Source organism: Enterococcus sp. DIV2402, assembly GCF_017426705.2.
GTDB classification, from domain to species: Bacteria; Bacillota; Bacilli; order Lactobacillales; family Enterococcaceae; genus Enterococcus_F; species Enterococcus_F lowellii.
In genome coordinates this window covers 1,092,501-1,150,171 of record NZ_CP147251.1, presented here as the reverse complement: position 1 = coordinate 1,150,171, position 57,671 = coordinate 1,092,501, and the positions used below count along the sequence as shown (strand labels likewise).

At 36.4% G+C, this 57,671-nt stretch carries 55 protein-coding genes, 2 tRNA genes, 1 pseudogene, 1 riboswitch and 1 other annotated feature (2 of these 60 cut by a window edge); of the genes and pseudogenes, 16 read left to right on the top strand and 42 right to left on the bottom strand.

Annotation, left to right across the window (positions count from 1 at the left end; genetic code table 11):
- Positions 1-22, bottom strand: the start of a protein-coding gene (locus DOK78_RS05605) for a LysR family transcriptional regulator (protein ID WP_207941393.1). 872 nt of this gene lie to the left of the window's left edge; the window shows 22 of its 894 coding nt (coding positions 1-22); it begins with the start codon at positions 20-22; the stop codon falls past the left edge of the window.
- Between the two features lie 128 nt (positions 23-150).
- Between DOK78_RS05605 and DOK78_RS05600 the strand changes: the two genes are divergently transcribed.
- On the top strand, positions 151-1,320 hold the full coding sequence (locus DOK78_RS05600; protein WP_207941394.1) for an MFS transporter: 1,170 nt from the start codon (positions 151-153) through the stop codon (positions 1,318-1,320).
- Between the two features lie 32 nt (positions 1,321-1,352).
- Here the strand turns inward: DOK78_RS05600 and DOK78_RS05595 are convergent, their stop codons facing one another.
- Entirely contained in the window at positions 1,353-2,009 is a 657-nt protein-coding gene (locus DOK78_RS05595) for an NUDIX hydrolase (protein ID WP_207941395.1), read from the bottom strand.
- Positions 2,010-2,131: 122 nt separating this feature from the next.
- On the opposite strand from DOK78_RS05595, the pseudogene DOK78_RS05590 reads away from it, so the two are divergent.
- The 3 genes and pseudogenes from DOK78_RS05590 to eno form a co-directional block, all read left to right on the top strand.
- Positions 2,132-2,542 (top strand): annotated as a pseudogene (locus DOK78_RS05590) (EamA family transporter); the annotation flags it as partial.
- Positions 2,534-2,983 (top strand): EamA family transporter, encoded by a 450-nt coding sequence (locus DOK78_RS05585; protein WP_339076394.1) that lies wholly within the window; start codon positions 2,534-2,536, stop codon positions 2,981-2,983. The pseudogene DOK78_RS05590 and the gene DOK78_RS05585, both read left to right, overlap by 9 nt.
- A 47-nt stretch (positions 2,984-3,030) precedes the next feature.
- Positions 3,031-3,093, top strand: a riboswitch (Fluoride riboswitch).
- 94 nt (positions 3,094-3,187) lie between these two features.
- Entirely contained in the window at positions 3,188-4,459 is a 1,272-nt protein-coding gene (gene eno, locus DOK78_RS05580; RefSeq protein WP_207941398.1) for a phosphopyruvate hydratase, read from the top strand.
- 645 nt (positions 4,460-5,104) lie between these two features.
- Here eno and DOK78_RS05575 read toward each other — a convergent pair.
- Positions 5,105-5,950, bottom strand: coding sequence for a glycosyltransferase family 8 protein (locus tag DOK78_RS05575; RefSeq protein ID WP_207941400.1), 846 nt, complete (start codon positions 5,948-5,950; stop codon positions 5,105-5,107).
- 203 nt (positions 5,951-6,153) lie between these two features.
- On the opposite strand from DOK78_RS05575, the gene DOK78_RS05570 reads away from it, so the two are divergent.
- Together DOK78_RS05570 and DOK78_RS05565 are read left to right on the top strand one after the other, a co-directional pair.
- Positions 6,154-6,489: a PadR family transcriptional regulator gene (locus tag DOK78_RS05570; RefSeq protein ID WP_243430537.1), complete on the top strand. Its 336-nt coding sequence runs from the start codon at positions 6,154-6,156 to the stop codon at positions 6,487-6,489.
- A 13-nt stretch (positions 6,490-6,502) separates the two neighbouring features.
- Positions 6,503-7,330, top strand: coding sequence for a hypothetical protein (locus DOK78_RS05565; protein ID WP_207941402.1), 828 nt, complete (start codon positions 6,503-6,505; stop codon positions 7,328-7,330).
- Between the two features lie 155 nt (positions 7,331-7,485).
- Here the strand turns inward: DOK78_RS05565 and DOK78_RS05560 are convergent, their stop codons facing one another.
- From DOK78_RS05560 to DOK78_RS05550, 3 genes are all read right to left on the bottom strand, one after another.
- Complete coding sequence (locus tag DOK78_RS05560) at positions 7,486-7,749, bottom strand: type B 50S ribosomal protein L31 (protein WP_207941404.1); 264 nt, start codon at positions 7,747-7,749, stop codon at positions 7,486-7,488.
- 94 nt (positions 7,750-7,843) lie between these two features.
- Positions 7,844-9,139 (bottom strand): transcription termination factor Rho, encoded by a 1,296-nt coding sequence (gene rho, locus DOK78_RS05555; protein ID WP_207941406.1) that lies wholly within the window; start codon positions 9,137-9,139, stop codon positions 7,844-7,846.
- A gap of 2 nt (positions 9,140-9,141) precedes the next feature.
- The gene (locus DOK78_RS05550) at positions 9,142-10,401 is read right to left on the bottom strand and encodes a UDP-N-acetylglucosamine 1-carboxyvinyltransferase (protein WP_207941409.1); all 1,260 of its coding nucleotides are present in this window, start codon (positions 10,399-10,401) and stop codon (positions 9,142-9,144) included.
- Positions 10,402-10,568: 167 nt separating this feature from the next.
- Here DOK78_RS05550 and DOK78_RS05545 point away from each other — a divergent pair, with 167 nt between their 5' ends.
- Positions 10,569-10,946 carry a hypothetical protein gene (locus DOK78_RS05545; RefSeq protein WP_207941411.1) on the top strand — a complete coding sequence of 126 codons (378 nt, stop codon included), beginning with the start codon at positions 10,569-10,571 and terminating at the stop codon, positions 10,944-10,946.
- Between the two features lie 72 nt (positions 10,947-11,018).
- Here DOK78_RS05545 and DOK78_RS05540 read toward each other — a convergent pair whose 3' ends face one another.
- The 8 genes from DOK78_RS05540 to DOK78_RS05505 all read right to left on the bottom strand — a co-directional run bounded on the left by DOK78_RS05540 (position 11,019) and on the right by DOK78_RS05505 (position 19,426).
- A complete protein-coding gene (locus DOK78_RS05540; RefSeq protein ID WP_207941413.1) occupies positions 11,019-11,888 on the bottom strand; it encodes a class II fructose-bisphosphate aldolase in 870 nt (289 codons plus the stop codon).
- A gap of 239 nt (positions 11,889-12,127) precedes the next feature.
- A complete protein-coding gene (locus DOK78_RS05535; RefSeq protein WP_207941415.1) occupies positions 12,128-13,729 on the bottom strand; it encodes a CTP synthase in 1,602 nt (533 codons plus the stop codon).
- 239 nt (positions 13,730-13,968) lie between these two features.
- Positions 13,969-15,309 carry a type I glutamate--ammonia ligase gene (gene glnA / locus DOK78_RS05530; RefSeq protein WP_207941416.1) on the bottom strand — a complete coding sequence of 447 codons (1,341 nt, stop codon included), beginning with the start codon at positions 15,307-15,309 and terminating at the stop codon, positions 13,969-13,971.
- Positions 15,310-15,359: 50 nt separating this feature from the next.
- On the bottom strand, positions 15,360-15,737 hold the full coding sequence (locus DOK78_RS05525; RefSeq protein ID WP_207941417.1) for a MerR family transcriptional regulator: 378 nt from the start codon (positions 15,735-15,737) through the stop codon (positions 15,360-15,362).
- A 191-nt stretch (positions 15,738-15,928) separates the two neighbouring features.
- A complete protein-coding gene (hflX, locus tag DOK78_RS05520; RefSeq protein ID WP_207941418.1) occupies positions 15,929-17,161 on the bottom strand; it encodes a GTPase HflX in 1,233 nt (410 codons plus the stop codon).
- The gene (miaA, locus tag DOK78_RS05515; RefSeq protein WP_207941419.1) at positions 17,158-18,081 is read right to left on the bottom strand and encodes a tRNA (adenosine(37)-N6)-dimethylallyltransferase MiaA; all 924 of its coding nucleotides are present in this window, start codon (positions 18,079-18,081) and stop codon (positions 17,158-17,160) included. The genes hflX and miaA overlap by 4 nt, the downstream gene beginning before the upstream one ends.
- The gene (locus DOK78_RS05510) at positions 18,078-18,812 is read right to left on the bottom strand and encodes a glycerophosphodiester phosphodiesterase (RefSeq protein WP_207941420.1); all 735 of its coding nucleotides are present in this window, start codon (positions 18,810-18,812) and stop codon (positions 18,078-18,080) included. Before DOK78_RS05510 ends, miaA begins: the two co-directional genes overlap by 4 nt.
- Before the next feature lie 95 nt (positions 18,813-18,907).
- On the bottom strand, positions 18,908-19,426 hold the full coding sequence (locus tag DOK78_RS05505) for a hypothetical protein (protein ID WP_207941421.1): 519 nt from the start codon (positions 19,424-19,426) through the stop codon (positions 18,908-18,910).
- Positions 19,427-19,607: 181 nt separating this feature from the next.
- Between DOK78_RS05505 and clpP the strand changes: the two genes are divergently transcribed.
- A complete protein-coding gene (clpP, locus tag DOK78_RS05500) occupies positions 19,608-20,189 on the top strand; it encodes an ATP-dependent Clp endopeptidase proteolytic subunit ClpP (RefSeq protein WP_207941422.1) in 582 nt (193 codons plus the stop codon).
- 38 nt (positions 20,190-20,227) lie between these two features.
- On the opposite strand, the gene DOK78_RS05495 is transcribed toward clpP, so the two are convergent.
- The 3 genes from DOK78_RS05495 to DOK78_RS05485 all read right to left on the bottom strand — a co-directional run bounded on the left by DOK78_RS05495 (position 20,228) and on the right by DOK78_RS05485 (position 25,264).
- Positions 20,228-21,649, bottom strand: a complete 1,422-nt coding sequence (locus tag DOK78_RS05495; protein ID WP_339076346.1) for a glycoside hydrolase family 73 protein — start codon at positions 21,647-21,649, stop codon at positions 20,228-20,230.
- Between the two features lie 127 nt (positions 21,650-21,776).
- On the bottom strand, positions 21,777-23,534 hold the full coding sequence (locus tag DOK78_RS05490; protein WP_207941423.1) for an ABC transporter ATP-binding protein: 1,758 nt from the start codon (positions 23,532-23,534) through the stop codon (positions 21,777-21,779).
- A complete protein-coding gene (locus tag DOK78_RS05485) occupies positions 23,531-25,264 on the bottom strand; it encodes an ABC transporter ATP-binding protein (protein WP_207941424.1) in 1,734 nt (577 codons plus the stop codon). The genes DOK78_RS05490 and DOK78_RS05485 overlap by 4 nt, the downstream gene beginning before the upstream one ends.
- Positions 25,265-25,717: 453 nt before the next feature.
- Between DOK78_RS05485 and DOK78_RS05480 the strand changes: the two genes are divergently transcribed.
- From DOK78_RS05480 to DOK78_RS05465, 4 genes are all read left to right on the top strand, one after another.
- Positions 25,718-25,930: a DNA-directed RNA polymerase subunit epsilon gene (locus DOK78_RS05480; protein ID WP_207941425.1), complete on the top strand. Its 213-nt coding sequence runs from the start codon at positions 25,718-25,720 to the stop codon at positions 25,928-25,930.
- A 1-nt stretch (position 25,931) separates the two neighbouring features.
- Complete coding sequence (gene rnjA, locus DOK78_RS05475) at positions 25,932-27,611, top strand: ribonuclease J1 (protein ID WP_207941426.1); 1,680 nt, start codon at positions 25,932-25,934, stop codon at positions 27,609-27,611.
- 53 nt (positions 27,612-27,664) lie between these two features.
- A complete protein-coding gene (gene radC / locus DOK78_RS05470; protein WP_207941427.1) occupies positions 27,665-28,351 on the top strand; it encodes a RadC family protein in 687 nt (228 codons plus the stop codon).
- A gap of 155 nt (positions 28,352-28,506) precedes the next feature.
- Positions 28,507-28,707, top strand: a complete 201-nt coding sequence (locus tag DOK78_RS05465) for a cold-shock protein (RefSeq protein ID WP_016174378.1) — start codon at positions 28,507-28,509, stop codon at positions 28,705-28,707.
- A 43-nt stretch (positions 28,708-28,750) separates the two neighbouring features.
- On the opposite strand, the gene DOK78_RS05460 is transcribed toward DOK78_RS05465, so the two are convergent.
- The 10 genes from DOK78_RS05460 to DOK78_RS05415 all read right to left on the bottom strand — a co-directional run bounded on the left by DOK78_RS05460 (position 28,751) and on the right by DOK78_RS05415 (position 40,998).
- Positions 28,751-29,413 carry an HAD family hydrolase gene (locus DOK78_RS05460; RefSeq protein ID WP_207941428.1) on the bottom strand — a complete coding sequence of 221 codons (663 nt, stop codon included), beginning with the start codon at positions 29,411-29,413 and terminating at the stop codon, positions 28,751-28,753.
- Positions 29,406-30,725, bottom strand: a complete 1,320-nt coding sequence (locus DOK78_RS05455; RefSeq protein ID WP_207941429.1) for a Mur ligase family protein — start codon at positions 30,723-30,725, stop codon at positions 29,406-29,408. Before DOK78_RS05455 ends, DOK78_RS05460 begins: the two co-directional genes overlap by 8 nt.
- 38 nt (positions 30,726-30,763) lie before the next feature.
- Complete coding sequence (locus DOK78_RS05450) at positions 30,764-31,231, bottom strand: GNAT family N-acetyltransferase (RefSeq protein WP_207941430.1); 468 nt, start codon at positions 31,229-31,231, stop codon at positions 30,764-30,766.
- A gap of 57 nt (positions 31,232-31,288) precedes the next feature.
- Positions 31,289-33,928, bottom strand: coding sequence for a valine--tRNA ligase (locus DOK78_RS05445; RefSeq protein ID WP_207941431.1), 2,640 nt, complete (start codon positions 33,926-33,928; stop codon positions 31,289-31,291).
- Between the two features lie 11 nt (positions 33,929-33,939).
- Positions 33,940-35,130, bottom strand: coding sequence for a PLP-dependent aminotransferase family protein (locus DOK78_RS05440; protein WP_207941432.1), 1,191 nt, complete (start codon positions 35,128-35,130; stop codon positions 33,940-33,942).
- 66 nt (positions 35,131-35,196) lie between these two features.
- Positions 35,197-35,411 (bottom strand) — a binding site (T-box leader).
- A 32-nt stretch (positions 35,412-35,443) separates the two neighbouring features.
- The gene (tpx, locus tag DOK78_RS05435) at positions 35,444-35,935 is read right to left on the bottom strand and encodes a thiol peroxidase (RefSeq protein WP_207941433.1); all 492 of its coding nucleotides are present in this window, start codon (positions 35,933-35,935) and stop codon (positions 35,444-35,446) included.
- Positions 35,936-36,004: 69 nt separating this feature from the next.
- Positions 36,005-36,667, bottom strand: coding sequence for a redox-sensing transcriptional repressor Rex (locus DOK78_RS05430; RefSeq protein WP_207941434.1), 663 nt, complete (start codon positions 36,665-36,667; stop codon positions 36,005-36,007).
- 127 nt (positions 36,668-36,794) lie between these two features.
- Positions 36,795-38,003, bottom strand: coding sequence for a tRNA uracil 4-sulfurtransferase ThiI (gene thiI / locus DOK78_RS05425; protein WP_207941435.1), 1,209 nt, complete (start codon positions 38,001-38,003; stop codon positions 36,795-36,797).
- An 11-nt stretch (positions 38,004-38,014) separates the two neighbouring features.
- Complete coding sequence (locus DOK78_RS05420; RefSeq protein WP_207941436.1) at positions 38,015-39,157, bottom strand: cysteine desulfurase family protein; 1,143 nt, start codon at positions 39,155-39,157, stop codon at positions 38,015-38,017.
- Positions 39,158-39,276: 119 nt separating this feature from the next.
- Positions 39,277-40,998 (bottom strand): septation ring formation regulator EzrA, encoded by a 1,722-nt coding sequence (locus DOK78_RS05415; RefSeq protein ID WP_207941437.1) that lies wholly within the window; start codon positions 40,996-40,998, stop codon positions 39,277-39,279.
- A gap of 249 nt (positions 40,999-41,247) precedes the next feature.
- Here DOK78_RS05415 and DOK78_RS05410 point away from each other — a divergent pair, with 249 nt between their 5' ends.
- Positions 41,248-42,597 carry an aspartate kinase gene (locus DOK78_RS05410; RefSeq protein ID WP_207941438.1) on the top strand — a complete coding sequence of 450 codons (1,350 nt, stop codon included), beginning with the start codon at positions 41,248-41,250 and terminating at the stop codon, positions 42,595-42,597.
- Between the two features lie 19 nt (positions 42,598-42,616).
- Here DOK78_RS05410 and DOK78_RS05405 read toward each other — a convergent pair whose 3' ends face one another.
- Genes DOK78_RS05405 through DOK78_RS05395 form a run of 3 tightly spaced genes read right to left on the bottom strand, consistent with a single transcriptional unit; the run spans position 42,617 to position 44,834 of the window.
- A complete protein-coding gene (locus DOK78_RS05405) occupies positions 42,617-43,135 on the bottom strand; it encodes an HAD family hydrolase (protein WP_207941439.1) in 519 nt (172 codons plus the stop codon).
- 8 nt (positions 43,136-43,143) lie between these two features.
- Entirely contained in the window at positions 43,144-43,980 is an 837-nt protein-coding gene (locus DOK78_RS05400) for a Cof-type HAD-IIB family hydrolase (RefSeq protein WP_207941440.1), read from the bottom strand.
- Positions 43,981-44,003: 23 nt separating this feature from the next.
- A complete protein-coding gene (locus DOK78_RS05395) occupies positions 44,004-44,834 on the bottom strand; it encodes a DUF72 domain-containing protein (protein WP_207941441.1) in 831 nt (276 codons plus the stop codon).
- A 144-nt stretch (positions 44,835-44,978) separates the two neighbouring features.
- On the opposite strand from DOK78_RS05395, the gene DOK78_RS05390 reads away from it, so the two are divergent.
- On the top strand, positions 44,979-45,947 hold the full coding sequence (locus tag DOK78_RS05390; protein WP_207941442.1) for an asparaginase: 969 nt from the start codon (positions 44,979-44,981) through the stop codon (positions 45,945-45,947).
- A gap of 105 nt (positions 45,948-46,052) precedes the next feature.
- Here DOK78_RS05390 and DOK78_RS05385 read toward each other — a convergent pair whose 3' ends face one another.
- The 4 genes from DOK78_RS05385 to DOK78_RS05370 form a co-directional block, all read right to left on the bottom strand.
- On the bottom strand, positions 46,053-46,790 hold the full coding sequence (locus tag DOK78_RS05385) for an acyl-ACP thioesterase domain-containing protein (protein ID WP_207941443.1): 738 nt from the start codon (positions 46,788-46,790) through the stop codon (positions 46,053-46,055).
- Positions 46,791-46,854: 64 nt separating this feature from the next.
- The gene (locus DOK78_RS05380; RefSeq protein WP_207941444.1) at positions 46,855-48,246 is read right to left on the bottom strand and encodes an L-cystine transporter; all 1,392 of its coding nucleotides are present in this window, start codon (positions 48,244-48,246) and stop codon (positions 46,855-46,857) included.
- Between the two features lie 425 nt (positions 48,247-48,671).
- Positions 48,672-50,000 carry an aminopeptidase C gene (locus DOK78_RS05375; RefSeq protein WP_207941445.1) on the bottom strand — a complete coding sequence of 443 codons (1,329 nt, stop codon included), beginning with the start codon at positions 49,998-50,000 and terminating at the stop codon, positions 48,672-48,674.
- Between the two features lie 67 nt (positions 50,001-50,067).
- Positions 50,068-51,072, bottom strand: coding sequence for an acyltransferase family protein (locus DOK78_RS05370; protein WP_207941446.1), 1,005 nt, complete (start codon positions 51,070-51,072; stop codon positions 50,068-50,070).
- 164 nt (positions 51,073-51,236) lie between these two features.
- On the opposite strand from DOK78_RS05370, the gene DOK78_RS05365 reads away from it, so the two are divergent.
- Positions 51,237-51,626 (top strand): GntR family transcriptional regulator, encoded by a 390-nt coding sequence (locus DOK78_RS05365; RefSeq protein WP_207941447.1) that lies wholly within the window; start codon positions 51,237-51,239, stop codon positions 51,624-51,626.
- The gene (locus tag DOK78_RS05360; protein WP_207941448.1) at positions 51,623-52,999 is read left to right on the top strand and encodes a PH domain-containing protein; all 1,377 of its coding nucleotides are present in this window, start codon (positions 51,623-51,625) and stop codon (positions 52,997-52,999) included. The genes DOK78_RS05365 and DOK78_RS05360 overlap by 4 nt, the downstream gene beginning before the upstream one ends.
- A 396-nt stretch (positions 53,000-53,395) precedes the next feature.
- Here the strand turns inward: DOK78_RS05360 and DOK78_RS05355 are convergent, their stop codons facing one another.
- From DOK78_RS05355 to DOK78_RS05320, 8 genes are all read right to left on the bottom strand, one after another.
- Entirely contained in the window at positions 53,396-53,809 is a 414-nt protein-coding gene (locus DOK78_RS05355) for a type II toxin-antitoxin system death-on-curing family toxin (RefSeq protein ID WP_207941449.1), read from the bottom strand.
- A complete protein-coding gene (locus tag DOK78_RS05350) occupies positions 53,806-54,045 on the bottom strand; it encodes an addiction module antitoxin (RefSeq protein ID WP_207941450.1) in 240 nt (79 codons plus the stop codon). Before DOK78_RS05350 ends, DOK78_RS05355 begins: the two co-directional genes overlap by 4 nt.
- 155 nt (positions 54,046-54,200) lie before the next feature.
- Positions 54,201-54,274, bottom strand: a tRNA-Asn gene (locus DOK78_RS05345).
- Positions 54,275-54,581: 307 nt separating this feature from the next.
- Entirely contained in the window at positions 54,582-55,256 is a 675-nt protein-coding gene (locus DOK78_RS05340) for a C39 family peptidase (RefSeq protein ID WP_207941479.1), read from the bottom strand.
- 251 nt (positions 55,257-55,507) lie between these two features.
- Entirely contained in the window at positions 55,508-56,209 is a 702-nt protein-coding gene (locus DOK78_RS05335; protein WP_207941451.1) for a Crp/Fnr family transcriptional regulator, read from the bottom strand.
- A gap of 96 nt (positions 56,210-56,305) precedes the next feature.
- Positions 56,306-56,752 carry an organic hydroperoxide resistance protein gene (locus DOK78_RS05330; RefSeq protein ID WP_207941452.1) on the bottom strand — a complete coding sequence of 149 codons (447 nt, stop codon included), beginning with the start codon at positions 56,750-56,752 and terminating at the stop codon, positions 56,306-56,308.
- Between the two features lie 358 nt (positions 56,753-57,110).
- Positions 57,111-57,183, bottom strand: a tRNA-Thr gene (locus DOK78_RS05325).
- An 87-nt stretch (positions 57,184-57,270) separates the two neighbouring features.
- Positions 57,271-57,671, bottom strand: partial view of an HAD-IIB family hydrolase gene (locus DOK78_RS05320; RefSeq protein WP_207941453.1) — the 3' portion only. Its footprint extends 352 nt past the window's final position; 401 of the gene's 753 nt are visible here — the last part of the coding sequence; the start codon falls outside the window, past its right edge; it ends in the stop codon at positions 57,271-57,273.

The window sequence follows — 57,671 nt, the reverse complement described above, 5'->3', positions numbered from 1 at the left end:
ACCCTAATTGTCTTAATTCCATATTTTCTCCTTATAGCTAAAAGTAATAAATATATAATTTATTATATATTTCAACTAATAAATAGTCGATGCTATAATGAAAAAGCTTTAGAAATTTTATGAAAACACAACATATTAGGAGGTATTTCTTTGGGGAAATCAAAGTTATGGACAAAAGATTTCGTATTAGTCGCACTTATTAATTTCATTACTTATTTAGTGTATTACTTATTAATGATTATTATTGCTGAATTTGCAATGAAATCATTAGGTGCATCACCTAGTCAAGCAGGTAGTGCCGTGGGGATTTTTATCATTGGAGCTTTAATTGCTCGAATTATTACAGGTAGCATCATTGAACAGATTGGTTATAAGCGAATGCTTTTTATTGGTCTAGGAATTTATTTTATTTCCTCATTCTTTTATTACCCTCTTAACAATTTAATGCTCTTAATGGTCGTTCGTTTTATTCATGGGATTGGTTTTGGTGTAACTTCAGTGGTAACAAGTACTGTCGCCGCACAAATTATTCCAATAGAACGTCGCGGAGAAGGTATCGGCTATTATTCATTAAGTACCACGTTAGCTTCTGCTACAGGTCCAATGTTAGGGATGTTTTTAGTCCGTCAGCTATCTTTTAACACAATTATTACGCTATCGATTATTTTATTAGTGCTTGGGATGTTTGGTGGATTCATTTTACATATGCCCAAAGCAAAAAAAGTCGTACCAACTAATTCACAGCAAAAAATTTCCATTCATCATTTCTTAGAAAAAAAAGCCGTACCGATTTCATTGATTGGTATGTTATTAGGAATTGGTTACTCTAGCATTGTTAGTTTCCTAACTTCTTATACAGCTGAAATTAATTTGGTTGCTGCTGGTAGCTTCTTTTTTATTGCCTATTCCATCGCCATTTTATTTTCTCGACCAATTGCTGGACGTTGGATAGATACAAAAGGGGAAAACTTTGTCATGTACCCGTCATTTATTGCCTTTGCGATTGGTTTATTGTTAATGGGTACTACTGTAAATAGTTGGATGTTATTGTTAGCTGCGCTTTTTATTGGTGCTGGATTTGGTACGTTTTTATCTAGTGGACAAACCATTGCCATTAAAGTCGCACCTGAGCACCGAATTGGCTTAGCAACTTCGACTTTCTTAGCAATTGTCGACTTTGGAGTGGGGATTGGTCCTTCGATTTTAGGCGCATTTGTACCAATTATTGCGTATCGTGGCGTTTATATTAGTATGGCAATTTTAGCTATGGTGGCAGGTATTTTTTATTTACTCTTTAATAAAAAAATCTTGAATACTTAATAAAAAACGACTTTCCTTTGCAAGAAAGTCGTTTATTGTTTAATTTCATGAACAAAATTAGCCACAATTTTTGCTGTTAAACCCCAAATTAATTCTTCAGTTTGATAAAAGAGCAGTTGATGTTGCCCTGCTCCCCACGGTTCTTGATAATGTTGTGGTAAGCCTAATTCTTCTACTGGCAACAGAATTTCTTTTTCTCCTGTTTTTGGATCAACAATATAAGGATGAACCAATACCTGGCACTGGTATTCTTTTGGTTTGTTCTCTAGGAAAAAGGCTACCGGAACTGTGAATACTTTTTCTACCTCATCAGCTGAAATAGTTAATTCTTCTAAAGGAGTCTGTAATAATCCTACATAAGCATGGACTAACATTCCTGTGGGCATGATTAAGGTATCTAAATTACCCAAAATTTCAATTCCTTCTGGACGACAACCTAATTCTTCACATGTTTCTCGAATTGCTGCGAGCTGAGGTGATTCATCAGTCGGATCAATTTTGCCTCCTGGAAAACAAATTTCCCCACCTTGACGGATAGTTTCTGCTCGTTTTTCAAATACAAGATGATATTCACCATCAATTTCTACTAGAGGTACAAATACTGATGATTGAAAATAATCAATTAAGTGACTTTGATGCGTTCGAAAGGTAATGTGCTTTTTTAACCGTTCTTCTGTTAATTTTTCCATGCGACTTCCCTCACTTCATTTACTCTTTAACTATACCCTGAATGTTCCTTTTAAAAAAGCAAAGCGCATGCTAAAATAAATTCAATTTGATAGTTGTTTATTTAGACTGGAGGAATCGGTTAATGTGGGTGTTATTTGCTTTTTTATCAGCTTTTTTTGCTGGAGTTATGTCGATTTTAGCTAAAATTGGCATTGAGGACGTCGATTCGAATCTAGCAACTGCGCTTCGAACTTGTGTAGTGGCCATACTCTCGTGGAGCATTGTCTTTATGGTTCATTCTCAAACATTAATTTCTGCCATCGATCACAGAAGTATGTTGTTTTTAATTTTATCAGGAATAGCAACTGGCGCTTCTTGGCTATGTTATTTCAAAGCGTTGCAAATTGGTGATGTGAATAAAGTCGTTCCTATTGATAAAAGCAGCGTCCTCTTAACAATGATTTTATCGATGGTTTTTTTAGGAGAATCCCTTTCTCTGCTTAAACTACTTGCTATGCTTTTGATTGGTTTTGGAACGTATAGTATGATTGAACATAAAACAACGGCAAAACAAACTACGGACAGTCGCTCGTTAGTATATGCTAGTTTTTCAGCTTTTTTTGCTAGTCTAACAGCCATCCTAAGTAAAATTGGCATAGAAAATGTTGAATCGAATCTTGGAACAGCGATTCGAACAGTCGTTATTTTACTTATTTCTTGGTTGATTGTCATTTATCAGAAAAAACAAACTACTATTAAAAATATTACGAAACGCAATTGGTTATTTTTGATTCTTTCAGGATGTGCGACTGGATTATCTTGGCTATGTTATTACAAAGCGTTACAAATGGGGCCTGCTAGTATTGTCGTTCCTATTGATAAATTAAGTATTGTCGTCACCGTGCTTTTTAGCGTAACCGTCTTACATGAATCGCTAAAGAAAAAAGCCATACTAGGCTTATTCGTCTTGGTAGTAGGCACCTTATTATACTGATATAACCAAGTGTTCTTAATTGATGATACTCAGAAATCGTGCTACTATTTGGTCATAGGGATGGTGCTCCCCTATAACCGCCAATAATGGCTGATGGCGCCTGTTATATACAAAAGTTTATTTTGTCATACATGTTACTTGTATGCCTTAAAGTAGACTCTTGTGTGTAACAGGCTTTTTTGCATTTAAAAGGAGGAGAAAATTATGTCAATCGTAATTAAAAATGTCAAAGCAAGAGAAGTATTTGATTCACGAGGTAACCCTACAGTCGAAGTCGATGTTTTACTTTCTGATGGCTCTTTAGGTAGAGCAGCTGTTCCGAGTGGTGCTTCTACAGGTGACCGAGAAGCTGTAGAGTTACGTGATGGTGGCGAACGCCTACAAGGAAAAGGTGTCAGTCGCGCAGTCAATAATGTGGCAACAGAAATTCATCAAGCATTAAAAGGGCAATCTCCTTTTGACCAAGCTAAAATCGACCAACTAATGATTGATTTAGACGGAACACCAAATAAAAGTCGTCTAGGTGCCAATGCAATTTTAGGTGTTTCAATGGCAGTTGCTCGAGCTGCTGCGGTTAGTCAAGGCGTTCCTTTGTATCGCTATTTAGGTGGGATTGATTTAGAATTGCCACAACCATTCTTTAACGTTATTAATGGTGGTGCGCATGCAGATTCTGGAATTGATGTTCAAGAATTCATGATTACACCAGTGAAAAGAGAGAGTTTCCGTGATGGTGTTGAAAAAGTAGCTAATACGTATCACACACTAAAGAGCGTTTTAGCCAAAGAAGGTTTTGAAACAGCGATTGGCGATGAAGGTGGCTTTGCACCTAAATTAGCTAATACAGAAGCTGCTATTGAGATGTTATATCGCGCGATTCAAGAAGCTGGTTATGTCCCTGGAGAAGAAATTGCAATTGCTTTAGATCCTGCTTCTAGCGAATTTTATTCTACTGAAACGCAACACTATCATTTTGAAGGCCAAGAACTCTCTTCTGATGAAATGCTTGCTTATTACCAAGCGCTAGTTAAAAAATATCCAGCAATTATTTCGATTGAAGATGGTTTCTCTGAGCATGATTGGGATGGCTTTAAAAAACAAACCGATGCAATGGGAGCTACGGTTCAACTCGTAGGTGACGATATTTTTGTAACCAATCCAATGATTTTTAAAGAAGGAATTGAAAAAGGTGTTGCTAATTCTGTTTTGATTAAATTAAATCAAATTGGTACAGTATCAGAATCTATCAATGCAATTAAGCTAGCTCGTGCCAATGGTTATACAACGATGATTTCCCATCGTTCAGGCGAAACAGGTGATACTTTTATTGCTGACTTTGCCGTTGCTATGAATGCTGGACAAATCAAAACTGGTTCAATGGCCCGTAGCGAACGAGTTGAAAAATACAATCAATTTTTACGCATTGAAGAAGAATTAGCTGGCAATGGAACATTGGCTCGTTTTCCTCGTAAATAAAATTGATAAGCTAAACGATTTCTTCTAAGATAAAATCAACTTCATCAACTAATATTATAGAACGTTTTAAAGTTTTCAAGTCAGTAATTTGAACTAGAATACAGACCTATGTATATGTAATTTTTGCGTATACGATAGGTCTGTTTTTTTAGGTAGTTTTGTCATCGTATGACTTGATTTTCGCTATATTTGGTGCTAGCTTCCCATAAGCGTAGTTGTTCTTCTTTTATTCTGTTAATTGCGTATGGACTATACGGTGAAGTAATCCGTGAAAATACCTATCTCTCCAAAATAGTAGAAATCCACGAAAACCAACAAGTAGTTGGTACTGGTTTATATGGTATTATCCGTCACCTCATGTATTTGGCGACTATTCTTTTATTTTTATCTATGCCTTTCGTTTTAGGTTCATTTACGTATTTTTGATTTTTTTAATTTATCCTTTATTGCTAATCAAACGAATTAAACATGAAGAAGCACTCTTACTACAAGAACTCGCTGACTATCGCGATTATACAGATAAGGTATGGTATCGAATTTTTCCGTTTATTTGGTAATTTTTTCTCCAAAAACAATCACAACTAAAAAACTCCCTGTCAAATAATGTCTGACAAGGAGTTTACTTTTAGATTAGGCTGATTGTTGTTACAATTTTTTTCGAATACTTTCTTCAATGATGTCTGTTCGTTGTTGATAGTTCAAATACAAGGCAGTAAAGCGATTATCATGCTTTTTACTCCAAGGTTTTGGTTTACCACAAAAATGAAGAATTGCCGTATTACGCAGCACCCAATGAATATCATGTTTATTCAAACTTTTAGCAAGATATTTCGTATACATACGCGCATCATAATTCCATTTTTCTTCTGGTATCGTCAGTGCATATTTTCCATATAAATAATTCAAAATATCTTGATCTGGCAATAGCAAATAGTTGGCATGTTTTTGAAGTACCTGACTGATATCCTCCCATTTGATTTTTTCTCTTGCTTGCGCTAAGTTTAGCAGCATAATTCCTGAATTATAATATTCATGATCTAAATCTAGGCGAACTTTATTCAAAGGTGTTGTTAAATCAAGCAAGCCAATATGCGTTGCAGCCGCTAACAAATGATTCGTTAAATCAATATTCCATAGTTCATTTAACGAATTAATGACTAAAATATCTGGATCTAGATACAAAACTTTGGTGATTTCCTCAGGTAAGATTTCACCCGCTAACAGACGAAAATACATTTCTTTCGGATATCGAGCTACAGTTGGAGCATTCTCCCAATTACTGCCATCAACTTTCATTTCACGAAACTCAAATCCTAAATGTTCACTAAACGCTTGTAATGATACTAAACTTTCTTGTGAGATACGTTCATGTACTAACCATATTCGAAAGGCTTGCTTGGGATTATTAGCATGAATTGAAAGCAACGCCACTTTAAGAGGGCGCAAATACCCTTCATCTAAAGTAAAAAGCAGTTCAATTTTTTGGTTCATTTTTTTCTCCTTATTATTTAGTTTATTGAAAGATTATTCTAACGTCTTTGTTATTCTATCAAACCAATCATAAAATATATTTGAAATTTTGTCACGATAGATTTAATTAAAACACTATTATGTATTGCAAACTAGCTCGACATAGGTTATACTCATTGCATACTAGTATGCAATACAATATAGCTATGTAAAGGAAGTCGTATATGACAGATAAAAACAGATCTTCTCAGATGTTAAAAGGAATTCTTTCCGGATGTATCCTTGTATTGTTAGATTACGAAACGCTATATGGTTACACCTTAAGTTTGAAACTCGAGGAAATCGGTTTTGACCAGATACCTAAGGGAACGATTTATCCTTTATTATTGAGTTTAGAAAAGAAAGGCTTCATTGCTAGCACTTTGGTCCCTTCACCTGATGGACCAAGCCGTAAATATTATCATTTAACCAATAGTGGTAAAAATGAAAAAGCGTACTTTATGACCGAGTGGCAACAATTACAACTCAATGTCAGTACCCTTTTAGATAGATTCAGCTAGGAGGCTGAGGAAAATGAAAACAAATGACATGATCAAAACCAACCGAAAATTACAGCAACAATTAACTGAAGAAAATAATGCTTATTATGGTGACCTCCTCATTTATCTACGTGCAAAGGGAGCGATGAAAAAAGAAGCAGTTATCGAAGAAAAAGCATTAGAGATTTTAACTGATATTTTAGATGCCCAAAGAGATGGTATTAGCGCTGAAGCCTATTTTGGTAAGGAGCCGCAAGAAATTGCGAATGACCTATTATCCTTCTCACCCATAAGTTTGATGGATTTTCTAAAGTTAGCCTTGATTGCTTTAGGCTCTTATAGTTTATTTAGTATACTTCCAGCCCTTATCTTCCCAGAGAATGATATTGATTTTGGGTCATTTATGGTTGTCGGACTATATTCATTTATTTCTGCAATTACTTTATTTTGGTTCATCAGTAAAGGCGTCTATGCGAAAAAGAAGAAACAATCCAATATGCTACTAGGCATACTAGGAACCTTATTATTCTTAGGGGGCACACTTCTAGCAATTTTTATTAAAACTCCTTTAACAGTCGAATTACCAGGGCCGGTTGGAATATTGACAATCCTTACACTGTTGATTGTAATGTCCATATTATTCTTCACACAAAATAATGAAGATAAACAAATGTGGTCAACTTTTATACCACTCATTTTGGTTTGCGCAACAATCGGTATTCTCTCAAGAATCAGTTATTTTTCCAAATACTTTGAAACTACAATGGGTAAATATATCGTTGTTGCAATCCTACTAATATCAGCTATTTTTCAATATCTGATAGTTTATTTACAAACTAAGAAAATGAAAAATATACCCTAGTTCTAGATACATGCCATAACGAAAAGAGAACCAAAAGCATATCAAAGTCATGCTTTTGGTTCTCTTGGGTCTTCTCATCAAAAATATAAAATTGAACAAAAAAACGACTTTCTCCGAAAAGAAAGTCGCTAAACTTTGATATATCAATGTTTTTCTTATTCCGCAGCGTTTTCGTCTTTGAGACCGTATTTTTTGTTGAAACGGTCCACGCGTCCGTCTGCTTGAGTGAATTTTTGACGTCCAGTGTAGAATGGATGTGAGTCAGAAGTAACTTCGACACGGATTACTGGGTAAGTATTGCCGTCTTCCCATTCGATTGTTTCTTGTGAAGATTTAGTTGATCCTGACAAGAATTTAAAACCTGTTGTTGAGTCTAAAAACACTACTGGATGGTAATCTGGATGGATGCTTTCTTTCATTTCGTTTTCTCTCCTTTGCCCTGAGTCATTTGCTGAAACAGAGTTGATTTGTTTACAACGTTACTATCTTAACATGAGTTAAAATCATTTGCAATTATCTTTTCACATTTCTTTTGACTCTTTTTTCATTAAATGTCACATCATGAAATGCTTCAAGAAATTCTTGATTATTTTTGGTTTTCTTCAAGAATTGAATGAATTGATCGGTATATTCTAATGAATCACCTGTCATGTGATTACGTAAACGCCATGTTTCTTCTAACTGTTCGCTAGACATAAGCAATTCTTCTTTACGTGTACTTGATTTCTTCAAGTCAATGGCAGGGAAAATACGACGTTCTGCTAGATTTCGTGATAATTGCAGCTCCATATTTCCTGTTCCTTTAAACTCTTCATAAATCACATCGTCCATACGACTACCTGTATCTACTAAAGCAGTTGCTAGAATGGTTAAGCTACCGCCTTCTTCAATATTTCGGGCTGCTCCAAAGAATTTTTTTGGTTTATACAACGCAGCAGGATCAATCCCACCACTTAATGTCCGACCACTTGGCGGTACAACTAAGTTATAGGCACGAGCTAAACGTGTAATGCTATCCATCAAAATAACAACATCACGTTTGTCTTCTACTAAACGCATCGCACGCTCTAAAACTAATTCAGCAACACGAGTATGATTACTTGGTTGTAAATCAAATGTAGATGAAACCACATCGCCTTTCACGCTACGTTCTAAGTCGGTTACTTCTTCAGGACGTTCATCAATTAGTAAAACAATTAATTCAACATCAGGATAATTTTCTGTAATACCGTTAGCGATTTCTTTCAAAATACTAGTTTTCCCTGCTTTAGGTGGTGCAACGATTAATCCACGTTGTCCAAACCCTACTGGTGAAAACATATCAATCATCCGCGTAGAGAGACGCCCTTTAGTCGTTTCTAATTTAATTTGTTTTTCTGGATATAATGGAGTCAGTGCTGGAAAATGGGGACGCTCTTTGGCTTCTTCAGGATTTTTCCCATTGACACTTTCAACATGCATCAAACCATAATAACGTTCCGATTCTTTGGGTGGTCTAGCTTTTCCAGCAACCTTATCTCCATTTCGTAAGCCAAAACGACGAATTTGTGAGCTAGAAATATAAATATCTTCAGCACTTGGACCATAGTTAATTGGTCGTAAAAAGCCATAACCTTCTTGACCAACAATATCTAGAATTCCTTCCATGTAGAAAAAACCTTGCTTTTCGGCTTGCGCACGAATAACCGCTAAGGATAATTCTTTTTTGTTCATTTGACTATAATAAGGAATTTTAAATTCTTTTGCGTACGTATAGATTTCTTTTAATGTTTTATGATCTAACTCCGCCATTGTTAAATAGTCGCTCATACTTACTCCTCTACCATCTCGACTTCGGCACCTAAAGCCGTTAGTTTCTCAATAATATTGTCATAACCACGTAAAATGTATTCTACTTTGCTAATTTTTGTTGTTCCTTCTGCCATTAATCCAGCAATAACTAAACAAGCACCAGCACGTAAATCAGAGGCTTCTACTTCTGCCCCGCGTAATTCACTTGGACCTTCTACAAACATCATATTACCTTCAATTGAAGCCGTCGCTCCCATACGAACTAATTCAGGAATATGATTGACACGTTGTTGATAAATCGTATCTGTGATTTCTGATTTCCCTTGGGCTTTTAACAATAATGGTGTGATTGGTTGTTGTAAATCTGTCGCAAAACCTGGATATGGATAAGTTTTTACGATAGCTGGTTTTAAATTTTTTGAAGGATGAACATAAATGCTATCTTCGCTGATGTCCATTGCGACACCAATTTCTTCTAATTTAGAAATGAAACTATCTAGATGCTCGTAAATCACGTTTTTAATAGTAATTCCATCGCCAGCAGCTGCGGCTAAAGATAAATAGGTACCTGCTTCTATACGGTCAGGAATAATTGAATGACGACAACCATGTAATTCTTTTACTCCTTCAATGCGGATTTCATCTGTACCAGCACCACGAATTTTAGCACCCATATTATTTAATAAAGTTGCCACGTCAATGATTTCTGGTTCTCTTGCGGCATTTTCAATAATCGTACGACCCTCTGCTTTAACAGCAGCTAACATAATATTGATAGTAGCACCAATCGATACCATATCTAAGAAAATACGGTCGCCTTGTAAACCTTCTTCAGGTGCACGCAAATACATTGCACCATGTTCATTTGTTACTTCTGCACCTAAAGCTTCAAAACCTTTTACATGCAAATTAATTGGACGAGGACCTAAGTAACATCCTCCTGGTAGACCTACGACACCTTCGCCAAATTTACCAAGTAATGCTCCCATGAAATAATACGAAGCACGTAAGCTATTAATTTTCCCACTTGGCATTGGAATCGACACAATACCTGTTGGATCAATTTCTAATTCATTGTTCGCAAATTTTGTTTTGACACCCATAATTTCTAAAATTTCAATTAATGAATGAACATCTTGAATATCTGGTACACCTTCCAAAGTTACTGGAGAATCAGCTAAAATCGCCGCTGGAATTAATGCTACCGCACTGTTTTTTGCCCCGCTAATTGTTACTTCTCCAGATAGTGGACGATTCCCATGAATGACTATTTTTTTCATATATTTTCACCTATTTGTTTTTCAAATTTATATATACATCATTTTTGATTTTACCATAATTCACAAGAATAAAAAAGGCGATACCTCTCTTCTTTACTTGAAGCATAGGCAATGCTCAAAAAATTTGTTACTATAAAATAAACTTTTTCTTTGTAAAGGAGGGCTTTATGTCACGACGACGTCTCGCAAAAGAACAAAATGGTGACATTTATTGTTCAGTTTTTATCAAAAATAGCCAGGCTCTAACGCAATTACAAAGTGAGCTTAAGCGGCAGCATTTTCAACATGCACAAACATTGGTAGTCGATCCGCTCAATGCGCAACTGATTTCACAATTAGGTACAAGAGTAGTCTTAGAATTTTTATTGGTCATCATTCATGGGCAAAAACTATTTCAGTATACAATCCATTCAACTGCCCATAGCTTCCCACATGATTCTCTTTTTACTGAACAGCATAAAATTTATATTCATCCAGATTATATTGAAATTTATCGTGCACCTGATAATTTGCCACCCTATTCTTCTTTTCAAGTGTTAGCATAATTTGTTGTTTCTTTATACAAAGACAAAAAAAACCTCTTAGAATCGAAATTCTAAGAGGTTTCATTCGTTTAATTAAGCTTTGTCAGCTGAACCGAACCATTCGATATGTTCGATTGCATCTTTAACGATAGCAGCTTTACCTGGTGCTAATAATTTACGAGGGTCAAAACCTTTTCCTTCTAAATCTTTGCCAGCTTCGATGTATTCACGAGTTGCTTTAGCAAATGATAATTGGAATTCAGTGTTAACGTTAATTTTAGAAACACCCATTGAGATTGCTTTTTCAATTTGTTCTTGAGGGATACCTGATCCACCATGTAATACTAATGGTACATCTTGGCCTACAGCATCAGCGATAGCTTGTAAGTGGTCAAATGCTAAACCAGACCAGTTTTCTGGGTAAGCACCGTGGATGTTACCAATACCACATGCTAAGAAATCAATTCCAGTGTTAACCATTTGTACACACTCGTCGATGTCAGCTAATTCGCCAGAACCGATGATTCCATCTTCTTCTCCGCCGATTGAACCAACTTCACATTCTACAGAAACACCTTTAGCATGTGCTTTTTCAACAACGTCTTTAGCTAATTTTAAGTTTTCTTCGAATGGTAAGTGAGAACCATCAAACATAACTGAAGTATAACCAGCTTCGATACATTCTAATGCATCATCGTATTCACCATGGTCTAAGTGTAAAACGACTGGTACAGTAATGTTCATTGATTCAATTAAATCTTCAACCATGTGTACGACTAATTTGTAACCACCCATGTATTTAGCAGCACCCATAGAAGTTTGGATTAATACTGGAGCGTTTTTCGCTTGAGCAGCCTCAAGAATAGCTTGAGTCCATTCTAAGTTGTTTGTATTGTACGCACCTACAGCGTATCCGCCTTTACGAGCTGCCTTAAAGATTTCAGTACCTGATACTAATGGCATAATAATTTCCTCCTAAGTTTTATAAAAACTTTATTTGTTAAGACTTGCTTAACCAACGCTATCATTTTAGCAAATATTTATAGATTTTTCTACTAAAACTATGCATTTCTCTGGATTTTTCACTTTTTATTTTTTTAAAATAGATATCTCACCAGAAAATTTTCTGAAAGAATGTGATTAATACTACAAATTCTCTCTTTTTAAATAACTAAAAAAATCACTCTAGCTCTCATTATTTTTTATTTATTTTCTAATGAAGCATCGACAAAAGCTTGAATTAAACGTTGTGGACGATTTGGCCGAGAAATTAATTCAGGATGGAATTGGCAAGCCACAAAGAATTTATTTTCTGGGAATTCAACAATTTCCACTAAGCGATTGTCTGGAGAAACTCCTGAAAAAACTAATCCATTAGCTTCAAATTGCTCACGGTACTCATTGTTAAACTCATAACGATGGCGATGGCGTTCTTGCACAACTGCTTCGTTATGGTAAGCTGTTGCTGTTTTAGTCCCTGGTTTTAATTGGCAAGGATACAAGCCTAAGCGTAATGTGCCACCTAAATTTTCAATGTTTTCTTGATCTTTCATTAAATCAATAATATTGTATGGTGTTTCTGGGTCTGTTTCTGCTGAATGTGCGCCTTCTAAACCAACAACATTGCGAGCAAATTCGACACAGGCTAGTTGCATACCTAAACAAATTCCTAAGAATGGTACATCGTTTTCACGAGCATAGCGAATAGCTTCAATTTTCCCTTCGATACCACGGTCTCCAAAACCACCCGGCACTAAGATTCCATCGGCTGCTTGCAAATAATCCGTTACGTTTTCATACGTTAATTCAGCAGCATTTACCCAATCAATTTCAATATCGGCATCATCAGCAAATCCCGCATGTTTTAACGCTTCGACTACCGATAAATACGCATCAGGTAATTCAACATATTTCCCAACTAAAGCAATTCGAACTGATTTTTTCAAATTCAATACTTTTGATTCCAATGCTTGCCATTCAGTCATATCTGCTGCTGGCGCATCAATTTTTAAGTAGTCACAAACAATTTGATCCATCCCTTGTTTTTGTAAATTCAACGGAATGGAATAAAGCGTATCAACATCTAATGATTCAATAACAGCTTCTGGCGCAACATCACAAAATTGTGCTAATTTGTCTTTTGTACCTTGAGAAACAGGTTGCTCTGTACGAACGACTAAAATATTTGGTTGGATACCCAAACTACGTAATTCTTTTACACTATGTTGCGTTGGTTTTGTTTTCATTTCTCCAGCAGCTTTTAAATAAGGAATTAAGGTTGTATGAATGTATAAGACATTGTCACTACCTACATCAGCTTTCATTTGGCGCAAGGCTTCTAAAAATGGTAAGGACTCAATATCGCCAACAGTCCCACCCACTTCTGTAATAATAATATCGGCATCTGTAGTGGTAGCTGCTCGCATAATTTTATCTTTGATTTCATTTGTAATATGAGGAATCACTTGTACAGTTGCACCTAAATATTCCCCTTTACGTTCTTTGCGTAAAACCTCAGAATAAACTTTCCCAGTTGTTACGTTAGAATATTGGTTTAAATTAATATCGATAAACCGTTCATAGTGACCTAAATCCAAATCTGTTTCTGCTCCATCATCCGTTACAAAAACTTCTCCATGTTGATATGGGCTCATTGTTCCTGGATCGACATTGATATACGGATCAAATTTTTGAATGGTTACGTTCAATCCACGATTTTTCAGTAAACGCCCTAATGATGCTGCAACAATTCCTTTCCCAATCGAAGAAACAACACCGCCAGTTACAAAAATATATTTTGTCATAAATAAAACTCCTTCGCGTTATTTTTTAAAGGGTTGCACTAAAAATACAAAAAGCTCCCTACTCAAGTAATAACTCGAATAGGGAGCGTATAAACGAATGAATCGACTCTTTAAAAGAGTGCCCAAACAGTATGATAAACACTTTCGAGCAATTTGTCAATCGTTATATTTGTTTTTCAGAAATTTTCTTGAAAAAAGTTAAAAGAAGTCATTGATAGACTTCTTTTAACTTCCTGTTATTAATAAAGCTCTAAATATTGTTCTCTTTCCCATTCAGAAACTGATTGACGATACGCTGCCCATTCCATGCGTTTCGCTTCTACAAAGTTTCCATAAATATGTTCACCTAATGCGCCCACAATCGTTGGGTCTTTGCGTAATTGTTTTAACGCATTGTGAAGTGTTGAAGGCAAATCATAAATTTGCGCTGCTTCACGTTCTTCTTCTGTCATTACATAAATGTTGCGGTCAACTGCTGCTGGTGGTGTTAAACCACGACGGATGCCATCTAAGCCAGCTTCTAATAAAACAGCCATTGCTAAATACGGATTAGCTGATGGATCTACAGAACGTAATTCTAAACGCGTAGATAACCCACGAGATTCTGGTACACGGATTAATGGGGAACGGTTGTGTCCAGACCATGCAACATATACAGGTGCTTCAAATCCTGGAATTAATCGTTTGTAAGAGTTCACTGTTGGATTACATACAGCTGTATAAGCACGTGCATGGTCAACTAAACCTGCTAAAAATTGATAGGCAGTTTCACTCAATTCTAACTCGCCATCTTTATCATAGAAGACATTTTCATCACCTTTAAATAAAGACATGTTACAGTGCATTCCTGAACCAGCGATACCAAATAACGGTTTTGGCATGAACGTTGCGTGTAAACCATGCTTTCTAGCAATTGTTTTTACAACTAGTTTAAACGTTTGAATATTGTCACACGCTTCAATAACTTCAGCGTATTTGAAATCAATTTCATGTTGACCAGGAGCTGTCTCATGGTGAGACGCTTCTACTTCAAAGCCCATTCTTTCTAATTCTAATACGATATCACGACGACAGTTCTCACCCATATCAGTTGGAGCGAAGTCAAAGTAACCACCTTTGTCATTTAAGTCTGTTGTGATTTCACCATTTTCATCCAGTTTGAATAAGAAGAATTCTGGTTCTGGACCTAAGTTAAATGAAGTAAAACCTAAGTCGTGCATATGTTTTAATGAACGTTTCAAATTTCCACGTGGATCGCCTGCAAATGGAGTACCATCTGGATTGTAGACATCACAAATTAAACGTGCAACTTTTCCATGGTCTGTTTCCCAAGGGAAGATCATCCATGTCGTTACGTCTGGATATAAGTACATATCACTTTCTTCAATACGGACAAATCCTTCGATTGAAGAACCATCAAACATCATTTTATTGTCTAAAACTTTGTCTAACTGGCTAATTGGAACTTCTACGTTTTTGATTGTTCCCATGATATCTGTAAACATCAAACGTAAAAAGCGTACATTTTCTTCTTGTGCAATTTGTTTAATTTGTTCTGAAGTGTATTCCACTCTTGGCATAATAATAATCCCGTCCTTTATTTTTGTTTAAGTGTGGCGCTTGTCAATAATTATAAATGTGGTCCATTCGGAAAATGTTGTGAATGATTTAATCCACCTTGAGATAATATCTCATCATAAAAAATACGGCGAACATCTTTATCTGTCAGCGGTTGTTTATCTCGAGCTGCTTGTTCTTCTGCTTTTTTCATTTCATAAACTCGTTTGATTCCAGCCATATTCAATCCGTCAGAGAGATAATCTTTAATTTCTAACAAAATATCAATATCATTTAACGAATACATTCGGCGATTGCCTTCGCTTCGTTCTGGATGAATTAAATTTTGTTCTTCATAGTAACGAATTTGGCGTGCGGTCAAATCAGTTAGTTTCATAACTGTACCAATTGGAAAAACTGACATGGAACGTCGAAGTTCTTTTTCTCGCATAGCGTCTCTCCTCTCTTCTGTTTAATGAATTGCTGATGAATCTAGAGTAAATATAGCAAGACTTCTCTCATCTGTCAACCCTCTATGTTACATTTTCTTACATAACAAGTCAATTTTTTCTTCCTTCTCCCGTGAACTAGACCAAAATAAAAAACAATCTAAGAAAGGGAATCTTTCTTAGATTGCTTGGATTAATTCATCTGACGAATAGCATAAGAATCAGGCTGTGCAAAGCCTTTTAAGAGGTATGTCTGTGTCTCTTCTTCATAATCAGACGACAGTAATAACGTCTCTCGCTTCAACCGATTTAATAACTTCCCTTCATCTTGCTGCAACGATAACGTATATGGTTCTAAACTCTCCATAATGGCTAATTTAATAGCTTGAATCAACTGTTCTTTCCCTTTTGAACTTTTCGCAGAAATTAAAACATTAGGAAATAAAGTTGGCACAAATTGATGATCATCAATTTTATCGGCTTTATTATAGACGGTTAACATGGGCAAACTCCCTAAGTCTAGTTGATTCATTAACTGTAAAACGGTCTCTTCTTGCTGTTGTCGGTTATCAGCACTAGCATCTACTACATGAAGCAACAAATCCATTCCTTGACTTTCTTCCAAAGTTGAATGGAACGCATCGATTAATTGTGTAGGTAAGTCTTGGATGAAACCAACTGTATCGGTTACAGTCACTTCAAAACCTTCTGGTAATCGCCATTTTTTGGTTAATGGATCTAAAGTGGCAAACAATTGATCTTGTTCATAGGTTTGCGCACTCGTTAAAATATTTAAAATAGTCGATTTCCCAGCATTTGTATAACCAATTAAGCCAATTTGAAACGTCTGATTGTCTTTTCGTTTTTGGCGTGTCCGTTCTCGATGAGCAGCGACTTCTTTTAATTCGCGTTTGATAATCGTAATTTTATTACGAATGTGTCGTCGATCCGTTTCTAATTTGGTTTCACCTGGACCTCTTGTACCAATTCCGCCACCTAATCGTGACATGTTTTTCCCTTGGCCAACTAGGCGAGGCAATAAATAATCTAATTGCGCCAATTCAACTTGCAGTTTACCTTCTTTAGAACGGGCACGCATTGCAAAAATATCTAAGATTAGTTGCACACGGTCAATTACAGGAACGCCTACTGCATCGCCAATTAACTGACTTTGACGTGGCGTTAACTCATGATTAAAGATAATCAAATCTGCTTCATGGGCATCGGCTAGTTGAGCTAGCTCCTCCAATTTCCCCTTTCCGACAAGTGTTTGACGATCAACTTGCGGACGTCGTTGTGTTAAAGAAAAAACGACTTCTCCATTAGCTGTTTTTGTTAGACTTTTTAATTCCGTCATTGATTCTTCAAAATTTTTGTAGTTTTCTTCCGTTTCAACTCCGACTAAAATCACTCGTTCTGTGGTCATTCTTTCACCTCCAACCATTGTATGATTGTTTTTTCTAGTTCTGGTAAGGTCTCTGGATATTGCACCAAATCAATCCAATAAGGAGCTAAACGATTACGAAACCAAGTAAGCTGACGCTTGGCATAACGACGAGAATGTAATTTAATCTCTTCTGCGACTTCTTCTAACGTAGCCTGTCCCTGAAAATAAGGGAAAAATTCTTTGTAGCCAATTCCTAATGCTGCTTGTGTTTTTGGAATGTCTTTGATTTTTGTAGCTTCTTCTGGTAAGCCATTGGCCATCATCAGATCCACACGTTGATTGATACGTTGATATAATAATTCACGATCAGTTGTCAGACCAATTAAAAAATAATCATATAAACGTTGGGGTTCTTCTTTAGGCGCAGTGATACTCTCACCTGTTGTTTCAAAAACTTCCAACGCTCGAATCACTTTACGCTGATTATTAAAATGAATTTTTTCGGCTGCTAAAGGATCAGTTTCTTGTAATAACTGCCATAAGGCTTCTTTTCCATAATCCTGTGCAAATTGTTCGTATTTCAAACGAACAGCCGGATTATCGTTCTCTTGTTTGCCACCTAATTGAAAATCATAAAGCAAGGCTTGAATATATAACCCCGTTCCGCCAACAACAATGGGCAACTTGCCTCGTTGATGAATATCTTCAATCCAAATACGTGCTTCTTTTTGAAATTCCGAGACGGAATAAGCCTCTTCTTTCTCACGAACATCAATTAAATAATGAGGAATTCCTTCTTTTTCGGCTTCAGTTACTTTAGCTGTTCCGATAGACAGTTCTCGATAGACTTGCATCGAGTCCCCACTAATAATTTCTCCATTGTATTTTTTAGCTAATTCAATACTTAACGCCGTTTTACCAACAGCAGTCGGCCCTACAATCACTAACACTTTTTTCATTTTTTTCCCCGATAACTGCGCTTCACAGCCATTGCCATTTCAGGAAAATCGGTAAAAATTCCTGTTACTTGGCAATCCATGCAACGTTTTATTTCTTCTTCTGTATTTACGGTCCACGGTCGAACGGCTAATGAAAACTCTGGAATTTCTGTATCATGTGACCATACCCATTCAATATTAGGATGGATGCCTTGAATAAATGGTCGCTCCAATGTTATTGGCGTACTATCTGATTTATCCATAATAAAATCAATTCGTGTAGTCGGTTCCAGTACATGAATTCTCTCTAAGGTACTTACGTTGAAACTGCTATACCAATAAGTGAATGGCCACTGTTGACTCGTCATTAGCTCAGATACTTTGTCTTCGATTCCTGGATACGCTTCTTTATCCGTTTTTAATTCAATTCCTAAGATTCCTCGGTAATTGCGCGCAACCAATAAATCGACAACTTCTTTTAATGTCGGTACTTTTGTTGAAGAATAGTGATCATTAAACCAACTACCGGCATTTAGTTTTTTGATCTCTGCTAATGTTTTATCAATAATTGCACCTTTTCCATCAGTGGTACGATCGACTGTCTCATCGTGCATGACAATCAGTTGTTGATCTTTTGTTAATTGCACATCTAATTCAATGCCATCAGTACCAATGCGTACGGCTTCAGCAAAGGCTGGCAACGTATTTTCAGGTCGTGTGCCACTGCTTCCACGATGGGCAAAAATTTGCATGATTTCTTCACTCCAATCAGTCATATTGTACCATGAATAAAGGGAGATGCAAAAAAAGAAGAGAAGCCTTTTTACAGGTCAATCTCTTCTTTTGATTACAACGTGTTTGAGAAATAAGTCATTGGTTTGTCTGTCATTTTTTGCAATTGAACTTTGCGTTCGTAAACCATTTCTTTTAGTTGATCTGAAAAGTTTTCCATCAAAACACGTCCACCTTTAAAGGTATACCCACCAACTTCCACAACTTGTTCGGGTGAAAGTACAACTCTGCGTGTCGCAATTTTTTTGAAAAATTCTTCTAAAAAATAATTTGGTAAATAAAAGCTATTTTGTGCCGCAAATGACTGTAAATAAATATAATCATCTACGGTTATATGACAATCATCAAACACATCAAAACTGACGTATTTATCCATTGTGCCAATTCGTTTTTCTAAAATTTCAATAATTTTTTTATTTAGTAAAATCAAAATCTCAATTTCTTTTACTTTATGTTCTAATTGTCGACGACGCTCTTCTTTTCGATCGTCATAGCGGCTTTGCAAGTTAAAGGCAATCGCTGTAACAATGGCACCTACAATTACGCCAGCCATTCCAACGAAAAATATTTCCATGTTTGTTCCTCCTTTAAATTCTTTAGATGAATCTTAACATATTTTTGATTATTTTACTCAAGTTTTTACATTTGACCTTTATTGACCTTGTATGTATAATATCTAATAGATAAAACTCTTAGGATGTCGCAAGACTACCCAATATTTTATCAAATAGCCAGAATTAAAGGAGGATTTTTAAATGAATTTAATCCCAACAGTTATTGAACAATCATCTCGTGGAGAAAGAGCGTATGATATTTACTCTCGTTTATTAAAAGATCGTATTATCATGTTGAGCGGTCAAGTAACCGATGACCTTGCTAACTCAATCATCTCTCAATTATTATTCTTGGATGCGCAAGACTCAGAAAAAGATATTTACTTATACATCAATTCTCCTGGAGGTAGCGTAACAGCTGGTCTAGCAATTTACGATACAATGAACTTTGTTAAAGCAGATGTACAAACAATCGTAATGGGGATGGCTGCGTCAATGGGAAGTTTCTTATTAACAGCAGGTACTAAAGGTAAACGTTTTGCATTACCAAATGCTGAAATTATGATTCACCAACCATTAGGCGGTGCACAAGGACAAGCAACAGAAATCGAAATTGCTGCTCGTCATATCTTAAAAACGCGTGAACGCTTAAATAAAATTTTATCTGAACGCACGGGTCAACCTATTGAAATAATTGAAAAAGATACCGATCGTGATAATTTTATGTCGGCTGAAGAAGCAAAAGAATATGGTTTAATCGACGAAGTAATGACCAATCGTTAATCATTAGAAGCGTTGGACGTAGTGTCCCAGCGCTTTTTTTAATCGTATTTTGTTAAATCCCATGTCGCAATTAGCTGGTTTAATTTCGTATGATAGTTTGGATCCGTTGCATATTTTCCAGTTAAGGACTGGGTAGCTTCTTGATACGTACGAGCATTTTTCCGCCATGTTCCTTGATAAAATTTAGCATTCCAACTTAAGCCATTGGCTAATAATTTAGCATTATCCAATAGTGAATCAGAAATCGTTGCGTATTTTCTAAACGATGCTGGCAAAGTCACGCGTACCCCATTAATAAACTCATCAGAAGGAATATCATATTTCTCGAACTTTCCTTCATCCCCACTAGAAAATTTGATTCCAAATAAGTTGTTAGCCTCTTTTGATAATTTACTAGCGCCAAACCCTGATTCTAAAGCTGCTTGTGCTATCATAACTGATGGGTATAAGCCATATTGATCGGCTAGTTTTTGAGCAGACGGAGCAATGGCTTTAATAAACGAAGCATTGTCTGCCCACGTAATTGTTTCCGAAGTTGATGTAGCATTGACGCGTCTTGTGTCATCTTTAACGGTCACATTATTGGCTTTTTTGACAGGTGATGTCAATGCAGGTAAAATACTTGTCCCTGTAATAAAGTGTTTGTCTGTATTTTTAGCGACACTAGCAATTTCTTCCTCCATTGTTCCTCGATCTTCTGCCGGTGAACGAGTAACACTATCTTCAGTTGCTGAATCGGTTGTTTCTGAACTCTCTGTTTCTGCACTTGTTGTAGTGGTCTCTGGCACTTGTGTGGTGTCTTTTGTTTCATTTGAGGCAATTGTTGCACTTTCCTGCGTTTTATCAGTTATTGGTTTTTCTTTGACTTCTTCCACGACTGCCGCATCTTTTTGGAAAGCTTCTCGAGTACTTGAAATAGTTGCTCCTTGTTCGACGTAACCCACCCAATTATCTGCAGTATCGTACACAGATAAATAGATTTCACCATTCAAATGATGGTACAAACTTTTAACTTTGTACGTTTTTCCAATTAAAAGACTAGTATCACTGGTAGTCGTCCAATCAAAATCTTCATAGATAGCCGTGTTAACAACAACCTCTACATATTGGCGAACAATTTTTTCAATTCCTTCTGGGCCAACTGCTGGTGTCACTTGCGAAGCATCGATATATCCCACAAATTCATCTTCATCGTATAATCCTAAATACGTAATAATGCCTTTTGTTTCACTTTCTTTGACGTGAAAGGTTTGATTGGCAGTGACTTTCGCTGAGCTAATTGTTTTTCCATAATCACTATAGAGGATGACATTATTACCAGTCACACTCACATATTCATAGTCCCTCTCATCGGCACTGACCCATTGCATTTCTGCAAAAGGTGGACTAACTCCTTCGGTCCAAAATAAACCAATCCCCACACTCACCACTACACCTAATTTCAACACACATTTTTTCACTTTTGTAACCCTTCCCCTGCTAAGTCTCTTCCTTACTTTACAGGAAATGTGGGCAAAAAGAAACTCCCTTTCGAGAATTATTTACATACAAAAAACCTAGCATCTAAAAGACACTAGGCTCTTATAGTTATTCAGCTTCTTCTGAAAATTGACTGTTGTATAGGTTTGCGTAAAATCCGCCTTGCGCTAATAAAGTTTCATGGTTTCCTTGTTCAATAATCGAACCTTGATCCATCACTAAAATTAAATCCGCATCACGAATTGTCGACAAACGGTGGGCAATAACGAAACTTGTCCGTCCTTCCATTACCTTATCCATCGCTTTTTGAATTAAGGCTTCCAGTCGGGTATCAACGGAACTAGTTGCTTCATCTAAAATTAAAATTTTCGGATCAGAAATAACCGCCCGAGCAATTGTCATTAATTGCTTTTGACCTAGAGAAATGTTATCACCTTCAGCATTGATAATCATATCATATCCTTCAGGCATTGTACGGATAAAATGATCGACATTCGCTGTTTTAGCCGCATCGACTACTTCATAATCCGTTGCATCTAATTTCCCAAAACGAATATTATCAGAAATAGTTCCTTCATATAACCAGGCATCTTGTAATACCATCCCAAAAAGGGAGCGAACATCACTGCGAGACATTTTTTTCGTGTCAATTCCATCAATTTTAATCGCACCAGCATTCACATCATAAAAGCGCATCAATAAATTGATTAGTGTAGTTTTCCCCGCTCCTGTAGGTCCAACAACAGCCACCGTTTGTCCAGCTTTCACTGAAAAATTCAAGTCTTCAATCAATGGTTTTTTCGGTGTATAAGCGAAACTCACATGTTCAAAGGTAACATTCCCTTCAATTTTTTCAGGAAGTGGAATATCTGTCGCATTGATTGGTTCTTCAGACTCATCCAAAATTTCAAAGACACGAGTTGAGGCTGCTGAAGCACTTTGTAACAATGCTGACAATTGAGTAATGTTCCCCATTGGTTGACTAATTTGCCAAATGTATTGAATGAACGCTTGCAATTGCCCAACAACAATCACGCCGCCCATCACGTAAAAACTTCCCAAGACTGCAATAACAATATAGGTCAAATAGGCTGTTAATTGAACTAAAGGCATCATTAGACCAGAAATAAAGGACGCTTTAAATCCATATTTTTTCAATTCATGATTGACTTTTTTAAAGCCTTCTAGCGTTTCTTCTTCACGTCCATAGACTTTCAATACGCTAAAGCCTGTCATATTTTCTTGCACATAACCGTTCATATTGCCTAACGCATTTTGCATATTATTGAAATAATTTTGTGATTTTGACACGATGTAACGAGAAATGAACAACGAAGCTGGGATCATAACCATCGCCAACAATGCCATATACGTATTGATATAAAACATCATGATGACTGCCATGATAATACTTAAAATAGCATTAACCATACCAATTAAGGCTTGTTGCATCGCACCACTAACCGCATCGACATCATTTGTTACACGCGACAATACATCGCCTTGTTTGTGAGTATCAAAATACGAAACAGGTAATCGATTAATTTTTTCATCAATATCCCGACGTAAATCCTTCATAGAAGATTGTACTACATTGGTAATCAACACTCCGGCCAATAATTGCGAAATCGTATAACCAATTCCGACTAAAATCAACCAAACTAACGTCTTCCAAATATAATCGAAGTTTAATGAGTCACCATTCGCAATGTTTCGAGCAATTTCTGTCATCGGTAAACCAGTTACATAAGGCATCGCTGCATTAAAACCAACTGTTGCTACGGTAAAAAATAAGACTAGAATAAAACTAATTTTATATGGTTTGATATAGTAACCTAAACGTTTCAAGGAAGCAAAAGATTTCATTTGGCTAATTCCTCCTCTGATAGTTGTGAAGCTGCAATATCGTAATAAATCGAACAGTTTTCCAATAATTCTTTATGTGTACCTATGCCAACAACATCCCCTTCATTTAAAACAATGATTTTGTCTGCATGCATAATTGTTCCCACACGTTGCGCCACAATTAAAGTTGTTGATTTTGTAGTTTCTCGGCGTAGACGTTCACGTAATTTAGCATCTGTGGCATAGTCTAACGCAGAAAAACTGTCATCAAAAATAAAAATTTCCGGACGGCGAATAATCGCACGAGCAATTGCCAGACGTTGTTTTTGTCCACCAGAAAAATTAGAACCGCCTTCAGCAATTGGTGTGTCATAACCTTCTGACAAACGGGAAATGAATTCTGTCGCTTGCGCAATTTCAACGGCTCGATCCATTTCTTCCACTGTTGCATCTGCTTTACCATATCGTAAATTGTCAGCAATTGTTCCAGAAAACAGTAAGGCCCTTTGAGGAATGTAACCAATTTTTTGACGCAAAGTAGCTAAATTATAGTTACGAACATCTACACCATCAATTAAGACTTGTCCTTGACTCACATCATAAAAACGCGGAATCAACTGAATCAATGTAGATTTCCCACTCCCGGTACTTCCGATAAAAGCTACTGTCTCACCTGGTTCTGCCGTAAAATTGATATTACGAATAACTGGTGTTTGTGAGGGTCCAGGATATGCAAAGGTGACATTTTTAAATTCAATGTAGCCTTTGGTTGCCGTCTCTTTCACACCCTCTGTTTCTTCTTTGATAATCGGTTCAATATCAAAGGCTTCTTGAATACGATTGGCAGAAACGGCTGCTCGTGGGTACATCATAAACACTGTTGCAAATAACATAAAGGAGAATAACGCATGGAAAATATATTCAATAAAGGCAATCAAATCTCCCACTTGCAATTGCCCCGCTTCGATTTGTAAACTACCGCTCCAAATAATTAATACCATCACGATATTAAACAAAAAGAAAAATGCTGGTTGAGCGACCGCCATTAAACGAAACAAGCTTTTAGAACTTGATGTATAGGCTTCGTTCACTTTTTCAAAGCGTCTTTCTTCAAATTTCTCATTGACAAACGCACGAATAACCCGTAACCCAGATAGATTTTCTCGTAAAATGCCATTAATCCGATCCAGATTTTTTTGTTGCTTTGTAGATAAGGGTTCAGAGATACGTGCGATCAGCACCACACCAATTAACAGAAATGGTAATGCCCCTAACACATACCATCCTAAGCTGCGACTGGTACGTAAAACCATATACAAGCTCATCCCAAACATCATGGGTGCCATAAAACCAATACGCAAAATATTTTGCATAAACAACATAATTTGATACGCATCATTGGTTACCCGAGTAATTAATGACGACACACCCACTTGCTCATATTCGTTATGCGAATACGTTTGAATTTTTTTAAATAAATCGTCACGGATATCAGCTGTCATATTTGTCGTGATACGAGTGGTAAAGTATCCTAATAAAATATTCATAATGATTCCGACAATAACAATCCCAATCATCGCAAACCCGATTCTTTTTACATAATCAGCATCGTTATTGACAATTCCGATATCAATCATACGTGCTAAAAGTGTTGGCAGACCAAGCTCTATTAAAATAAATCCAAAGACACAGATGAAATTCATGATAAGTAGCTTTTTATTTTTCATCGTGTAACGTAACATTAGCTTCAAAATAATTCCCTCCTTAAATGAACACTTATTTTAAATATAGCACACTCTATTTTTTAAAAAAACTTTGATCTAATAACTTTCAGTAAATTCCGCTCTCTTTTCATCATCTTTTAATTTTTCAAGCTTTTTATTTAAAAAAACTTCCCGAATAATTCTTTTTACAAACCTTTTCAACTCGCTTACTTTCTATACTTATTCGAAGTTGTGTGATAAACTAGGAGAAAAGATCGTGCTAACGATAGAATCGGTTGAATTTTTATGTTATACATTCGGAAAGCAAAGACGAGGCTTTCTCTTTTTTTCTCACATTATGTCTGAAAAAAACATCTTATTTCAAAAGGGTTTCTTTTGCATGCAGGTCTTCTTTTAAGAAGTCCGCAAGTTTGTTGCGCGTAAGAATTCAAGCGTCAAAATAATAACAAACTGCTCTAGGCAGATAAAGGAGATAAATACATGATTTATAAAGTTTTTTACCAAGAAACAAAAGAACGCAATCCAAAAAGAGAACAAACGCACGTGTTATATATCGAAGCAGACAGCGCTGTAGATGCACGCCAACTAGTTGAAGACAATACCCCATATAATATCGAACTTGTCTACGAATTAGATGGAAATCACTTAGAATATGAAAAAGAGAATGCTGATTTCCAACTAACGGAGTTTTAAGATGAAAGTATCTCTTAAAAACAACGAGACTGGTGTTTTCGGTATTGGAGGATTAGGAGAAATCGGAAAAAACTGTTATGGGGTGCAATTTCAAGACGAGATTATCTTGATTGATGCGGGAATTAAATTCCCCGAAGATGAGCTCCTTGGGATTGACTACGTGATTTCTGATTACAGCTATATCGTCCAAAACTTACAAAAAGTCAAAGGATTAATTGTCACACATGGACATGAAGACCATATTGGCGGTATTCCTTACTTATTAAGACAAGCAAATATTCCTATTTACGCAGGTCCGTTAGCGTTGGCATTGATTACCAACAAGCTAGACGAACATGGCTTACTACGTGACGCAGTACTACACGAAATTCATGAAGATACAGTCATTCGCTTTAGAAAGACCTCTGTGAGTTTCTTCCGTACAACACACAGTATTCCCGATGCGTTAGGCGTTGTTGTTAAAACGCCGTGTGGTAATATCGTGGCAACTGGGGATTTCAAATTTGATTTTACGCCAGTTGGTGAACCAGCAAACTTGCATAAAATGGCAAAAATTGGTGAAGAAGGCGTTCTTTGTTTATTATCTGACAGTACAAACGCCGAAATTCCAACGTTCACAAAATCAGAGAAAACCATTGGTGCTTCAATTATCAAAATTTTCGAGAAAATCGAAGGACGAATTATTTTTGCCAGCTTTGCTTCCAATATCTTCCGTTTGCAACAAGCGGCGGATGCAGCGGTAGCAACAGGTAGAAAAATTGCCGTTTTTGGGCGTAGTATGGAAAATGCCATTGTCAATGGACAAAAATTAGGGTATATCAAAGTTCCTAAGGGTACCTTTGTGGATGCAAGCGAAATCAATCGCTTACCAGCAAATGAAACGATGATTTTATGTACCGGTTCTCAAGGCGAACCTATGGCGGCATTAAGTCGTATTGCCAACGGAACGCATCGCCAAATTCAAGTCCATCCTGATGATACAGTTATTTTTTCAAGCTCACCTATTCCAGGTAATACAACAAGCGTCAATCATTTGATTAACTTGTTACTAGAAGCGGGTGCCAAAGTCATTCATGGAAAATTAAACAATATCCACACTTCCGGCCACGGTGGTCAAGAAGAACAAAAACTAATGTTACGGTTAATGAAACCAAAATTCTTTATGCCGGTTCATGGTGAATTTCGTATGTTAAAAATCCATACCCAATTAGCTCAAGATACTGGTGTTCCTAGAGAAAATTGCTTTATCATGGAAAATGGCGATATGCTCGCTTTAACACCAGATACTGCGCGTCTTGCAGGTCATTTCAATGCCGGTGATGTCTATGTAGATGGTAGCGGTATTGGTGACATTGGAAATGTCGTTTTACGCGACCGTCGCATTCTTTCTGAAGAAGGTTTAGTATTAGCTGTCGCGACAGTTGATATTGAGAAAAAAGAAATCTTGGCAGGGCCAGATATCTTGTCTCGTGGATTTGTCTATATGCGTGAATCAGGTGAAATGATTAGCGAAGGCCAAAGTATCTTATTCCATGCCTTACGTGAAGCATTAAGTCAGTCTGACTGTAACGAATACAAGTTGCGCGAAGCCATGTCAGCTGCACTACAACCATTCTTATTCGAAAAAACAGAACGTCATCCAATGATATTATCTATGATTATGACTTTAGATGAAGAATAAAATAAGCTCTCCTTTGCGTATTTATCAATGATACTACGCAAAGGAGTTTTTTTATGGAGAAACACACAATGGTTCCTCAAAGTTCACGACCACGTGAACGATTACTTGATTTTGGAGAGAAAGCTTTATCTGACCAAGAATTACTGGCAATTTTATTACGTACAGGTTCGAAACCTTACAATGTCTTAGAATTAGCAGGCTTAATTTTAGCTGCATTTCCCAATTTGTATGAATTAAAATCAGCGAGTCTTAATGAGCTACAACAAATACGTGGAGTTGGACAAATTCGGGCAATTGAATTAAAGGCGATGATGGAATTAGGCAGCCGAATCCATCAAACCAGACAACCGAAATATGGCAAAGTCCAATCAAGTTACGGTTTGGCACAGCAATTAATTGAAGAATATAAAGATTACCATCAAGAACATTTAGTCTGTTTGTATCTGAATACAAAAAATGAAATTACCCACCGCAAGACCTTATTTATCGGATCACTGAATCAAAGTATTGCTCATCCTCGTGAAATTTACCGAGAAGCTGTCCGTTGCAGCGCTGCACGAATTATTTGCGCACATAATCATCCGAGTGGCGCACCACAACCGTCGGAGAACGACCGACTGTTTACCCAACGCCTTAAACAATGTGGCGAGCTGATGGGTATTGAATTATTAGACCATTTGATTATTGGCAATGAAAGTTATGTTAGTTTACGTGAAGAAGGTTTTTGGAATGAATTTTAATAACAACGCTTGCAAAAAAATAACTGCAAGTGTAGAATAAATTTGTAATCTTGTTTGGTAGTAGAAGTTGAAACAAATTGTTACACCTCTAACGTACACGAGCAATGTTACAACTATTTATTGAAGAGTGCTTATGCACGAGGAGGTTACTAGAAATGGAACAAGGAACAGTGAAATGGTTTAACGCAGAAAAAGGGTTTGGTTTTATTACTCGCGAAGATGGAAGTGACGTATTCGTACACTTTTCAGCAATTCAAGGTGACGGCTTCAAGACTTTAGAAGAAGGTCAAGCGGTAACATTTGATGTTGAAGAATCAGATCGTGGTCCACAAGCTACTAACGTTGTTAAAGCATAATAACTCAAAAACGCTGAATGTGAGCTTCACATTCAGCGTCTTTTTATTTTTCTAAAAATCCAGGAACATCGGCTAGAGTATCTAACACTGCCAATGATTTTTCTACTAAATCAGGAGTGGGTTCTAGTAAATCAGGAATCATAATTACGTCAATTCCAGCACTGTGAGCCGCAAGAATACCATTTTTAGAGTCTTCTAAAATGAGAATATTTTCTTTTGGTGCATCAAAAAATTGATGTGCTTTTTCAAAAATTTGTGGATCGGGTTTAGCACGCGTCACATCTTCAAACGAAACAATATGTTCAAACGCATCTTGCAAACCATTTTTTTCCAACAAAATATCAATAATACGACGTTGGTTACTAGAAGCGATAATCCGTGGAATTTGTTTTTCTGCCAAATAGTCGAGTATTTCTGTTAGACCAGGTTTTAAATCAGCAACGCCAGCTTCAAATAATTCAATGGTTCGATTAAATGATCGATCAATAAATTCTACGATAACTTCTTCGCCGTGAAGGTCATCATACATCTCATGATACGCTGCCCATACTTCATCATCACCAACTCCGATATATTGTTTATAAATCTCCATATCGTAATCAATGGCTAACTCATCGGCAATTTCTTTTGTTGCGCGATAATACAAATGCTCCGTGTCAAAAATCAATCCGTCCATATCAAAAATAACACCTTGTAAATTACGCATTTTTTCCTCCTTGAATTTCCTGTAATAGTTGTCGTACTTGAGAAACAAAATAAAGAGAGCCTGTTACTAAAACTAAGGAATCATTGTCAGCTTTTTCTAAAATATCAGCTAAACCAAATTGCCACAATGAAGCAATTTGTAGTCGTTTTTCATCTATTCGTTGATAGTTTTTTTCTAAACGTAAAGCTTTAGGATATTCAAAGGTAGTAATGTAAATGTCGGCATTTGGTAGCTCCAATAATTGTTGAATCATCCCTTTAATTTCCTTGGTTTCTAATGCTGAAAATAAGACATGAATTTTATAGTTGCTAAATTCTTGGTTCATATTTTCAATCAAACGTTTCATCGCATGTTCATTATGGGCGCCATCTAAAATCACAAGTGGTTGTTCACTAATGCGTTCCATTCGTGCGGGCCAAAAAGTCTTTTTTAAACCTTCGCGAATGTATTTTTCTTTAAGCGGCAATTTGACTTGTTGACAATACAAATAAAATAATTGAATGGCCAAACCCGCATTTTCTACTTGATGCTTCCCTAATAGAGGTGTCTTCAATTCAGTTAATTTACCCGTTTCGTTATAAAAATCAAATACTTCACCCCATTGGGCATCCGGATGACGATACTCCACTCGATAATCTTGATCAAAGTGATATATTTTTGCTGCTTGTTCAGCAGCAATTTGTTCAATAACTGCTAAGGCTTCTGATTGGATATTACCTGTAACTACAGGAATCTTAGGTTTGATAATTCCTGCTTTTTGGGCAGCAATTTCTGATAAAGTATCTCCTAGAATATCAGTATGATCCATCCCAATTGTCGTGATTGCAGTTAGCATTGGAGAAACCACGTTCGTACTATCTAACAATCCACCAAGACCTACTTCAATAATCGCAATATCCACTTCTTGTTGCACATAATAGTCAAATGCCATAGCTGTCAACACTTCAAATTCGGTAATACCGGCTACTGCTTCTTCTTGATCCAATTGTGCGACAAGCGGCTTAATTTTCTCCACTAAAGCAACTAATTCTGAATCAGAAATCGCCACACCATTTTTGGCAATACGCTCATTAAAACTCTCAATGTATGGAGACGTAAATGTCCCCACAGTTAAACCTGTTTCTTGAATCATTGCCCGTAAATAGCTAACCGTTGAGCCTTTTCCATTCGTTCCAGCAACATGAATAACAGGAACTTTCTTTTCTGGATGGTCTAATAATGCTAGAAGTGCTTCTACTCGATCTAACCCTGGTCGTGAACCAAAAGGTAATCGACTATGAATCCACTCAATTGCTTCTTCTACTGTTCTCACACTACTCACCTCTATGGTTATTATAACAAATAATTCTTTTACTCTGCCAGTTTCTTTAAGTTCTCACCTGTTAATCGATAAGACGTCCATTCATCCATTGGTTCCGCATTTAAAGAAAGATAAAAATCAATGCTTGTTTGATTCCAATCCAAGCACCACCATTCTAAACGACCACAGTCACGTTCTAAAGCAATTTGCGCTAATTTTTTAAGTAGCTGCTTTCCAATGCCCTGTCCGCGAACATCTGGTTTGATATAAAGGTCTTCTAAATACAGACCTGCTTTCCCTAAAAAAGTCGAATAGTTATGGAAAAACAAAGCAAAACCAACTTCTTTTTCATCGACGAGTGCAAATAGAACTTCCGCACGTTTTTGAGCAAACAACGATTTTTCTAAATCAGCTTCTGTTGCAACGACTTCATCTAATAAATTTTCATAATCGGCTAATTCCTTAATAAAGCTTAAAATCAACGGGACATCTTCTTTAGCTGCAAATCTAAACTTCATATTCACTCTCCCTGTGGTAAAAAAGAGTGGAATAATGATCCCACTCTTTTTAATGAATTAAATTGTACGCAATTGCGCAATGCGTTCTTCTACGACTTTTTGTTTTTCTAAATAATCTGCTTCTTTTTCACGTTCTTGAGCAACGACTTCTTCAGGAGCGTTCGCTACAAAACGTTCATTCGCTAATTTACCTTGAACACGTTTCACTTCTTTGTTCCATTTGTCCAATTCTTTTTCTAAACGAGCAATTTCTTCTTCGATATTAATCAATCCGGCAAGCGGTAAGTAAATCGTTGCTCCTGTTAAAACTGCCGACATTGCTAATTCTGGTGCTTCTAAATCACTAGTAATCGTCAATTCTTCTGGGTTACAGAAACGATCAATATAGTTTTGATTGGCTTTTAAGAAAGTATCCACTGCCTCATCACTTGTTTGAATTAGCAAGGTGATTGGTTTAGATAAAGGCGTATTCACTTCTGAGCGGATATTACGAACAGAACGAATTAATTCTTTTAGAACTTCCATGCCTTTAGCTGCTGTATCATCAGTTAACTCTGGACGAACAACTGGATAAGCGGCAACCACTAATGAATCTCCTTCGTGAGGAATTTGACTCCAAATTTCTTCAGTAACAAATGGCATAATTGGATGCAACAAGCGTAAGATTTGGTCTAATGTATAAACTAAGACGCTCTTATTGACTTGTTTGGCAGCTTCATTTTCGCCATATAATGTTTCTTTACTCATTTCGATATACCAGTCACAGAAGTCATCCCAGATAAAGTTATACAATTGACGACCAGCTTCACCAAACTCAAAACGATCAAACAAGTCGGTTACTTTTTCGATTGTTTCATTTAAGCGCGTTAAAATCCAGCGGTCCGCAACTGATTTTTCACCAGAGAAGTCAATGTCAGCCACTGTCATTCCTTCCACGTTCATCAATACAAAACGTGACGCATTCCAAATTTTATTAATGAAATTCCACGCTGCATCCATTTTCTCATAACTAAAACGCATGTCTTGGCCAGGTGCGGAACCATTTGATAAGAACCAACGTAATGCATCGGCACCGTATTGATCAATCACTTCCATCGGGTCAATTCCGTTACCTAGCGATTTACTCATTTTACGTCCATCTTCTGCACGAATTAACCCATGGATTAACACATTATTAAATGGACGTTGACCTGTAAACTCTAAGCCTTGGAAAATCATTCGACTTACCCAAAAAGCAATAATGTCATAGCCTGTAACCAATGTATTATTAGGATAATAACGTTGATAATCTTCACTGTTTTCATCCGGCCAACCTAATGTTGAGAATGGCCATAATGCTGAACTAAACCATGTATCTAGCACATCTTCATCTTGTATCCAGTTTTCGCTGTCTGCTGGAGCTTCCATTCCCACATACATTTCACCTGTTTCTTTGTGATACCATGCTGGAATTTGATGTCCCCACCATAATTGACGAGAAATAACCCAATCGTGAATATTTTCCATCCAACGTAAAAATGTTTGATTGAAACGTGGTGGGTAAAATTCTACTGCATCTTCTGTTCCTTGATTTTTAATCGCTTGCTCTGCCAATGGTTTCATTTTTACAAACCATTGTGTAGATAAACGTGGTTCCACGACAACTCCCGTACGTTCAGAATGTCCTACGCTATGAACCATTTTTTCAATTTTTACTAGACGATCTAACGCTTCTAAATCTTTTACAATTTGTTTACGTGCAGCAAAACGATCCATACCAGCATATTTCCCCGCTAGTTCGTTCATGGAACCATCATCATTCATCACATTTACACGTGGCAAATCATGACGATTGCCAACTTCAAAGTCATTAGGATCATGAGCAGGTGTAATTTTTACAACTCCTGTTCCAAAATCCATCTCTACGTATTCATCCGCAATAATGGGAATTTCTTTATCTACTAATGGTAAAATGACTGTTTTTCCAATCAATGCTTGATAGCGCTCATCTTCAGGATGAACGGCAACTGCTGTATCACCTAACATCGTTTCTGGGCGAGTCGTCGCAATTTCAACAACACCCGAACCATCAGCTAACGGATACGTCATATGATAAAAAGCACCTTCTACATCTTTATGAATAACTTCAATATCAGACAAAGCTGTTCGTGCTTGTGGATCCCAGTTAATGATGTATTCCCCACGATAGATTAATTCTTTTTCGTATAACGTAACAAATACTTTGCGAACTGCATCAGATAACCCACTATCCAATGTAAAACGTTCACGACTATAATCGAGCGACAAGCCTAGTTTTGACCACTGTTCACGAATATGTCCAGCATATTCTTCTTTCCAATCCCAAACTTGTTCAACAAATTTTTCACGACCTAAATCATAACGAGAAACTCCTTGTTCGCGTAGTTTTTCTTCAACTTTCGCTTGAGTCGCAATTCCGGCATGGTCCATTCCTGGTAGCCATAAGGTGTCAAATCCTTGCATTCGCTTTTGGCGAATAATCATATCTTGTAATGTGGTATCCCACGCATGACCTAAATGCAATTTTCCAGTTACGTTTGGTGGTGGAATAACGATTGAATACGGTTGAGCTTTTTTATCCCCACTTGGTTTGAATAAATCTTTTGCTAACCATTCTTCATAACGACCAGCTTCAACTTCTTGGGGTTGATACTTTGTCGATAAATTTTTTTCTGACATGGATGTTCCTCCTAGTTTTCTAGATATTTTTGTAAAACGCGTCCCATTTTTTCAAGGCCAAGTTCGATTTTATCTTCTGGCATATTGGAAAAATTTAATCTGAAGGTATTGCGTTTTTTGCTGTTTGGATAAAAGGTTTCACCACTAACAAAGGCAATCTTTTCTGCTAGACAATCTTGCAAAATCGGTGTGACATCTAACTGTTCCGGTAAAGTTACCCAAACAAATAGTCCACCTTCTGGACGAGTGAATTGCACTTCTTTCGGAAAGACTTCCGTCAATTTCCTGAGCATCGTATCACGGCGTTGACGATATAATTCAAGGATTTTATGAATGTGTGTGTCAATGTCATAGAGCTCTAAATAAGTGGCAATTTCCCGTTGAGCTTTGGTGTTACTGTGTAAATCTGTTCCTTGTTTCATAATTGTGTACCGTTGTAAAATCTCTTCGTCGGCAGCTAACCAACCAATTCGATATCCTGGGCAGAAAATTTTAGAAAATGTTCCTGTACAGATAACTGTTCCTGCTTGGTCAAAATGACGAATAGACGGAAATGCTTCTCCTTCAAAGCGTAACTCACCATAAGGATTATCTTCTAAGACTGGGATTTGATGTTCTGCAGATAGTTTGGCTAATTGTTGACGACGTTCTAATCCCCAACTTAACCCCGTTGGATTTTGAAATTCCGGAATGACATAAATTAATTTGGCATGTGGATACTGCTCGATTTTAGCTTCTAAATCTTCCATCATCATCCCTTGTTCATCAGTAGCAACTTCAACAAATTCACATCCATACGCTCGAAACGCATTTAAGGCAGCCAAGTAAGTAGGGCTTTCGCAAAATACTATGTCTCCCTCATCAAGAAAAATCTTTCCTGTTAAATCAATCGCTTGTTGCGAACCACTCGTAATTAAAATGTTGTCTTTGTTAAAATTAGTTTGTAAGCGTTGGTTCATCCGATTAGCAATCCATTCACGCAAAGGCTCAAAACCTTCTGTTGTACTGTATTGCAAGGCAGCTTGTCCATCTTTTTCTAGCAATACTTCATTCACTTTTTTAATTTCGTCCACAGGGAATAATTCTGGTGCTGGCAAACCACCCGCAAATGAAATAAAATCTGGTTGTTCAGTTAGTTTTAATAATTCACGGACCTCTGAAGATTGAATGTCTGCTACACGTTTTGCAAATTTTAATGCCATAATGTTCACACTCATTTCTGTGGATTGAATTTTTTACAAAATAAAAACGTCCTAAGATGTCTCACATCTTAGGACGTAAAATTTACGCGGTACCACCTAAATTGTAGAAAATTTTCTACCTCTCAACAGTGAATTAACGGTCACTAATCGTTTGATTCTACTCTGCTTTCAAATCAAAAACTCCCAAGCTACCTTCACTAGTTGCTGTTGAAAATCTTCCACCCTACGATTTTCTCTCTAAAAACAGTTCGCTAGCTACTCCTCTTGTTCTACGTCTGGACTCATTCTACAATGAAGTTTTTTGAAAGTCAACTTACACTAACGCTTTTGCAGCAGCAAGTGCTTTTTCGTAGTCGGGCTCTTGCGCCATTTCAGGAACAATTTCTTCATAGCGAATAACGCCTTCTTGATCAAGCACATAAATCACACGCGCATAACGATTTAATTCTGGGATTAAAATACTATAGCTTTCTCCAAATGTGTTTTCAGGATCATGTAACATAACCATTTCCACACCTTCTTGACCACACCAGTTGGCTTGTTCTTCTTTTGTATTGTTTGAAATCGTCGCAAAATTGATGCCTTCAATTTGACTTGCTTCGATGTTGAAACGTTTTGTTTGAAGCGCACATATACGTGTATCGATATCTGGAACAACCGACAGAATCGTTGGCTTACCAGCAAAATTTTGTAAGGTATATTGCTTGTCACCTAAATCTTTCAATGAAAAATCTGCTGCCTTGTCGCCAGTCTTTAATTGTGTGCCAGGTACTTCTAGTACTTCACCTTTACGGGTAATATTCATTCTTCCCACTCCTTTAATAACTTTCTAATTCAGTATAAAGGAGTATAGAATTTTTACAAAAATATCTGCCTATGAAGTTACCACTAACGGACGATTTTGATAATGGCTATCAAAGAAAATTAATGTTAATAACTCAGTCGTTAAGTCAATATAGCGCATATTAACATTTTTAGGCACCGTTACGCGATCGGGTGCGAAGTTTAAAATAGCGGTAATACCTGCTTCAACAATCGTATCGATTGCTTCTTGTGAATGTTGACTTGGAACGGTTGAAATAGCAACCGTCACTCCATTTTTTTCAGTAATTGTCTTAAATTCATCCATTCCATAAATATAGAAACCATCAACTGTTGTACCAATTAGTTCAGGATTGTTATCAAATACACATGTGATTTCAAGATTATCATTGCGACGAAAGTTATTCTTAGCCAAAGCTTTTCCTAAATTTCCAAAACCAACTAAAGCAATTCGCTTTTCATCATCTGCTGCTAAAATATCACTAAATACATCAATTAGATAAGAAACATCATACCCATAACCACTTCTTCCTAACTCTCCTAAATAAGAAAAATCACGACGAATTGTCGCTGCAGGAACCTGTGTAATTTCTGAGAAATCTTTTGATTTAATGCGAGTAACTCCAGTTGTCTCAAGTATTTTTAAATTACGTAAATACAACGGTAGACGCTTTGCTGTGGCGCGCGGTAATTTTTTATTTTTATACTCTTTCACTATGCCAACTCCTTTTTGTTAAGGTATTCACATAAAAAGTTTACCATGCAATGTGTTGTTGTGCAAGCATTAGTCAAGTTCTTCTAAAAAAAACAAGAGACTTCGTGAAAAGTCTCTTGTAGTTATTTTATAAGAAATCAGTAAACTCATCCGCTTGTTCAGCAGATTCAGGCGTAATCTCTTCCACCTTCAAGCCAGCTAGCGCACGTTCCATCATTCCTTCAATATCCAATCGTTCTTCATAATGATGAACTTTATCTAAACGAGGACGTGTTTTCGGTTGCGGTGGAGCGAAAATTGTGCAGCAGTCTTCAAATGGCTGAATCGCCAATTCAAAGGTATCAATTTGTTGTGCCACTTCAATAATTTCTAACTTATCCATCGTAGCTACGGGACGAATGATTGGTGTATTTGATACTTCGTTAATAGCAACCATACTTTGAAGGGTTTGTGAAGCGACCTGTCCTAAAGATTCTCCGTTTAAAATGATTAATCCTTTACGCAATTCACGTACCGCATCGGTTAAACGTAGCATCATACGACGCGTAATCGTCATCCAATACCCTTGAGGAACCTTTTTCTTAATTTCTTCTTGAACTTCTGTAAATGGAACTTCAATAAAGTGAATACTACCTGCATAAGGCGCGAGTTTAGCAGTTAAATCTTTGGCTTTTTGTAATGCTTGCTCACTCGTATATGGTGGACTTGCAAAATGAACAGCTTCGATTTCAACACCACGTTTCATGGCAAAATAACCAGCAACTGGTGAATCAATTCCTCCAGATAACATTAACATACCTTTACCACCTGTACCCACAGGTAAACCGCCAGCACCTTGAATCGTTTCATATGATAAATAAGCACCGTCCCGACGAATTTCCACTCGTAAATTGATATCAGGATTTTTCATTTGGGCTTTAATCTCTGGGAAAACATCAATAACTGCATTTCCTAGCGTTAAATTCAATTCTCCACTTGTTTGGATGAAGTCATGATCACTACGTTTAGCGGTGATTTTAAACGTTTCTTTTCCTGTATAAACTTCACGCATCATATCTTGTGCCATCGCTTTTATCACTTCGACATCTTTTTCAACACGAATACTTGGCGAAAAATTTTGAATCCCAAATACTTTTTGTAATTTAGGGATAATAATATCACTATCTTCGCCGTTTAAAAGTAAATGCATACGATCACGATCAGCATGCACGCGGACATGAGGAAAGTCAATTAATGCTTTTTTTACGTTCGATGCTAAACGCGCGATAAAAACATGACGGTTTTTTCCTTTAGTTGAAAGTTCGCCATAACGAACCATAATTTCTGTATATTTCACGTTAAAACTCCTTAATTAATTTTTGAAAATTTTTGATACAGTTGATTAAATACAATTAAAAACTGTTCCACTTCTGCCATTGTATTGCTTTCATCTAAACTAATACGAATCGCTGAAGTGGCTAATGAACTAGGAACATTCATTGCGTGAAGCGTGCTGGAAGCTAGATGTTTTTTACTTGAACAAGCACTGGTGGTTGATGTATAAATTTGCTTTTCTTCTAAGGCATGAACTAAAACTTCCCCACGGATGTCTTTCAATGAAAAACAAATAATATGCGGGGCGAAGTCTATCTCTTTTGAAAAGACCGTTACTTTTTCATACGAGTGCAACGCCTCTAATAAATAACCTTTTAAACGCGCAACATGTTCTGGTTTTTCAACTTTTTTCTCAAATGCTAAACGCAATGCTCGTGCCATTGCAACAATTGCTGGAACATTTTCAGTCCCACTACGATGATTACTTTCCTGTCCGCCACCGTTCATTAAAGGAGCTAACTTGCGGCCTTCACGCCAGTAAATAAAACCGACACCACGAGGTCCATGAAATTTATGCGCAGAAAAAGTCGCAAAATCGATACGGGGTGTAAACCATTGATTTTGCTCAACTTTTGTAATTGCTTGCACAGCATCAACATGGAAATGGATTTTAGGATAGTTTTCTAAAACTGTACTAATTTCTTGAATTGGTTGGATTGAGCCAATTTCATTATTGACAGCCATCACAGACACTAAAATTGTTTCTTTACGAATTAATTTTTCTAACGCTGCCACATCAACAAAACCTTCTGGCGTAACTGGAGCAATACTTAACTCAAATCCCAGTTCCTTCAATTGCGCAGCAGTTTCACTCACCGCAGGATGTTCAATACTTGAAATAATCAAATGATTTCCAAAGTCTCTTTTTTCAATAGCTGTGCCTTTTAAAACCCAGTTGTCTCCTTCTGTTCCGCCACTTGTAAAAAAGATTTCTTTGGGTGACACATTCAGCTGGTCGGCAATTTGTTTGCGGGCCTGTTGCAGTAAACGGTTGGCTTGGTTCCCTAAATCATGCAAACTTGATGGATTACCGATAATTCGCTGGCTTGTTTTTAAATATGTATCTAATGCTTGAGGGAAAATCGGAGTGGTGGCACTATTATCAAAATAAATCATGTTCAATGATCCTCTCTATTTGAAATTCTTTCCTATTATAACGGCTACTATCTCTGCTTTCAAGTTGAAAAGGTTGTAAAAGAAAAACAGCATCTGATTTTCATCAAATGCTGTTTTGATTAAACTAAATCTCGATTGTTGAAATAAAAATCTTCAATTCGTTTGAAAGCGCCTGGTTCAACACGTTCTAAAGCCGTGCCAATTTCATCCAAGGCATCTTGGTAACGATATTCGTTCGTAAATAATTCTAATGAACGATCGATAGAAGCTTTTACTTCAGGATGTGAATGACGATAACGATTTGCGTATTGCATCATTTGTTCCGTTAAGGCTGCAGCATCGACTAAGTCATGCGTACGTTCATCAAGCAATTCTAAGTCTTCTTCACAGATAGCAACTAATTTATTAACTTCTTCCATATCCACACGAATTTTGTTCAACGCTTTTGATAATTCTTCAATACGATCCGTTGCCATGAAGAAGAATTCTAAATATTCTCCTGGTAAACCTGGCAGACGTTGTTTTTCAACAAAACGTTTTAAGTTGCGCAATTTAAATTCGAATGTGTCGATTTTATCCTGTGCAATTTTTTCGCCTTTACGTAATTCACGAAGAGCATCATCAATTTCAACTTGTTGACTTTCTACGTCATCTAAGATTTTAAACGCATCTTTGTAGAAGTTTTGTAGTTCTGAATAAGGAATCTCGTTTTTGTCCAATTGTGGCGCAATGTTTTCATTGCGTCGAGCAATTTCTTCGATTTCTGTTTGGAAACCACGAGCACGACCTAATTCATTATGATTTAACGCATAGCTTTGAGAAGTATGATCTAATTCGATTAATAATTGACGGTTATTTCGAGTAGCATGTTCGATATAATCTGTAAGAACTTTAGCATTCTTCATCACATATCTTCTTGCTTCGATTTCACGTTCTAATACATCGTATAGACCATCAATTTCTTCTGCTGTTGTACGATTGGCAATTTCAACAACTTCTACTTCAACTTTTGTTAAGTCTTCTAATGAATTTTCCACTCGTCTTTCGACACGTTGGATGTCTCCTTGGAAGTTTTCTTCTGGGAAAACATAGTGGTCGTTAATCATTTTTTTGTAGCTGTCTGAAATTTCCTTCAGTTGTGAAGGGAATACTTTGTTCAGCTCTTCAAAAACGACTGGTACCCGATTCATTAAGTCTTCTACTTCATACGTATTCTTTTCGGCTGACGCTAATACTTCACGGGCCTCTACAGGATCTCCTGACGTATTTAATGTCACAAATTGCGTGAACTCATTTTCGATGCTTTTGATTTGTTTTTGAACTTCTGGATAAGCAGGACCAAATGCTTCGCCGTTCTCACGAAGTTTTTGTTTTAACTCTTCGTACACATCTAGGGCTTTTTGAACTTGTAAAGAGTTTCGTTCTTCACTCTCACGTAGTTCTTTTAACCCATCACGGATACGTTGGACTTCCTGTTCCATAATGTTCATGGTTGCTTCTGCTTCTGACACGGCTGCTTGTGCTTTAAAAAATCGGAAGGTCTCGTTCAAGTTCTCTACTTCAAAGATTTGTCCCTCTAATTCTGAAAATGAACGTGTTGAAATATCTGCCCATTTTTGGTTCCAATCTCTAAAAGTATTTTGACTTTGGCCGACTAAATGCATTTTTTTGATTTCGTCGATTTCTTCAATAATCGGTAAATCGAATAAGGACTCTTTCCGTTTTTCTAACTGATCGAGTTTTTCTTGATTCTTTTTCCGCATGTAGAAACCGGCTCCATACAAACCTGCTGCGACAACGATGATGGCAATGACGATTCCAATGATTAAATTACTTCCCATTTAAGGTTCCTCCAATTTCCCAAGTTCCACTTTTGCCAATTCGTGATGACTCACAAAATTTATAAACGATATTAAGAACCACCCATTTTCTTTTGCCAAAAGACATCTAAGTTGAATTATAGCATAAAGACAAACAGCAATCACTAAGAACCCTTAAAAAAATCACAACTTTTTTTCTGAAACAAAAAAGCTTGATTTCTTTTCTTTGAAACTGTAATCTATATAAAACATGAATTTAGGAGTAATGCCATGAAAGTAGCAAAATTTGGAGGAAGTTCCCTCGCATCGTCGGAACAATTAAAAAAGGTTATTAACATTATTAAAGCTGATTCTGCACGTCGCTTTATCGTCGTTTCAGCACCGGGTAAACGTTACTCGGAAGACATTAAGGTCACTGACTTGTTGGTTAAGTTATATCAAAAACGTCTAGCAGATGAAAATACAGATGCAGTCATTCAAGCCATTTTTGAACGCTATCAAGAAATCGGGACTGCCTTTGGTATTAATGAAGAAACGTTAAAACAAATCCATAAAGATTTAGAAAGTTTAGTTGATATGCCGGTTGAAAACAATCCGCATTTTTATGATACTGTCTTAGCTAGTGGTGAAGATAACAATGCAAAATTAATTGCTGGTATTTTACAAGCGGAAGGCTTAGCAGCTCGTTATGTTAACCCCAAAGAATTGGGGATGATTGTGTCTGATGAACCACAAAATGCCCGCATTTTGACAAAATCTTATACTGCCATTTATCAATGGCGAAATAGTGAAGAAATTTTAGTCGTTCCTGGTTTCTTTGGTTATACAGAAAACGGCGACGTTTGTACCTTCTCTCGTGGAGGTTCAGATATTTCTGGGGCGATTGTTGCCGCAGGATTAAAAGTTGATTTATATGAAAACTTTACGGATGTGGATGGTATTTTTGCCGCTCATCCAGGCTATATTCATCAACCAGAATCAATTACGCAATTAACTTATCGCGAAATGCGTGAATTAGCTTACGCTGGTTTTAGTGTCTTCCATGAAGAAGCTTTGATGCCTTCTTACCGTGCAAAAATTCCAGTGGTCATCAAAAATACAAACAACCCCTCACATCCAGGAACCTTAATTACCAATGAACGTTCCGATTTAGAAAATCCAGTGGTTGGTATTGCTAGTGACGAAGGCTTCAGCATGATTTATATCAGTAAATATTTAATGAACCGTGAAGTTGGTTTCACTTTACGTGTGTTACAAATTTTCAAAGAATTTGGTTTGAATTATGAACACATGCCTTCAGGAATTGATGATATTTCAGTTATCTTACGTGCAAGTCAATTAAATCCATATTTAGAAGAAGAATTATTACGTAAAATTGCTTATGAAATCGATCCTGATGAATTACGCATTACTCATGACTTATCAATGGTTGTCGTCGTTGGTGAAGGAATGAAACACCGCGTTGGGACAATGGCTGAAAGTGCGGCTGCCTTAGCAAGAAAGAAAATTAGTATTGACATGATTAACCAAGGTTCTTCAGAAGTAAGTATTATGTTTGGGATTCATAAAGATCGTGAACGCGATGCTATTCGTACGTTGTATTACACATTTTTTGAATAAATAAAAAATCAGCGCCTTCTTATTGAGGACGCTGATTTTCTTTTATTACCTGTTGTCGTTCGATTTCTGCTTTGATTTTAGCTTCTGGTGCATAGTCCGCTTCCCAGTTATCTGGTTTTAACACCTTATTGGTTACTGGGTCGTAACGAGGTTTACCATCAGGAAATAATTTCCCCATATTAGCTTGATGGACAATTTCCATAATTGGTTCAGGATCGACACCTAACAATGAAAAGGAACCATACGTGAAGTATAATACATCGATTAAAGCATCCACTTGATCCACTAAAGGCTCAACAATTTTTTCTTTTTTTAAGACCTTTTCTTGGGCTTGGTCCACTGCTTGATGGAGTCCATCCACTAAGTTTGAGAAAAGTTCTGGACTATTCTCACTAGCTGCATATAAAAATTCAACCAGCTCTTCTGCTTTAAATCCTGCTCGGTGCAATGCATCGTCTTTACTAAATGCCGTAGGAACAGCCGGTTGCCTTGCATCAAATGTGCGGTGAAATTCTTCTGTCATTTCAAATGGTTTCATGTTTCCTCCTAAATTAACTGAAAATGACGTAATGCTTTTTCAATACCATCTTCATTATTACTCGCTGTTACAAAATCAGCGGCTTGTTTCGTCTCTTCCTTCCCATTGCCCATAGAAACGCCAATTCCAACTCCTTTAATCATCTCAATATCATTCCAATGATCACCAAAAACCATCGCTTCTGCCAATTCAATACCTGTATGTGCTAAGAAAAATTGAATCCCACGCAGTTTTGATCCCCCCTTGGGTACGATATCTACTGTATACGGATTAGAACGTTGTAAATCACAATGAGGAAAAGCTTGTTGAAATTTTTCTACCTCATACTCACCACTTAGCATCACACATTGGTAAATCGGCTCGTTCAAAATTGCCAACTTTGAATACCGATTTGAACGGCGATTCGGACTGTATCGCTGTAATGCTAGTTTCATCCCTCGAATCGGAAACCAACGTGGGACAAAACGAATCATGCGACGGACAAAGCCTGATTGGCCGATACGCATCGTCAAACTTCCTTCCATATGATATCGACCGCCTAACATTAATTGACGTGAATTTCTATCGGCATACGCCACAATTTCATCAACCACCGCTTTTTCAAAAGGGCGTGCATAAATCGTTTGATCTTTCGTATAAACCAGCTGACCATTATATGTAATAAACATATCTAAATTCAATTCGCGAACAATTCGCTCCACACTTTCTGGTCCACGTCCAGTAGAAACCCCACACAAAATACCATTTTTTTGAGCTTGCGCAATTGCTCGTTTCGTACTATCTAATATGGTACCGTTAGTAGAAATCAACGTACCATCAATATCAAAAAATATCGCTTTAATCATCTATTCACCTACCTCTTCTATCATTAGAATAACTCTAACTGACTGGGATTCAATTCGTCATAATCTAAATCTAAGCGACGTTTGAATTCTATGGCATTTTCTGCTGCATCGCCACCAGCATTATTATTAAAGATCACAGCTATTTCTTTACTTTTTTCTTTAGCTGATTCGACTGCACGTTGTAATTCAGTCAGTTCTTCGGCATTGTAACGATAATTGGTCCGAACTTTTTGAGCATCCGGTCCGGTAGCAGTCCACCCCATATCATTGCGACCATGAAAACGGAAAAAGGTAAAGTCCTCATTGGTTACATACGGATCGAGTGGAACTGTTGTGGATAATTTTTTAGGTTCATCAACAACAACTAACGAGAAACGATGGTTTTTCATAAAATTACGCGTTCCTTCAATATACTTCTCTTCATACCAACTACGGTCTCGAAACTCAATTGCAATCGGCCAGTCTTGAAATAATTGCCGTAAAATCCGCAGATAATCCACATTTTCTCTAGTACATTTAAAAGTGGCGGGAAATTGTGCTAATAAACAAAACAAACGACCCGATTCAAGCATCGGTGCCATATTGCTTTTCAATTGCTCAGCTAGCTCGGTTAGCGTCTGTCCTTCTTCCAATTCTTGATGCTTTGTGAATACTTTTTGTACTTTTACAATAAAACGAAATTGTTCAGGTACTTGCTTCAGCCACCCTTCAATATTGGAACGCGAAGGAATAAAATAAAAGCCTGTATCCATTTCAACTAAAGGAAAATAGCCGGCGTATTCATAAAGGGTGGTTTCTTTTTTTCCAGTTAAATATGTATGTTCTTTAAAACTCGTACAACCGATGCGAATCATGCTCTCACCTACTTTTTGAAAGTTAAAGTAATTATAAAGAGAATTTATTTATTTCGCAACAGTTCTTTCTTTGGTGGTTTTAATTTCCTTTTTTTAAGCTTTACGATACACTGAGACTGCATGTCAAAAAAGCGAGGTTTTTATATGAAAAAAATACTTGTTCTCCATACTGGTGGCACGATTGCCATGAAAGAAGATGCCTTAACTGGTGGTGTCAGTCCAGATGTAGCAAATCCTTTAATGGACGCTACAATTAATGTTCCTGAGGATGTTGAATTAATCGTGGAAGATATCTTCAATCTTCCAAGTCCACACATTACGCCAACACATATGTTAAAAATTAAAGAACGGATTCAAGCGGCTAAACTGGCAGGAATTGATAGTGTTGTCATTACGCATGGAACAGATACTTTAGAAGAAACAGCTTTCTTTTTAGATACAACTATTGGAAATCACCTCCCCATCGTAATTACTGGCGCAATGCGTTCAAGTAACGAACTAGGCAGTGATGGTCTCTACAATTTTGAAAGTGCCATTCGTGTAGCTGCCTGTCCTGAAGCCATTCATCAAGGTGTATTAGTCGTAATGAATGATGAAATTCATTCTGCACGTTATGTTACAAAAACCCACACGACCAATGTTGCAACTTTCCGAACGCCCACATTAGGTCCCATCGGCCTCGTGAGCAAAAATCGAATTTTATTTATGCAACGACTTGTCGAAACACCACATTGGGATGTCTCTAAGGTAGATGGGCTAATTCCCATCGTAAAAGCCTATGCCGGAATGCATGGTGAATTATTTGAAGGACTTGTTCAAACCGATATTGACGGTCTAGTCATCGAGGCCTTAGGTGCAGGAAATTTACCCCCTGAAACGTTACCTCCTCTTCAAAAAATGTTAGCAAAACAAATCCCTGTTGTTTTGGTATCACGTTGCTTTAACGGGATTGCTGAACCAGTCTATGATTACCAAGGTGGCGGCAGTGAATTACAAAAGATGGGCGTTATCTTTTGCAATAGTATTAATAGTCAAAAAGCCCGAATTAAATTGTTGATTGCTAAAAATAGTCAGCTCACTTCAGAAGAATTCCATTATTTTATGGAACATTAAAACGGGATTGTGACCAAATTTTGGATAAAAGTAAACTAGCCGAACGATAGGGTGACTACTCCTGCAATCCAGCAGGTTTTCACTCTCTAGCGTTCAGCTAGTTTTTTAAGCTTTTGTTTGCCATTCAATTAGCGCTTCACAATAAGTTTGATCGCCAATCCGAATTTCATGACGACTTTTGATGCCTTCTTCTTGTAGAATTTCATAATGACTTTCAACTTCATTACCATATTCGACTTCTTTATCAAAACGAATATTCAGATATGTTGGTACATGCGACGTTAAAAAATCATAGCCCAACACATCCATCATCCAATTAAAATAAATCGAATTATTCACGTGCTGATTCCCATCAATATCATAAAAACGCACACGAAATGGTAAACTCACTCCATGTTCAACTTTATCGATTTTAGGATAACGTTTAATTTTTGTGATTTTCTCGCTTTCATACGGTTCGATAATTTCGCTAGGTACACTACTCATTTTTCTTGTTTCAAGATTCATTAATGCAAAAATTGTTGCTATACGCACTAATTCTTCGCCATCTTGTGTCGTAATCCAAAAATGTCGATAACAGAAATACTTATTGTATTCTTGTGCTTGTGTAGTTACATTAATTTTTTCGCCTGCTTTTGGTAATCGAGTAATAAAAAATTGATAATTTGTAACAATCCAGGTCAATCCAAATTGTTGAACGAAATCTGATCCTCGATTTAATTGATTGCTTTGCTCTTCTGAAACTTTAATCGCTACAGCAATCATTGTGGATAATTTCATAGTTCCATTGACATCACATTCGTAAGCGACGACATCATGTGGTGTCGTATATTTTGTTGCCAAATCAATTCCTCCTTGTTTGTTCATAATCCTAACAAAAAAAAGAAGAGCACACGCACTCTTCTGATTATTCGTTTCCGCTAATTACAGCATTTGGATCATTTAACACGCTTCGATCTAATTCGTTAATTCGAGAGCTTGTTACCACACCAGCGACCATACTATCACTTACGTTCACCAAGGTACGCGCCATATCAATTAATGGTTCTACAGAGATAACTAAGCCGACAATTGCTACTGGTAAGTTCATTGCACCTAATACGATCAATGAAGCAAAGGTTGCTCCACCACCGACACCAGCTACGCCAAAAGAACTAATTGTCACGATTGCAATTAACATAACGATAAATTGCCAATCAAAAATATTAATCCCGACAGTTGGTGCCACCATAGTTGCCAACATCGCTGGGTACACACCAGCACAACCATTTTGACCAATTGAAATCCCAAAACTTCCAGCAAAGTTAGCGGTCGCTTCATCCACACCTAATGCACGACGTTGCGTTTCAATGTTCATTGGTAATGTACCTGCACTTGAACGTGAGGTAAACGCAAAACTTAAAGCAGGGAACGCTTTTTTGAAGTACGTAATTGGACTAACTTTCACACTTGCTAAAATAATTGAATGAACAATTAATACTAAAATCAAAGCCGCATACGAAGCAATGATAAAGACGCCTAAGTTAACAATCGCTTTAAAATCACTGGTTGCTAAAACGTTCGTCATTAATGCAAACACACCATATGGAGTTAAACGTAACACTAGGGTTACAATACGCATGACAATTTTATACAAGCTTTCCATTAAATTAAAGAAAAATTCAGCTTCTTTTGGTGATTTGCGTTTAATTCCTAGATAAGCAACTCCGACAAACGCAGAAAATATAACTACGCCAATCGTACTTGTTGCACGTGTTCCTGCTAAATCAGCAAATACATTACGTGGAATAAATGATAAAATTTGTTGTGGAATCGATAAATTTTGAACTTCAGCTTGACGTTGCGTAATTTCCGCAATACGTGCTGTTTCAGCTGCACCTTCTGTAAAAGTTGCTCCATCTAATTGGAAAACCATTACCATGACAATTCCAATTAACGCTGAAATAGCAGTTGTTCCTAATAACGTTGCTAATACTGTAAAGCTAATTTTACCAATTTTGCCACTTTCTTTCATGCGTGTAAACGCACTGACAATTGAAACAAAAACTAAGGGCATGATTAACATTTGTAATAAAGCAACATATCCATTACCAACTAATTTAATCCAATCAAGTGATTGCGTTACAATCGGGCTTTCTGTTCCCCAAATTAATTGTAAGGCACCTCCAAAAATAATTCCGGCAAATAAACCAGTAAATACTCGAGTCGAGAATTTGACATGTTTCTTTTGCATCCGATAAAAGACATATAAAATAGCAGCAAAAATAAGAATAATTAATACTGTGAGCAGATTTGTCATTTGTGTTCCTCCTTTGTTTTTTCACGCGAAAATGACAAGTCCGTCAACGGAAGTAAAGGTTCCTAGTGACCATTCTCCAACAGTTCACTCTAATGAAAATGCGTGTGAAAGAATCATTAGTGACGTTATTATTATATCGAAGCAAGAAACGATTGTCTAATACATGAACTTATATTCATATTATTTCCAAATAGTTTTTTAGAAAAATTGGTTCCTTTGTAAAAAAAAATCCATATAGTTATCAAAGAAATTATATAAAAAGCTGCTCAACTGCTACATTTTATCACGCACAAATAGATTGTTCATTTTTATACTTCTGTTTAATCTCCTTTAGCTGTTTTAGTACCAGTCAATCCATGATCCAAATTACAAATTATTTCGTATCATAAATAAAAAGCAGTCGTTCTCACGACTGCTTTTCTTCTTTATGCTAATGCGCCCATTGGATCCCAAGGGGCTAAAACAGTTGGCTCTGCTGCAAAGGCTGCTAGTTGCTCTGCCGTTAATAAATCTTTACGTACTACGATTTGATACGTATACTCGTCCATCCAGGCATCACTTGCGACAAAGAATCCTTTGTCCCCAACTTTTTCACCCCAACTATTTTCAACTTTCCATTTAGTTGATTGACCATCAACTAAGTCTACACCAGTTAAAACCATCGCATGCGTCATTAAACTTTCACCATAATCAAGACGTTCAGCTTTTGTCATATCAAAGTCAACATCAAACAAGTCATTTACATCATACGCATCTAAAGACATAATGCCTGTATCGCGTGTGGATGATTGACCGACATCACAACCAAACCAAACTGATTCGCCTTGTTCTAATTGGGCGATAGCTAGTTTTTTAAACATTTCCATATCGACATTTAAGTATTTTACTTCTTTGCCACCAACGACATTTCCTAACATTTCTACCGTATAAGATTGATTGTAAGGTTTATCTGTAGTAGGTGCATTGATAATGCTGACATAATCGTCTAAATTAACGCCCACATATTTTTCATAGAAACTTTGTGGCGTTAAACCACGATCTAAGTGATATGCTTGTTCGTCATCGCGATATTCAAAATCGAATGTTTCTGGCGGTGTTCCTAACGAAATTGCTAAAAAATTATATACTTCCTGTAACAGGGTTGCTTTAATCGTTTGAATTTCTTCAGACGTTTTCCCATCAGCCACCAAACGACGTAACACAGACGCATCTTTACGTAATTTTTTATTTAAATACGTATTTAACTCACGTGAACTAGACGAACTGTTACTTTCTGGCATCGCTGTTTTTGGCACGACACCATATTTTTGGAAAATCGAAACAATCATATCCCATTGACCGCCATCTTGTTGAGGCGTTTGTAATAAAAAAGCAACCTTTCGACTAGTTAATTCTTGACTGGCAGTCGCTAAAATATTTTCATAAAAATAATTGGCTTTCTCATATTTATCCCAGAAAAAAGTATAGTTTTGAGAGAGTTCAAATTCTTTCAAATTAAATTGATTTAACATTTTATGACGGAATGTATTCAATGCCGCAAACATCCAGCAACGTCCAGATTGTTTTTGATTAGCCACTTTTCCTGTTTTTACATCTACAGAAAATACAGGGACATTGTTGACTTGTGCGCTGACATTTTCAGCTGATGCACGAATCCCATTTTTCACGACCCCACGTTGTAAGGCCTGTTGTTTCTTATTGTCTTTAAAGTCTGACGCAAATTTTTGCGTTAATTCTTTGGTAATTTCAGACATACTAACATCTCCTTTACTCTAGTGTTTATTCTACTCCTCCTATTTTAGAAAAACAACCGATGCCATACTATCTGCTTTTTCGATTCGTTCCTAACATTCGTTGTTCAATTCCAGCATACGCTTCTCCCACTGGTTTACTCGCCAAGACGTAGGTTAAACCGATACTTGCTAAGAAAATTAAAACTAATGTTAGACCGTTGAATGGAATAAAATCCCCTGAAATGCCACGCACACCTTGAACAAAAAAGCCATGCAAGAGGTACGCAACCATCGTGTATTTCCCACAAGAAGTATAAAACGTTTCTTTTGTTGGTACACAAGCAAAAAATGCCAAAATACCTATACAACCTAATACCAAGGTCACAATTCGCACCATTGCGCCCCACTCAGGAAAGTTCAAGAAATCTTCATAAGGTTTCGAACCAAAGAAAATGTATTTATTAACAGGTCCAATCCAATGAATTAACCCATAAACACCTACAAATGCTAAAGCCAACCACTTGCGATTTTTCATTTTTTCAAATCGTTCCACACTACCATTTTGTAAATAGTAGCCCATCACAAAAAATGGTAAGAAAACAACCGTGCGCTGTAGCGTTAACTCACGACCGATAAAAGGTAAATACCCTACTAACAGACTAAGTAAAATGCTGACGGTAATTCCCACTTTAGGCGAAACTTTTTGGAAAAAATACAATGAAAGTTGCCAAAAAAAAGAACTAATTAAAAACCACAGTGACCAATTGGGTACATGTAATTGAAACGAAAAGGAATCATTTGTACCAATCAGCCAATAAAATAATGAATAAAGCCATTGAAATAAAATATATGGCAAAATAAATTTTTGAAAACTAATACGTACCTGTTGCCCTTTTTTGTAATCGAACGATTTTGCAAAATACCCTGAAATGAAAATGAACGCTGGCATATGGAATGTATAAATTGTAAAGTACAGATCATTGCTCCACTTTGCCTCAGCAATAAAGGGCTGTAATAAATGTCCAAAAACAACTAAAATCATTAATAAAAATTTAGCATTATCAAAAAAAGGATCTCTTCTTTTTGTCGGCACATACTTCACCTACCTTTATAAAATTCTTTCCTTTATTTCAGTATACAGGATAATTGTTGCAATTTTGTTGCAATTGTTCAAAATAACTTAACAATTTTTTCAATAAATAAAATTTGATTTTATATCATTTGTATTATATCATGTAATACAAAGAGGTGAGAAAAATGATTTTAGAAATTGATCCATTAGGAGAAGAACCTATCTACAAACAGTTACGTGATCAAATTATTTTAGGGATTGCGCAGCAGCAATTGAAAGCTGGTGACTTGCTTCCTTCTGTGCGGATGTTAGCGGATGAATTAGGTGTTAATCCCATGACCGTTTCCAAAGCATACAATCTTTTAAAAGAAGAAGGCTATTTAATTACCGACCGCCGCAACGGTACAATTGTCACAGAAAGAAGCAACTTTGATGCACGTGCTAAAAAAATATACGAACAGCGTTTAGCGCTGTTGTTAGCAGAAGGGTATCTTCATCAACAATCTAAAGAAAAAATTCTCCACGATGTCGAAACTTATCTCAATACTTACTCAAAAGGATGTGATGAATCATGAGTTATATGTTTATCGGTATTTTAATCTTAGTCAATATTATTCAAGCTTGTACCCTACGATTATCCGGGACGCCTCATAATCAAGTTATTTTAGAAAATACTATGTCAACAGAATATTTAGCAGCTCCACAAATTCGTAACTTAGCACAGGAATACAAAAATCGCTTAATGCAAATTGCAGCTGGTTTTAGTTTCTTAAGTATTGGTTTACTCTTTATTTCCTATGAATCAATTTTTTTAACTTTTTTCTGGATTCTTTTATTCAGTAGTATGATTGCGTTGTTTTTTTGTAAAGTTCATTATGTACGAAAAATGCAAGAATTATTAATTGCAAATGATTGGTTGATGCCCGTAAAACCCATATTAGTCGATACACAACTCATATTAGTTAAAAATCAAAAAATGGTTTCAGGTTGGTGGTTACTCCCACCATTACTTGTTTGGATTTTAGGAAGTATTTATAGTGTGCTTTCTCGTTTTGAAGCTAGTTGGTTGATGATTATTCTCAGTGGCGTCTTTTTATTCCTTTCATTTGGTAGTTGGTTAATCGTCGGAAAATTACCAGTTCGCGCCTTAACCGATAACCGTTCAATTAATCAGCAATATAATGATTTAACTAAACATCATTGGTCGCTGATGATGGTTTCCATTAGTTGGGTATTGATTCCATTATTATTTATCCCAGCAATTAGTTTGAGCGTTGCACCTGCACTGGAAATGATTTTATTGGCCTTCTTTTTCCTCTTAATTATTAGCTGGACTATTTTTTCTTTTTGGTACCTCTATTCTTTACGAAAAAAACAAGACCAATTGCTTGCACAAGTGCCTAGTTACCGTTATCTAGGAGACGATCAATATTGGCGCTTTGGCGTATATTACAATCCCAATGATCCTCGCTTGTTTATTCCTAGCCGAATGGGTATGAACATGGGGCTGAATTTGGGTCGTCCCGTAGGAAAACTATTGATGGGCTTGACTGGTATTATCATCGTCGTAGCTTTCGTAGTTACATTAGTTCCAGCCTATTTGTATGACTTTACTGCCAATCCATTTCAATATGAGCAAACTGCGACTAACATTGAACTAAAGGCCCCCTTTGTCACAACTTCCGACATCCCACTAGATACTATTGAAAAAGTGGAATTGTTAGAAAAATTACCGAATAATATAACAAAACTATATGGCAGCGCGACAAATAATTACGCAGCTGGTAAATTCACCGTTGATGGGAAGGCTGCCACATTATATGTCGATCATCAAACAAAACAAATTTTACACATTGTAACACCTACACGAGATTATTATTATACAAATAAACAACCACAAAAAACTGCGGATGCTTATCAACAGTTACAACGAGTTATGGAGCAATAACCTCCCTTCAAAAGGGGAGTCAACTAGCTTGTATAATCCTAAAAAATAGTGATTATGTCTTTATTTTGATTATATAAAGATAAAATCTGATTTTTAACGCTAGCCTCTTTGTTCATTTTGCTTCTCTTTTACTACAAATAGTTTAAAGATGACACAAAGTGCACTGTTAAGCTTCAAGATTTAGGAAACCTAGTAGGAAGAGAATTATAATAATGAAAACACATGGAAAAGTCCTATTAGACCAGCTGACAAAAATTCGAGCTGTATTTCAAAAAGTATCAACTAAAAATGAAGAAAGAAAAAATTGTTTCAATAGTGACTACTGTATCACTGTTGAAACAATTTTTCTTTCTTGTGCTAATCTATCAATCAAATAAAATCTTTTAAATTTTATTTCTATAATTGTTGATCCACTTTACTTTTGAATATTCTAGTAACGATATTCTTCAAATGATTGAACTCTTCAGCTTCGTAAGTCGCTATATCAACAACCAACTCAATTCCTTCTTCTAACTCGAAAGAAATGTCATATCCATTAAATTGTAAAAATACATCGGCTGCCATTACTGCTGTTCTCTTATTACCATTAAAAAAAGGATACTTTTTCACTAGATTAATCATTAGTATAGCAACTTTTTCTTCAATTGATGGATATAATTCTTGTCCAAAAACAATTTGTGACGGTTGATTCACTGCCATTTCTAATGCACTTAAATCCTTGATTCCCATTTTTTCATTTGGAGAATAATTTAAAATCTGAAAAGCATTCATTTGAGATATTTGATCAACTGTTAAGTAGTATATACTCATTTGTCCACCAATGCTTTATATAGTTCGCCATGTTTCTGCATTGACTTATCTATAAGCATTTCTAGTTTTTTTTGTTCTTCATTTTGTGTTTTTTTAACAAGAGCTTCTTTCAGCTTGTCTTCGTCAACATATACTGTATCGGCAACAGTTGCTCCAATACTATCTAAGAAATCTTTTGACAAAGCAATCATAACTGAATTTCCAACTTTTCTTAATTTTCTTTCTTGAATACTCATAATATTACCACCTTTAGGATATCCTTGTATATCCAGTATATCTTTATATGTATATAATATAACAAGTAAAAATTCTATCAAACAAATTGTTAATAATAATTCGAGTAGAGGAATAAAAAAAGAACAAAAGTCGAAATGACTTTTGTTCTTTTTGACTCCGGCAGTAGGACTCGAACCTACGACATCATGATTAACAGTCATGCGCTACTACCAACTGAGCTATGCCGGAATGACTATGAATGTATAATAGCAATTTTTTTTCGATTAATCAACCCCTGTTTTACATTTTGTTTAAAAAACTAGCGATTATTAAATAACTTTTAAAATAAAAAAAGATTCACGTTGACATAAAGCGCTTTACACAATTTAAAAAGAAGTTTTTCCGTTAAAAATAACACCTTTAAAAATAATTCATCCTCGTTCCTTCAAAAATCACCAGACGATTAAGAACAATCGTTTCATTATGTTGTCAGATGCGTTGCTTTTAGGACAGTCTAAAATTTAAAAGACAGGAGTTCATTTACGAACTCCTGTCTTTATGCAAGATACAACGATTGTTGACCCATTTTTTCGTAAATTATTTGAAAATCATCGCGATCAACTTCTCGATGACGATAACCATAGGGATCATTTACATAAACTGTATCTCCTTCGATACCAGTAATAACCACCGCATGACATAATGGACTAACCGTTACCAGCCCCTCTTCTGTCTGCCATTCCCATAAATCTTCCTCTGTAGGTACTTCAAAGTCAACTGTCGTAATGACTAACACAGGAACGCCTGCATTCACCTTTTCTTCTATCTCAGAAAAGTCTTTTGTCGTACTTACTTCTACCTGATAATCATTTCCCACAACTTCTTCTGCTACTTTTGCTAAAGGCTCTACGCCTACACCCATTGATTCATATCCTGCTTCAATATTTCCAACAAAGCCTTTATGTGGATTACCGTAAAGACCATTTTCAGATACTAGAGGAACATAATCAAGCATTTCAGCTAACTGATTCTTAGTTGTATCAAAACGATAGTAACGTAGTAGCATTGAAAGACTTGTAATTTCACAACCATTTTCTAATGGATTATTCTTCAATTGATTTTCTAAAGGTACATCAATCAAATCTAACGCATCATAAGCTGTCGGATGGAGCATTTCGGAATAGTTTTCCAAAATTGTAGGATCCTCACGTAACGTATGCGTTATCCATATCGTACTGCCAATCAAGACACCTGCTGAAAGAACTGTGAAATAAAATTTTTTCTTTTTAATCGTCATCAGCCCTTTATTTTTTATTATTATGTCGATAAGTATGCCTGTTCAACTTACTATTTGTCAATAAAAGTAAATGTTCTTTAATAATCTTTACTTATTTTTTGGAAGTTGAATCCATTGTACTTCGGAAGAATTGAAATTTTCGATATCTATAAATATTAAAACTCGTTGTAACTTCACTTAGGAAATTACAACGAGGCGTCATTGGCTAATTTTTCTAATTCATCGATAGCTAGTAGCTCAATTTTGTTGGGAGCTGGTTGAGAAACAATTTGTTTTTTGGTTAATTTGGTTAGACCACGACTAAAAGATTCTGCAGACATCCCTAAATAGGAGGCAATTGTTTTCTTTGTTGCTTCCAAATGAATCTGTGTGTTTTGTTGCTTGTGATAAGCAGTTAGCAGGTAGTTACTTAACCGAGTAAGTACACTTGTAGTGGTGATTAGCGTAGTCTGTTGCTCTGAATCCGTTAAACGATTTGATAGTTCTGTCAATATTTCCCAAGCAATTTGTGGATTTGTCAGTAGCACTTCTTTAAAATCATGACGATTAATGACACAAACTTTAGTGGGCGTCATTGCTTGAACATAATTATCATAAACACGATCATTAAATAACGACATTTCTCCTACAAAATCTCCTTGCTCCAAAACTCGAATCATTTGTTCTTTTCCTGAAGCTGCTATGCGATAAATTTTGACTTGTCCTTCTTGTATTAAATATAATGCTTCTGATTTTTCTCCTGCTTGATACAAAAATTCATCTATTGAAAACTCTTTTTCTGTAATACGACTCTGAATTAATTCAATTTGTTGTAACAGCAAATTTTGAAATAAGGGCATTGTGCTAATGCAGTGATGATACTTCGTAAAATCAATTTTTGCGGTCATTCAAACACCTACATTTCAATTTATTTCTTCTAGTATATATCATAAAACAAAAACATACCGTTTAAAATGACATTCATCTTAAACGGTACAGGTAATTTATTTTTCTTTGCTTGCATCGTAATTCGTGGCACGAACAAAAATGTCAATATTTCCGTTCAATGCTTTTGAGTATGGACAAATGGCATGTGCTTCATCTGCAAGTTGTTGCGTTTCTTCTAAAGAAAAGTCCTGAATCCCCACTTGAATAGCTACTTCTAATTTAAAATCAGCCGCATCTGTTTTTTTGAATAAAGAAACCGTATGAAAAACTTGTGATTTATTGCGTATTTTATGTTGTCCTTTAACTATCTCCAATGCACCATGGAAACACGCCGCATATCCTAACGCAAATAATTGTTCAGGATTTTGCCCAGCTCCAGTTCCTCCCATATCTTTAGGTGTCGCAATTTTCACCTCATAAGAACCATCAGACAAATAGCTCACTCCATCCCGTCCTCCGGTATTAATCGCACCTGTTTCATAAATTTTTGCATATTCTGACATGAAAAACACTCCTTCTGTTTTGATACTTTTAGTATACGAAGTTTGAATCAATGTCTCCTTGACCTAGGTCAAGACTTGAAAAAAATCTCATAAAAATAGGTGTCCTAATAACCAACTACTACTAAACAAAGAATCGCTAGTTTCCAATCAATCAAAGAAGGTATGCTTTCAGCCGGTTATAACAAAATTATTTAGAGAAAAAATAGCGAGAAAGATAAATTAGGCATATGTTTTAGTGTTGTATACTCCTATCTATAACGATGAAAACCTACGCTCATATAATTGTAATTTAAACATAAAATTTGGCACAAAAAAACTCATAAAGCCTATTAAAATAGGTTTTATGAGTCCAAATGAAAGCCACCTGCCGGGCTTGAACCGGCGACCCCCACCTTACCATGGTGGTGCTCTACCAACTGAGCTAAGGCGGCTTAGTATTTAACACAAGTATTAGCATACCCAAAATAACAAAACTTGTCAATATTTTTTAAAGAAAAATGCTAGTAAAAATAGATTTACTAGCACAGTTTTTCAATCAATTTAGCAATTTGATTATTATCTTTTGACAAGACTTGACTACTAGTCAAACTTAATTGATTGGCAAAGTCTTCAGACCCGATAAAATAACTTTTTTCAGCATGGACTAATAGTTCTACATCATTACTATCATTTCCAAATGCAATATATTCAACAGTTGAAAAATAATTTTGCAAAGTGGTAAATTTATTGATTCCTTTAGCAGTAATATCTATGTTTCCTTCTTGGGTATGCGTAATCACAGATACAGTTTCATCCAGCTGTAATTCTTGATAAATAATAGGATAAAATTGTGCTGGAATGGCGAGCAAAATAATTTTAATCGGCTGATCGATGGTTATCATATTTATATTTTGAGCTAACTGACTGGGGTCTAGCTGAC

Coding starts and splice junctions, on each gene's coding strand:
- DOK78_RS05595 (WP_207941395.1), bottom strand. CDS start 2,009: ATGGAAAAATTAACAGAAGAACGGTTAAAAAAGCACATTACCTTTCGA.
- DOK78_RS05585 (WP_339076394.1), top strand. CDS start 2,534: ATGATTGAACATAAAACAACGGCAAAACAAACTACGGACAGTCGCTCG.
- eno (WP_207941398.1), top strand. CDS start 3,188: ATGTCAATCGTAATTAAAAATGTCAAAGCAAGAGAAGTATTTGATTCA.
- DOK78_RS05575 (WP_207941400.1), bottom strand. CDS start 5,950: ATGAACCAAAAAATTGAACTGCTTTTTACTTTAGATGAAGGGTATTTG.
- DOK78_RS05570 (WP_243430537.1), top strand. CDS start 6,154: ATGACAGATAAAAACAGATCTTCTCAGATGTTAAAAGGAATTCTTTCC.
- DOK78_RS05565 (WP_207941402.1), top strand. CDS start 6,503: ATGAAAACAAATGACATGATCAAAACCAACCGAAAATTACAGCAACAA.
- DOK78_RS05560 (WP_207941404.1), bottom strand. CDS start 7,749: ATGAAAGAAAGCATCCATCCAGATTACCATCCAGTAGTGTTTTTAGAC.
- rho (WP_207941406.1), bottom strand. CDS start 9,139: ATGAGCGACTATTTAACAATGGCGGAGTTAGATCATAAAACATTAAAA.
- DOK78_RS05550 (WP_207941409.1), bottom strand. CDS start 10,401: ATGAAAAAAATAGTCATTCATGGGAATCGTCCACTATCTGGAGAAGTA.
- DOK78_RS05545 (WP_207941411.1), top strand. CDS start 10,569: ATGTCACGACGACGTCTCGCAAAAGAACAAAATGGTGACATTTATTGT.
- DOK78_RS05540 (WP_207941413.1), bottom strand. CDS start 11,888: ATGCCATTAGTATCAGGTACTGAAATCTTTAAGGCAGCTCGTAAAGGC.
- DOK78_RS05535 (WP_207941415.1), bottom strand. CDS start 13,729: ATGACAAAATATATTTTTGTAACTGGCGGTGTTGTTTCTTCGATTGGG.
- glnA (WP_207941416.1), bottom strand. CDS start 15,309: ATGCCAAGAGTGGAATACACTTCAGAACAAATTAAACAAATTGCACAA.
- DOK78_RS05525 (WP_207941417.1), bottom strand. CDS start 15,737: ATGCGAGAAAAAGAACTTCGACGTTCCATGTCAGTTTTTCCAATTGGT.
- hflX (WP_207941418.1), bottom strand. CDS start 17,161: ATGACCACAGAACGAGTGATTTTAGTCGGAGTTGAAACGGAAGAAAAC.
- miaA (WP_207941419.1), bottom strand. CDS start 18,081: ATGAAAAAAGTGTTAGTGATTGTAGGGCCGACTGCTGTTGGTAAAACG.
- DOK78_RS05510 (WP_207941420.1), bottom strand. CDS start 18,812: ATGCAAATTTTTGCCCATCGTGGAAGCAGTGGCACACGACCTGAAAAT.
- DOK78_RS05505 (WP_207941421.1), bottom strand. CDS start 19,426: ATGGAAATATTTTTCGTTGGAATGGCTGGCGTAATTGTAGGTGCCATT.
- clpP (WP_207941422.1), top strand. CDS start 19,608: ATGAATTTAATCCCAACAGTTATTGAACAATCATCTCGTGGAGAAAGA.
- DOK78_RS05490 (WP_207941423.1), bottom strand. CDS start 23,534: ATGAAATCTTTTGCTTCCTTGAAACGTTTAGGTTACTATATCAAACCA.
- DOK78_RS05480 (WP_207941425.1), top strand. CDS start 25,718: ATGATTTATAAAGTTTTTTACCAAGAAACAAAAGAACGCAATCCAAAA.
- rnjA (WP_207941426.1), top strand. CDS start 25,932: ATGAAAGTATCTCTTAAAAACAACGAGACTGGTGTTTTCGGTATTGGA.
- radC (WP_207941427.1), top strand. CDS start 27,665: ATGGAGAAACACACAATGGTTCCTCAAAGTTCACGACCACGTGAACGA.
- DOK78_RS05465 (WP_016174378.1), top strand. CDS start 28,507: ATGGAACAAGGAACAGTGAAATGGTTTAACGCAGAAAAAGGGTTTGGT.
- DOK78_RS05460 (WP_207941428.1), bottom strand. CDS start 29,413: ATGCGTAATTTACAAGGTGTTATTTTTGATATGGACGGATTGATTTTT.
- DOK78_RS05450 (WP_207941430.1), bottom strand. CDS start 31,231: ATGAAGTTTAGATTTGCAGCTAAAGAAGATGTCCCGTTGATTTTAAGC.
- DOK78_RS05445 (WP_207941431.1), bottom strand. CDS start 33,928: ATGTCAGAAAAAAATTTATCGACAAAGTATCAACCCCAAGAAGTTGAA.
- DOK78_RS05440 (WP_207941432.1), bottom strand. CDS start 35,130: ATGGCATTAAAATTTGCAAAACGTGTAGCAGACATTCAATCTTCAGAG.
- tpx (WP_207941433.1), bottom strand. CDS start 35,935: ATGAATATTACCCGTAAAGGTGAAGTACTAGAAGTACCTGGCACACAA.
- DOK78_RS05420 (WP_207941436.1), bottom strand. CDS start 39,157: ATGATTTATTTTGATAATAGTGCCACCACTCCGATTTTCCCTCAAGCA.
- DOK78_RS05415 (WP_207941437.1), bottom strand. CDS start 40,998: ATGGGAAGTAATTTAATCATTGGAATCGTCATTGCCATCATCGTTGTC.
- DOK78_RS05410 (WP_207941438.1), top strand. CDS start 41,248: ATGAAAGTAGCAAAATTTGGAGGAAGTTCCCTCGCATCGTCGGAACAA.
- DOK78_RS05405 (WP_207941439.1), bottom strand. CDS start 43,135: ATGAAACCATTTGAAATGACAGAAGAATTTCACCGCACATTTGATGCA.
- DOK78_RS05400 (WP_207941440.1), bottom strand. CDS start 43,980: ATGATTAAAGCGATATTTTTTGATATTGATGGTACGTTGATTTCTACT.
- DOK78_RS05395 (WP_207941441.1), bottom strand. CDS start 44,834: ATGATTCGCATCGGTTGTACGAGTTTTAAAGAACATACATATTTAACT.
- DOK78_RS05390 (WP_207941442.1), top strand. CDS start 44,979: ATGAAAAAAATACTTGTTCTCCATACTGGTGGCACGATTGCCATGAAA.
- DOK78_RS05380 (WP_207941444.1), bottom strand. CDS start 48,246: ATGACAAATCTGCTCACAGTATTAATTATTCTTATTTTTGCTGCTATT.
- DOK78_RS05375 (WP_207941445.1), bottom strand. CDS start 50,000: ATGTCTGAAATTACCAAAGAATTAACGCAAAAATTTGCGTCAGACTTT.
- DOK78_RS05365 (WP_207941447.1), top strand. CDS start 51,237: ATGATTTTAGAAATTGATCCATTAGGAGAAGAACCTATCTACAAACAG.
- DOK78_RS05360 (WP_207941448.1), top strand. CDS start 51,623: ATGAGTTATATGTTTATCGGTATTTTAATCTTAGTCAATATTATTCAA.
- DOK78_RS05355 (WP_207941449.1), bottom strand. CDS start 53,809: ATGAGTATATACTACTTAACAGTTGATCAAATATCTCAAATGAATGCT.
- DOK78_RS05350 (WP_207941450.1), bottom strand. CDS start 54,045: ATGAGTATTCAAGAAAGAAAATTAAGAAAAGTTGGAAATTCAGTTATG.
- DOK78_RS05335 (WP_207941451.1), bottom strand. CDS start 56,209: ATGACCGCAAAAATTGATTTTACGAAGTATCATCACTGCATTAGCACA.
- DOK78_RS05330 (WP_207941452.1), bottom strand. CDS start 56,752: ATGTCAGAATATGCAAAAATTTATGAAACAGGTGCGATTAATACCGGA.